Origin of the sequence: Leptolyngbya sp. AN02str (assembly GCF_050565595.1) — a bacterium.
GTDB lineage: Bacteria > Cyanobacteriota > Cyanobacteriia > Elainellales > Elainellaceae > Kaiparowitsia.
Genome location: NZ_JBNXVR010000004.1, coordinates 57672 through 115342, shown reverse-complemented (window position 1 = coordinate 115342; position 57671 = coordinate 57672). Strand labels below are relative to the sequence as shown.

Here is a 57671-nt window from a genome sequence, read left to right as displayed (position 1 = left end):
AAGTGGGAGAAAATGGGGAAGTTATGTCTTTATCTGCATCAGGGGATAAACAACCCTTAACAGCCTTCAAGCAATATCACGTCATTCATCTCAAGAAAAAAATTAGATTCAAACAAACCAAGCAGGACAATTGACGGGCAAAGATATGAAATTGATCAGCTAAATTGAATGGTTAAATCATCTCTTGTGCCAACAGATTTCTGGATGAGTCCGCAAAAGCCTTTCGTTATTCCGCATGAAGTTTGTGATGTATTAGTTTATGCCGTATTAATGGCAAGCAGACACGACATTTTGTGATGTGATTCAAGCATCCTTTAAATACGGCTATTACATCGTCAAACAAAAAAAGCTGCTCCTTGAATTCCTTGACCTATAGTCTTTTGAAGCCAAAAAGGAAGTGATTGCGACTCTATTGATCATGTAGGCAAACACAGCAATACATAAACACAGAGAAGCCAAATATTCTCTTTTACCATTAAGACGTACAGCTATAGAAACAGATCGACAAAAAGGGGAATTAATTGCCCTTTTGAGAGAGGAGAAACTGTTGATACCTCGCAACGATGGAGAAAAGGAAAAAGCAAAACTTTTTTCTTTTTTTGAAGCTCCTGAATAGAGGGTATCCATGTTTTACCATAAGAAGCGTTTGCAATATTTTACGAAACCCGAAAAGCCAGATCCGGTATATGCCAAGCAACTGCAAGAATTGATCGGTGGCCCATTCGGTGAAATGTCTGTGATGGCGCAATATCTCTTCCAGGGTTGGAACTGCCGTGGTCCAGCTAAATACAAAGATATGCTGCTGGACATTGGTACGGAAGAAATAGGGCACATCGAAATGCTAGCCAACATGATTGCCCATCTTGTCGATAAAGCACCTCCAGATGTTCAGGAAAATGCTATCAAGGATCCGATTGTAGAAGGGGTAATGGGTGGCATGAAAACTGAAGAGATCATTATGGGCAGTATGAGTCCCAAGCACAGTATCGTATCCGGTGGCGGTGCCATGCCTGCCGACAGCGTAGGATATCCCTGGAATGGTAACTACATTGTGGCTTCTGGCAACTTGATGGCCGACTTTTTGTCGAATGTGCAGGCCGAGGCTCAAGGCCGTTTACAAGCTGTTCGCATGTACGAGATGTCCACTGATCCGGGTGTGAAGGACACACTGAGCTATATGATTGCGCGGGACACGATGCACCAAAATCAGTGGTTGGCAGCGATCGAAGAGCTGAAAGCAGACGGGCTAGAAGGATTGCCAGTTCCTAGCAAGTTTCCCCAAGAGTTGGAGAAACAGGATGCATCTTACCAGTTTTGGAACTTGTCGGAAGGTACTGAGAGTCAGGAAGGACAATGGGCACAGGGGCCTAGCCCGGACGGTAAGGGGCAATTTGAATACCTGGAAAATCCTGAGCCGCTGGGTCCTGTTGGAGAGGCGCCTACTCCTAATCCCAAATTGTATGGCACGCTCAAGTAATTGGGTTACAAGCTGAGAGACGACATTCGTTAGAGGGTGGTTGAAACGTGTCAAATGTTCTGCCTTCGGCCCCCCAACCCCCCAATTCTAGAGGGCTTCCGAATCCTATTTTTCATTCAGAGTTCCCCAATTTTGGGGGATGTCGGGGGCGGTTTGGAAGGTAACTGGCACTTTTAAAGTATCCTCTTAGTTGCTCGACATCATTAAAAACCAGACCCTAAAGCCCTATACCGACCGCACAGGGCTTTAGGGTCTGGTTTTTAATGATTGCTGATTATACTAATTCTCTAAATGCCGACTATACATAGAGCATCCACGATCCAATCCCACTATTTCAGAGATTTCACCTCCTGAGGTGACAGTTGGTTCACCCATCGAGTAATCGCTTGCTGCAGTTGAGCGATCGACTCAAAACGCATCCATGCCAAGGCCCGCTTGAGGTCGTGCCACAATCGCTCAATTGAGTTGACTTCAGGGCAGTAGGGAGGTTGAAACAACAGAATAACGTTGTCAGGAACGTTTAAGCTGTCGGCTTGATGGGCTCTAGCATTATCCAGTTAGATGACATGCAAGTCTTGACGGAACTGAGCAGCAAAGTGAACTAGAGCAACCTCAAAACAAGCACCATTGAGATATGAGAACTCCATGAACTAGGAGGCCGCTTTGAGGTTCGACGAAACCGTAGAGCCACCGATAGAGAAACTGCCATTGCACGATCCCCACTGGCTTGACCCCAGATCCTGTCAGTTTGTGATGCTGCACTGTAAATCGCCCAACGCGAGTTTCATCATCTGCGCGAGACGGAGTTTTTTCTGCGCAAGGCGGACTTTTTGCAACACCCCGTTGGCTTTCAACCTAGCCTCGCTGGCTCAACTGATATGCTCTAGGGCTGATGGTAAACTTGCGGCGAAAGGCATTGCAAAAAGCTTCTGGGCTTTTGTAACCGACGGTTGTAGCAATCTTGGCGATTGTCTGGTTAGAGTCGTGCAACAATTCCTTAGCTTGTTGAAGGCGATGGTCGCGAAGATAGCCAAAGGCAGTCGTGCCAAACACATGACGAAACCCCTGTTTCAACTTGTGATCGTTGAGTCCGACCTGTCGCGCCAAGTCGATTAAAGACGGAGGATCCGTTGCTTGCTCAATTAAAATCTTCTTTGCCTGGTACAGTTGTTCAATATCCTGGGCACAAAGCGAGATCGAAGCCTATGGTGGGGTCTCTGTCCACAGAGCGAATTGAATTGTTAGTAGTTCCAGCGCTTTGCTCTCCAGATACAACTGCTGCATGAACCCGCATAAGGACAGTGCAAAATTTGCTGAAGCAATTGATGGATTGATTTCGTGAGTATCATTCTGGTGGTAAGACTGATTGGGCGGGTAGCAATTGTCCTTTGAGTTCCTCCAGATCTAGCTCAGTGCCGATCGGACTTGGTAAGCCTAAACATAAATATGCAGGAATGGAATACACCCGATCGGCTTTACTGGCATCGAGAGATTGGGCGATCGCATTCCCTACCCATATCTGTTTGAATCCAGACAGTTGATTTTCTCAGAAGTCAGACACCCCGGGCGAAGTCGGTGGCTTAATGAGTTTGACCGCAACTTTTCTTCTCTATACATTACATCTTGAGCACTATCAATCTGTGTGGTCTGCCTGATGGCACAACGGGCGCGATCGGTGCAGCTCCGTAGACTTCAACAGGTGAGAAGTGCCCTTTAACGTACTGAATTAGCCTACGGGTCTAGAACATTACGACGAGTAATTATTTGAGCCCCGATAGTGGGCATATTTAATGAGGAATTCAACCTGATTCAGGATAGCTCAGCCGCAGCCATGACTCTTCCAGATCACGTCTCTTCTGCTTCATTAATTGCTCTTCCCGGCTACTTGATTGTTGAGCAACTGTATCAGGGATCGAGAACGACCGTCTACCGCGCCATCCAAACCTCCACACAGCGTCCGGTTGTCCTCAAGCTACTGTGCGAGTATCCAACTTTCGCGGAACTCGTGCAGTTCCGCAACCAATATACAGTTGCAAAGAATCTGCCGATCGCGGGCATTGTTCACCCCCTAAGACTGGAAACCTGGGGCAGCCGCTCCCTGCTCGTGATGGAAGATGTAGGCAGTGTTTCCCTATCGCATTACCTAAAGCAATCAGGGAAGCAACTAGACTTACCAGACGTGCTGAAAATCAGCATTCAACTGGCGGAGATCCTGCATGAGTTGAGCCAACACCGTGTCATTCACAAAGATATCAAACCCGCCAACATCCTGCTTCATCCCCAGTCAAAACAGGTGAAGCTGATCGACTTCAGCATCGCCTCTTTGTTGCCGAGAGAGACACAAGAGATTCTTAACCCCAACGTCTTGGAAGGCACACTCGCCTATCTTGCCCCTGAGCAGACCGGACGGATGAATCGCGGCATTGACTATCGAACCGATTTCTATGCCCTTGGAGTCACCCTGTATCAACTGCTGAGCGGTCAACTGCCGTTTGAGTCGGTTGACCCCCTGGAACTGGTGCACTGTCATATCGCGAAAGTGCCCCTGCCCCTGCATCAAGTGACCGCAGGTATCCCGCTGCCCCTGTCCAAGATTGTGGCAAAACTGATGGCGAAGAATGCGGAAGAGCGCTATCAGAGTGCGCTGGGGCTGAAACATGATTTAGAGCAGTGTTTAGTACAGTGGGAGAACACAGGAACAATTTCAGAGTTTGTGCTAGGACGGCGGGACGTGAGCGATCGCTTCTTGATTCCCGAACAGCTCTACGGTCGAGAAGCCGAAGTTCAAGTATTACTCAAAGCCTTTGATCGAGTTGCTCAAGGAGCATCAGAACTCATGCTAGTGGCGGGTTTTTCCGGTATTGGTAAGACTGCTGTAGTCAATGAAGTCCACAAACCCATTACCCAGCAAAAAGGCTACTTCATCAAAGGTAAATTTGACCAGTTCAACCGCAACATTCCCCTGTCGGCGTTTGTTCAGGCACTGCGGGATTTGATGGGTCAATTGCTCTCGGAACCCGATGCTCAATTAACTCAATGTCAGGCTCAAATTCTCGAAGCAGTAGGCGACAATGGACAAGTTTTGATTGAGGTGATTCCAGAGCTAGAGAATGTGATTGGTCAACAGCCACCCGCACCAGAACTATCGGGCAGTGCTGTGCAGAATCGGTTTAACTTACTGTTCCAGAAGTTTATTCAGGTTTTTAGCACCGCCGCCCATCCCTTGACGATCTTTCTAGATGACTTGCAGTGGGCAGATTCAGCTTCGCTTCAGTTGCTGAAAGTGTTGATGGAAAGCGGTGGATATCTGCTGGTGTTGGGTGCTTATCGGGATAACGAAGTCTCGCCCGCCCATCCCTTGATGTTGACGATCGAGGAACTGAAGAAAGCAGATTTGGTCGTCAACATGATTACCCTGACTCCATTAGCGCTGGAGCATACAAATCATCTGGTTGCCGATACCTTAAGGTGTAGCCGAGAACTGGCACAACCGCTGGCTCAACTGGTCAATCGTAAAACCCAGGGCAATCCCTTTTTTACCACCCAGTTTCTCAAGGCTCTGTATGATGAGGGCTGCATTACCTTTCAGCGAAACCAGGGCTATTGGCAATGTGATATGACTCAAGTCAATGGCCTCGCTCTCACAGATGATGTGGTGGAGTTTATGGCTCTGCAATTACAGAAGTTACCCGTGGAAACACAACAGGTGCTCAAATTAGCAGCTTGTATGGGCAACCAGTTTGACTTGGCGACGCTGGCGATCGTTTCTGAACAATCCCAAACCAATGTTGCGACTGCTTTGTGGAAGGCCTTACAAGAAGGGTTGGTCATTCCGCAGAATGAAACTTACAAGTTTTTCCAGGGAAATGACCCAGCGGGCAGCGATCGCAGAAGTGAGATTACCGTTCGCTACAAATTCCTCCACGATCGCATTCAACAAGCCGCTTATTCCCTCATTCCAGATCAAGAAAAGCAATCAATTCACTACTCCATTGGTCAATTGTTATTAAATAAAATTCCAGAGTCCCAACAGTCAGAAAAGATTTTCGACATTGTGAATCAGTTAAATTATGGGATGGAGTTAGCTGATGATCAAATCATCAAAAATCAACTGACTCGTTTAAATCTTTTAGCAGCTCGGAAAGCTAAAGCTGCCAATGCCTATGCAATAGCCTTGAAGTATTTGACAGTTGGCATCAATCTTTTAGATGGCGATCGCTGGCAAAATAATTATGATCTCACCCTAACGTTGTACGTGGAAGCAACAGAAGCTGCTTACCTTTGTACGAATTTCGAGCAAATGCAGCAACTGGCGGAAGTTGTTTTACAATCTGCCACGTCACTCCTTGATAAAATCAAAGTTTATGAAATTAAGATTCTAGCTTATGCAGCCCAGATGCATCTCCAAGAAGCTGTTGAGATGGGGCTTCAAATTTTACAACTCCTGGGTGTAGAGTTTCCTGAACAGCCAACTTTTGCTGATATTCAACAGGGATTAACAGAAACATCTAACAACGTGCAGCAAGAAAAACTTGAAAATCTCATTTTGCTGCCGGAAATGACCGATCCAGAGAAGCTAGGAGCCATGTTAATTCTCTCAAGTATAGCTCCCTCGGTGTTTAAGACAACGCCAACTCTGTATCCGTTGATTGTTTTTGCTCAAGTTAATTTATCCATTAAATATGGAAACACTTATCTTTCTGCCTTTGCTTATAGTGGTTATGGATTGATCCTATGTGGTGTTTTTCAGAATATTAAATTAGGGTATCAAGTCAGCAATCTGGCTAAACAGTTGTTGTCAAAATTAAATGCAAATAAACTCAAGGCAAAAATTCTGGCGATCGATTGTGGGTATATTAGACACTGGCACGAACATCTCAAGGTGACATTACCAGATTTGAAATCAGGGTATCAAGCTGGACTAGAAAGCGGTGATTTGGAGTTTACTGCTTATTGTATTTTCTTCGAGTCTTGTCATCTATTCTACATGGGTGAAGACCTACAAGTCACAGCAGAATACATGGAAACTTGTAGCCAATTAATTCATCAATTAAGGCAAGAAGCTTCATTTTATTGGAACGGGTTATACCGACTACTAGTGGCAAATCTGATGGGTCACGCCTTTAGCCCATGCGATCTTCAAGGCAATCGATATAGTGAAGAGCAATTGTTGTTAAAGCTATTACATGCCAATGATAGGTTGGGGCTGCATATCTTGCATTCCAATAGAATGACTTTGAACTATTTATTTGGCAGAAATGATCCAGCTGTAAATGATGCTGATCTGGCTTTAGAGTATTTAGATGGTGTGACCGGGATGTTTGCTGTCCCAGTTTTCTATTTTTATGACTCTTTGATTCAAATGTCTTTGGTGAGGACGAATCATTCGGATAATTCAATCAGCGATCGCATCACCAGCAATCAACAGAAATTGCAGCAATGGTCAGAATATGCGCCCACAAACTACTTACATAAATTCTATTTGATAGAAGCTGAGCAATATCGGGTTACAGATAATAAATACCTAGCTGGAGATCTTTATGACCGGGCTATTTCCCTTGCCAAAGAGAATCAATTCTTGCAAGAAGAGAGCCTTGCCAACGAACTCGCCGCCAAGTTCTACCTTGACTGGGGCAAAGAAAAAGTTGCCGCTGGTTACATGCAAGAAGCTTATTACTGCTATACCCGCTGGGGCGCCAAAGCCAAAGTCATCGACTTAGAAAAACGCTATCCCCAACTGCTGCAACCTATCCTGCAAGCCACCAACCAGCCTCTCACCGTTTTAGAAACCTTGGCAGCGATCGTAGATCCTGCCTACTCACTTCATTCCACCTCTCAAAAAAGTTCCAGCAGCAGCATTAACCAAACCCTCGATTTTACGACCCTGCTGCAAATGTCTCAAACCTTTGCCAGCACGATCGCCCTGGATGAGCTACTGCAAACCCTGACTCAGACGATGATCGAAAATTCTGGGGCAGACCGATGCGCTTTGATGCTCTGTGAGAACAACCAATGGCAAGTACAGGTGATGGCGGATCTAGAACAGGTAACGCTGCAATCTGCGCCCCTGGAGAATAACCCCAGCATCCCCGTGAAGTTAATTCAGTATGTGAAGAACATGATGACAATGGTTGTTATAGATGATCTCGATACTGACTTACCCGTGATTGGCGATTACCTGCACCACCATCAGCCTAAGAGTGTCTTGTGTTTGCCGATTCTCAACCAAGGAAATTTGCGGGCTATTTTATACCTGGAAAATTGCGCCACCAGTGGCGTGTTTACGGGCGATCGCATCCTTATTCTCAACTTCCTCTGCACCCAAGCTTCCATTTCCCTCGAAAATGCCAGACTCTACCAGCAAGCCCAAAGCTATGCCCAACAATTGGAACAATCCCAACTGCAAATTGTTCAAAGCGAAAAAATGGCATCCCTGGGTAATTTAGTCGCTGGGGTTGCTCACGAAATCAATAATCCCATCGGCTTCCTCAATGGCAGCATCAACAACGCCAAAGACTCTGTTAGCGAACTACTCGGACACCTGACTCTCTACCAGCAACACTATCCCAATCCAGTGGCTCCTATTCAAGACAACGCAGAAGACATTGATCTAGAGTATTTGCTGGCAGACTTACCCAAGCTCCTCAACTCGATGGAACAAGCAACTGACCGAATCAAAAACATCAGCACGAGCCTCCGCACCTTCTCCCGTGCCGATACCGAATACAAAGTGAGTGCCAATCTGCATGAAGGACTCGAAAGTACGCTGCTGATTCTCAAGTATCGGCTCAAAGCGAATGAGCAGCGTCCTGAGATCGATGTTATCCGCAACTATGGCGACCTACCCTTGGTTTACTGTTTCCCAGGACAACTGAATCAGGTGTTTATGAACGTCTTGGCGAATGCAATTGATATGTTTGATGAAATGGCACAAGCCCGAACATGTGAGGAGTTGAATGCGAAGCCTCAGCAAATTACTCTCTGTACGGAGCGCGAGGGTGACCAAGTATTAATCCGAGTTCGAGACAACGGTAGGGGCATGAGCGAGGAGGTACAAGCGAAGATTTTTGACCATCTGTTCACGACGAAAGGAGTGGGCAAAGGCACAGGATTAGGGTTGGCGATCTCGCGGCAGATTGTAGTAGAGAAGCACGGTGGCAGTTTAGAGGTTCAGTCTGGGGTTGGGCAGGGGAGTGAGTTTTTGATTCGACTGCCCATCGAAAGTTGATAAATGGAAGTCAAGTACCTACTTGACTTCCATTTATCAACAGCATGTGCCTAAGCCGATCGAACCAGATGCATTAGTTTCTGCGGTAATGTTCTAGACATGTGGATGTGTGTGGTGGGGGGGGGGGGGGGGCGCGCTCCGCACCAGCCACCAAAAAAAACCACAACTGTGAAACACAACCAGCCAACGCTAATGATTTCGGCAGATTAGTGATATAGCAAACAGTTCTCCATTGTGCTTTTCTAAAAATTGCATCATAGCAGGCATCAAAAATGATCACAATTCGGCGATTTTTGACCTATGGTGTGGCGATCGGTGTAACGGTAATTGCCCTCCTGCTAACTCTTTGGTTAGAAACCATTTTGGCTCAAACCACCGGAGTTTTCTTTTATATGGCGATCGCGATTACCACATGGTATGGCGGGAGGCGACCCGGAATTGTAGCGGTTGTCTTATCTGCACTGGCACTTAATTATTACTTCATCCCCCCTACTCGCCAAATCCGCATCTCAAGTTTTTCTGAGTTCCTCTGGCTATTTTTCGTTTTAGGGGTGGGTCTCATCATCAATGTGTTAACTGCCAGTTTACAAGAAAGCAAACGAATCGCAGCAGAACGTAAGCAGCTTTTGCAACAAGAACAAGCTGCCCGTAGCGAGGTAGAGGTGCTGCTCCAACAGTTAAAAGTAGAGCGGTATCAGTTAGAACAGATCCTCCAACAAATGCCTGTGGGGGTGGCGATCGCAGAAGCTCCTTCTGGCAAGCTCCTCTTCCACAATGTAGAAGCGGGTCGGTTACTGAGGCATCCCCTGATAGATTCAGACACGTACCAGGACTACGTCCGGTATGGTGCAATCCACGCCGATGGACCGTCGTATCAACCAGACGAATACCCGATCGCTCGTTCCCTTTTGTCGGGTGAAGTGGTCAAAGCTAAGGAAATGTACTATCGGCGGGAAGATGGCACAACAACCGTTTTCTCTGTTAGCGCGACCCCCATCCTGGATCAGGATGGACAAGTCGTTTCAACGGTTAGCACTTTTGAAGATATTAGCGATCGCAAGATAGCTCAACGCAACGAGCAGTTTCTCAGCGACCTCGATCTGCAATTGCGCCAGCTTTCAGATACAGATGCAATGGTCTGGGAAGCCATCAGCCGCATTGGGGAATATCTCAACGTCGAGCGCTGTGTGTGGCACGAAGTCAATGTGCAGGAAGATCTGGCGATCGTTACCCAAGACTGGCGACGAGATCCAACTATTTCCAGCGTGGTGGGTGTAACTCGTTTATCAGAGTCTATTTTGCCAGACATGATTACGCAGTTCCATGCGGGGCAACCTGCTGTTGTTCCCGATGTAGCGACCCATCCTTACACCGCTCCCTTTGCTCAGAATTTTGCCGAGCAGGATATTCGCGCTTTTGTGGGGATTCCCTGTCTTTATGAAGGGCACTGGGTCGCTGTACTCGCCATCAATGCCAGAACCGCACAAGAGTGGCGACCCGATCAGGTTGCCTTACTGCAGAAAGTAGTTGCCCGTCTCTGGTCAACCATTGAACACACACGAGCGGTTCAGGTTTTGCAAGAGCAAGAAGAGCGTACCCGATTAGCCACTGAAGCGGCTGATTTAGGGATGTGGTTCTGGAATATCCGTCAGAATGAGTTGGTCTGGACCGATCGCTGCAAGACTTTGTTTGGGATTGCGCCAGATGTGCCAATAAGTTATGAGGCGTTTTTGAATGCCCTTCACCCAGACGATCGCGATTTCACCCAAGCGGCAGTCACCCACGCTCTAGAGCAAAAGGTTGACTATAACATCGAGTACCGCACCGTTTGGCCGGACAATAGCATTCACTGGATTGCTGCCAGAGGAAAAGCTTTCTACGATACCAATGGACAGCCCATACGAATGGTGGGAACGGCACAGGATATTAGCGATCGCAAAGAAGCAACTGAGCGAGTGCGAGCGAGTGAAGAACGGTTCCAGCGCTTGGTTGCCAACGTTCCGGGCGCGATCTACCAGTATGTGGTACACCCGGATGGCAGCGATGAACTCGCCTACATTAGTCCTCAATGTCGAGAGATTTATGAATATGAGCCAGAAACCTTGCAGCAAAACTTTAGCCTGGCCTGGCAAATCGTTCATCCAGAAGATGTCGAACGAGTCAACGCTGCTGTTGCGGCATCTGCCGAAAATTTAGAGTTACTGAATATCGAATTTCGCCTCCTACCTGCCTCTGGAACACTGCGGTGGGTGCAGACTTCGTCAACTCCCACAAGACTAAGCAATGGCGATACAACTTGGGATGGCATTGTTACCGATGTTACTGACCGTAAACAGTCAGAGGCATCCATTTTGCAATTAAATCAGGAACTCCAGCGACGAGTGACTGAATTACAAACGTTATTGGATGTCATTCCAATCGGCATTGGCATTGCCGAAGATCCAGACTGTCGGCATATTCGAGTGAACCCTGCCTTTGCCGATGCGCTTGGGATTCCGCCTACGGTCAATGCGTCTCTTAGCGCACCCGAAGAGGAGCGTCCAACCAGCTTCAAGGTTTACCAGAATGGGCGAGAACTGGCACCTGAAGAATTACCGCTCCAATATGCGGCGGCTCATGGCGTTGAAATTCGAGATTTAGAAGTGGATGTGGTGTGGCAGGATGGTACAACCGTCACGCTTCTGGAATATGCGGCTCCCTTATTAGATGAATCTGGACAGCCAAGGGGCAGTATTGGGGCCTTTTTGAATATCACCGATCGCAAACGGGCAGAACTGGCATTACGCAACAGCGGACAACAGTTGACGTTAGCCCTGCACGCTGCAAAAGCCGGAGCCTGGACGTGGGAACTCGCAACCAATGACTTGTATTGGTCAGATGAATATTACCGGGTGTTTGGTCTGGAACCCGGCAGTCTCGAACCGTCTTATGAGAATGGGTTTAGCCGCTTGCATCCAGATGATCGGGGATGGGTGGAGCAAGAAACAACGGAAGCGATCGCTCAAGGCAAAAACATCAACGTTGAATACCGCATTCTGCTGCCCGATGGGTCGTTGCGATGGGTCAACGGGCTTGGGCAAATGTTTTATGACGAGTTAAGCCAATCCGCCAGAATGGCAGGAATCGTGATGGATATCACCGAGCGTAAACAAGCAGAAGCCGCTTTGCGAGCAAGTCAGGAACGATATCGCACATTAGCTCAAAACTTTCCCAATGGAGCTGTGTTTCTCTTTGATCACGACCTGCGCTATGTATTGGCAGAGGGGCAGGGATTAGCTCACGCTGGCATGGATCGGACATCCCTCGAAGGAAAGACCATTTGGGAAGTGCTAGATCCTCAAACCTGTCAACTTCTTGAACCGCTTTACAGAGCGGCACTTTCAGGTGATTCAGAGACTCTAGAAATTCCCTTTGGCGATCGCACCTATTGTCTTCATTGCCTACCTGTGTATGATGACCAGGGATTCGTACCATTGGGTATGCTCATGACTCAAGACATTACCTGGCAAAAACAGGCAGAACAAGTCTTGAGAACCGCCCGCGATGAACTGGAACGGCAGGTGCAACAACGCACCCAAGAATTGCGGGAAACCAATGTACTCTTAGCGCAACGAGAGCAAGAATTTCGGACGTTGGTGGAGAATACGCCAGATGTGATCACTCGCCACGATCGCCAGCATCACTGCCTTTATATCAATCCCGCATGTATCCAATCCCTGGGCATGCCTCCTGAATTCTTCCTGGGCAAAACGCCATCCGAGTTGGGTTATCCAGAAGACCTTGCTCAGTTTTGGGAGACTTCCCTGGAAACCGTCTTTAGCGAAGGCAAAGTGCGCATTGATGAATTTAGCGTAATGAATGGGGATGAACTTAGGAGTTATCAAGTATATGTTGTGCCAGAACGGGGAGTCGATCATTCCATTGTTTCGGTGATGACCATCGGACGAGATATCACTTCTTTGAGGCAAGCCGAAAAGTCTGCCCGCAAGCTAGCCGAAGAGTTGCAACGTTCTAATCAGGAGCTAGAACAGTTTGCCTATGTCGCCTCTCACGATTTACAGGAACCGCTGAGAGCCATTACCAGTTTTACCCAACTCCTGGCGCAGGATTACAAGGAGCAACTCGATGGCGATGCCGATATGTACATCGAGTTTATTGTAGATGGCGCAACCCGGATGCAACAGTTGATCAGAGATTTGCTGACCTACTCTAGAGTGGGGCGATATGAACTGCAACTCCAACCCGTTGATTGCAATGCTCTATTGGAACGAGTCAAGAATGATTTACAAGTGGCGATCGCTGAAAACCAGGCGACAATCACCGCAGATCTGTTGCCAACCATCACCGCAGATCCGAATCAAATGAAAAATCTCCTGCAAAATTTGATTGGCAATTCTCTAAAGTACCGGAGTGAAGCAAATCCACAAATTCACATTTCAGTCAGAAGCCATATAGTGGAAGATACCGATGATTTCAGCCATACTGGTTCTTCACACTTGAGAATAGGAGCTGAAGAATGGTTGTTCTCTATTCAGGATAATGGCATTGGAATAGAACCTCGGTATGCTGAGCGTATCTTTGGTATCTTTCAACGCCTGCATACCAGCGATGAATATTCTGGCACCGGGTTAGGATTAGCCATTTGCCAAAAAATCATCGAGCGGCACCAAGGGCAGATCTGGGTTGAGTCCCGACTGGGGCAGGGAGCAACCTTCTTCTTCACAATCCCCCTCTCAATAAGGACTCAAGATGGCAACCCACGCTCGGTTACTTAAAATTTTGCTTGTTGAAGACTCCAAAAGTGATGCCATTCTCATTCAAAGAACGTTAAAAGGCAGCAAGTTTTTGAACGAGATCCATCTGGTTCGAGATGGGGTTGAAGCCAGTGATTTTCTTTATCAAAGAGGGAAACATGTTGATGCTCCCCGCCCTGATATGATTCTGCTGGATTTAAATTTACCTAAAAAAAATGGGCGTGAACTTCTGGCTGAAATCAAAGCAGATGACAATTTGATGACAATCCCTGTTGCGATTCTGACAACCTCCTCCGACGAAGCCGATATCCTGAGAAGCTATCAACTCCATGCCAACTGCTACCTGGTTAAACCCGTTAATTTGGACCAGTTTGTCGAGGTAGTCAAGTCGATTGAGCATTTCTGGTTTGCCTTGGTCGAACTTCCCCCTGAGCAAAGTTCATGATTTTTTAAGCTTTTGTGTCATTCACCCTGAATCTGGGAAAAATAACAAAAGGTCTACGAGCATTTAATTCTTTTGCAAAGAAATATAGGCTTTGAAATAGATAGCAATTCAACTATTTTATTTCTCGACTTGAAATTTACTTGACATCAGGTAGGCAGTTTATGAGTGCTGATGTGATTTCTGCCCTGTTGGTGGAAGATAACCCCGCAGATGTTGCCTTATTGATGAAGTTGTTACAACATAGTGAGGCAAAATCCTGGAAAATCACTCATACCAAACGCCTAAAACCTGCCTTAGATCATTTGCATCAAATTCAGTTTGATGTCATTCTCCTTGACCTTTCACTCCCTGACTCTCAAGGGCTTGAAACAGTTACTCAAGTTCAAACCGCTTTCCCCTACCTCCCGATTGTGGTGCTAACAGGGTTACAGGATGAGTCGTTTGCTCGACAAGCAGTCGCTCAGGGTGCCCAGGATTATCTAGTTAAAGGACAAGTCTCCGCAGAACTACTGCTAAAGTCAGTGAGCTATGCGATCGAGCGGTCACACATCTTAAAACGACTGCAGGAGAGTGAACACCGTTTTCGTGAAGTGTTCAACCAGACTTTTCAGTTCATGGGGTTACTCAGTCCCGTTGGTGTGGTTCTGGATATCAATCAGCCTACGAGAGAAGCCTGCGGCTTTCAACATGAAATTATTCTCAATCAGCCTATCTGGGAGGCTCCCTGTTGGCAATCCAGTGAAAAATCCCAGTTCTGGTTGCAAGAAGCGGTGCTAAGAGCCTCCCAGGGTGAAACTGTGCGTTCAGAGCTTCAAGCCTATACACCAAAGGGCAATTTGTGGTGGTTTGACGTTTCCATTAAGCCGATGAGAGGTGAGAATGGCTGCATTGCTTTGTTAATTGCAGAAGGGAGAGACATTAGTAAACTCAAACGAGCAGAGGAAAACATCCGGCGTTCTCTTGAGAAGGAACGAGAACTAAACCAGATGAAAAATAGTTTTATTTCAATGGTTTCGCATGAGTTTCGTAACCCCATATCATCAATTAGTTTTGGAATTGATTTTTTAGAAGATTGCGATCCGCCAGCAGAGCAAAAAGCGTAATGTTTTGAACGTATTCATGATGCAATTGATCAAACACTTCACTTGCTTGATGAAATCCTCTTACTCGGTCGCACGGAATCCGGACGGGTTGAAGTTGAATATACTCGACTTGAGCTCAAAGAATTTTGCTATGAAATTGTAGAAGCTTTTCAACTAACCGGAGGACGCTCCCATCAGATCCTCTTTTCGACAGAAGGAGATTGTACTCAAGCCGAAGTAGATGTTGGTCTACTTCGGCATATTTTAGACAACTTGTTCTCAAATGCGATCAAATATTCCAGCGAGGGAAGTGCGGTTCGTTTCACATTAAGTTGCCAGGATAATCAAGCTAAGTTTCATATTCAAGACCAAGGAATTGGTGTTCCCAAAAAAGACCAATCAAAATTGTTTGAGGCATTTCACAGAGCTTCGAATGTGTCTGGAATTCAAGGAACAGGCCTAGGATTAGCGATTGTTAAACGTTGCGTAGATCTGCTCCAGGGTCAAATTCATTTTGAAAGTCGAGAAGGGATTGGAACTACTTTCACAGTCATCCTCCCACGCAACCTAATGCAACCAGAACACGAACAGGCTCCGGAAGATTACTGCCTGCAATGACAACAGTGATGCGGCAAAGCGTTCTTCCCAGTTCCGTACCGTCTCGTGCGTAAACTTACAGCTAGTTTCAGGTAAATAGCCTAAAGGCTCTGGTAGACTCTAGTGGTCGATGAGCAGGCTCAACGTTTTCAAGTCAGTCCCAGTTTTGTCCAACGACTCCTGCGACACCACCGCCAGAGCGGACAAGCGACGGCGAAACCGAAAGGCGGCAATCATCCACCTAAAATCCGGGACGAACATATGGGTTTAGTTCAGCGCCTGATTCAGGCTCAACCCGATGCTTATTTAACTGAATTAGCAGAGCAGTTCACTCAACAAACGGGCATTTCAGTCAGCCGAGTCACGATGCATCGCTGCATCCAACGCTTGAGCTTGAGCACAAAAAAACACGATACGCCAATGAGCAGGACAGTGAGCGGGTGCAAGTTCTGCGCCATGAGTATTGGCGCTGGCTCGACTGGGTTAACCCTTGCAACTTTGTGTTCCTGGACGAGTCGGGTGTGAACTTATATCAAGTCTTGGAAAATGGCCATAGTAAGAGTTATTGCACAATCCTTGCCAAACAAAGCTTTTGGGATATTGCAAGGCTATCCATGTCATGGGTGATTAACCCGACTTGGATATTAGCTGTGAACTTAGCGATTTCGTAAACCTTGGCACCTGAGCGATCGCAATACACCAGCTTGCCTTGGGGGACATGCATCAATCCACTAACCCAATCGGCAAAAATTGGGTTAGTGTCAATCATTTGGTAACACCCCACAATGTCAATCAGATAGAGTTGGTCGTTCTGAATCTCCCAGATGTCGGTATAGCCTCGCCAACAAGCAGTGGAGCCGATGACAGGATCAACATTTTTGCTATCTTTATTGTCTACTTTAATGATGCCCGGATGTGAATTTGGCAACGGTGAATGAAATGTGATCGACGTTTTGTTGCCATTAAAAAGAAGGATCTCATCGACTTGAGCCGTCATATCAGTCCTCTTGAGTCTAGCTGTGAAGAGTGTAACCAGTGTCGAACTTGGTACACTAAATCCTCCAGGGAATGGGCGATCGCCACATCTGGACGAACTAACGCGGTTTGAATTTGCACATCCTGGTGGCGTTGATATTGGGGATGGATCCCTACAAAGAGTGGTTTCGTCGTCATCGACCAGGCTCCTAATTCATAAAGCACGATAGGGCAAAGTGTTTCACACGGAAACCAGAACAGAATTGCATCTGCCTTTCGTAAATGGTCATACTCCCAGCGAATCTGAACTTCTGAGGCTGCAGGATCGTGGATAGGAAACTGCGATCGCCGGGGATTGAACAGGGTCAAGGGCATCTCTTTCAGTTGCTCAACCACGATCGCCTGCCAGTCGGGGCAGCCTGTAATTCCCCCTGCCAGAAAAAGGCTCGGTGAGGTTTCAGCCGTATGAGGACATTCAATGTAATTCATAGTCACATTCCACGGGTAACGATCTCTGCACTTTCACTCGTTGGGTATCAAAAAGGAGGGCAACGATCCGCCAGTGTCCTGCTTCTCGTGCCACACAGTGAATGCTATCGGTTGTCCAGTCAATGTCGTCTCCTGCCATTCTGACCGACCATTCTAAGCGCAGAGCTAACGGAGACACTGCTTCCTGCCAGCGCTCGATAGCTCGAATCTCAAACGGTTCGATCGGAATGGCTTCCAACCCAATGCCAATTGCAAGCGGTAACTGTAACCAGAGCCGCGCATCCTGTAATGCCTGGGAACGGTAAGGTTCGTAATGGGTAATCGTTGCTTCTAAATGAGCCGGAATGGATTGAATGGGTTGAGTCGTAAAATCCAACGATGCATTGACCGGCCGGGACCAAAACCAGGGTTGCAACAGAGCGAATAGGGCTGGATCATCCATCAAGGTAACTCCCGTGTCAGGAACAGCTGGATCAGTTCTTGCTTCACGGATTCGTAGCCCCATTCCTGCAAGCAAGGGAAGTAACTCGCTGGGGCATGCCCATGAAAAACCTGATTTTGCGGCACTTTAAAGCGCAGTAACCAGATAATTTCTTGACGCGGGTCTCATCCTCTAATTCCCAACCCAATTGAGTGTCAAATCGCTCCAGGCTTCTTGTTCAGTACGATCGCCCGTTTGACTGCCACACTCCCAGCTTTCGGACAGAAGGCTAAGAGTAGAATTCTTGTCCTAGAAGGGAACAGGATTATGGCAGCAAATCGTCGCCAACACAGCGCAGAATTTAAGGCAAAAGTCGTCTTGCAAGTGCTCAGCGGCGAGAAGACATCGGCTGAGATTTGTCGCGCGCACAAATTGAATGCGAATCTCCTCAACTGCTGGCGCAAAGAATTTTTAGAGCAAGCCCCCAGCCTGTTTGAGCGAGACAGTGCCAGCAGCGGAGACAATGAGCGCATTGCTGATTTAGAGCGCCTTGTCGGGCAGTTGACGATGCAGCTTGAGATTGCAAAAAAAGCATCGAGCTACTTGAACCCGGACAAAAACGGCAGCGGTGATGGATTTGAACCAACAGTACCCAATTGTGGTGGTGTGTAACGTGCTCAATTATCCCCGCAGCCAGGTCTACTACCAGGCGCGATCGCCGTGTGATGAAACGGCTCTCAAAGCAGCCATTATCGCGTTTGCTGGAGCGCAGCCCACCTATGGTTACCGTCGCATCCCCGCGATGTTGAAGCGCCAAGGCCATGTCGTCAACCACAAGCGCGTCGCTCGGTTGATGCGGGAGTTGCAGTTGATGGGCAAACGTCCCGTCAAGCGCAAGCGGACGACCAATAGCAATCATGGGTTCAAACGGCATCGAACCTGGTGATGAACTTACAGATTGAACGTCCAAATCAGGTCTGGGTTGGAGACATCACCTACATCAAATTACGGCAGGAGTTTGTTTACCTGGCAGTGCTGATGGACATCTACACCCGCAGTATCCGAGGTTGGCATTTAGCACGCAGTATAGACGGAAGCTTGACGATGACAGCATTGAACAAAGCCTTCGAGAAGGGGCAACCAGAGATTCATCATTCCGACCAGGGAGTGCAGTATGCGGCCAATGAATACGTGAAACAGTTGCAGAAGGCGGGAGTCAGAATCAGCATGGCAGAAGTCGGTCAGGCATGGCAGAACGGGTATGCAGAGCGATTAATGCGAACGATTAAGGAGGAAGAAGTTGATTTAACAGAGTGTGAGAATTTCAGGGATGCGTATGAACAGATTGAGGAGTTTTTAGAGCATGTGTACATGAAGAAGCGAATCCATTCGTCATTGGGTTATCTAACACCAGATGAATTTGAAAAAAGATGGAATGAACAGGAGTAGAAGAATGGTGATATAAGAGAGTTATATCCTTAGATTCGTCGATCTATTGTCCGAAGCAAGGGGTTCACTTCAGTTCAACATCGACCCCCATTTCAGCTCTGAAATCTAGCCGCTGGTTCGTTGTTTGAAATTGTGCTGTGCATCAACAGCCAAAACAATCGCCGCGACTGGATATACACCCTGTCATTTCTCTGTCACTTCTCCTCGATATGTTACGGAGAACAGAAACCGCTATGGCTTCTAGTCTTCTAACTTGAGAGGAACAAATTATGAATCGTTTAGGTATTGTGGCTGTATTGGGTCTGAGCAGCGTCGCGGCTTTAGTAGCTGCTGCACCCAGCGATGCACAAAGTAGCCATACCGGAGTTGTGGAACGGGTTTGGGAGGATGGTTTTCGTTTGAATACCGGAAATCGGACGTTTAGGGTTGACTCGTGGGATGTTTATGGAGATAACACTGCTCAACATATCCAGGTCGGCGATCGCGTTACTATTACCGGCGAATTTGAGGGACGGGAATTTGATGCGTTTACCATTCAAGTCAATCGCTAATTTCGCTATGGTAAGACTTGTGCAATCTTCATATATTGCTCTATCCCCCATGCCTCAATAGTGTTTTAGAGCGTGGTCAATCATGCAAATAACCACGCTCCACCGCTCTTAACACAACTGACGATCAACCATGCGTATTCTGTTTGTTGAGGATGACCCCGAACAACTGGAACCCCTGGCGATCGCGCTCAGCCAGGTGGGTCATGTCGTCGATGCGGTCGAAGACGGACAAACGGCTCAGTGGTTGATGGGGGAAAAAGAGTATGACCTGTTGATTCTGGATTGGATGTTGCCCGATCTGGATGGCATCCAGCTTTGTCGCCTCTATCGAGATGCAGGGAAAGGATCTCCCATTCTGCTGCTCACCGCAAAAGATACAATTTCAGATCGTGTGGTGGGTCTAGATGCAGGGGCAGACGATTATTTAATTAAACCCGCCGATGTGAAAGAGTTACTGGCACGGGTACGAGCCTTGGGACGGCGATCGCCCCTATGGACGGGCGACATCCTCTGTATTGCTGATTTGCAACTGCACCTAAGCACCATGACTGCCGAACGGCAGGATGTAAGCGTCTCACTATCCAGTCGGGAATTTCAATTGCTGGAATATTTCATGCGCCATTCCAAGCAGGTGTTAACCCGTGATCAGATTGAGTTAGCCCTTTGGCAATGGGGCACAGAACCGGAAAGTAATGCCGTTGCCACCCTAATTCGCCGCCTCCGTCAACGGCTCAAGTCTCTCAACTGCGAAACCTGGATCGAAACCGTCCACGGTACAGGCTATCGGCTGTTGTGCCCCGGAGACGCAGGATGAAATGGTTTCCCTCCCATCATTCCCTGCGCAAACGGCTGACCCACCTGACAGATTGTGGGCAAGGCTTTTTGAAAACACTGTCGGCTCAGCAACAGGGAACGCTAATTCTGTCTATTCCCATTGTTTGCCTGTTGACCTCCCTGGGAGCCTTTGCATGGCTCAAAGCCAGCCTTGTTGAAGACGAATTTTGGGTACAGCATACCCAGCGAGTGCGGCTGGAAACCAAACGATTACAGGCGGCTCTGTTGGATGCTGAAACGGGGGTGCGGGGCTATGGGTTAACGCGTCGCCCTGAGTTTCTGGAACCCTATCAACAAGCTCAGCAACAAATTCCCCTATCGCTCAACACATTGGAGGAATTGGTCAGCGACAACCCCGCCCAGACCCGACAACTGCAAAGAATTCGGCAATCCGTCGATACTACCTTGCAAATCCTCTATCAAAAACAAACCCTCCAACAGGAATTAGCTGCCCTCAACCGCGCTCCAGATGCTCTCGTTCCTGCGGCTCTTCTTTACGATTGGCTGGAGGAAGGGAAAGCCTCGATGGATGCCACCCGTTTTGCCATCGACCAGTTTGCGGGTGAGGAAGAACGCTTGCTGCAAGTTCGTAAGGAACATCTGGAAACCTATCGCCGCATTACCTGGTTTGTCCTGTGGCTGTCAGCAGTGATTGGGATTTTGGGTGGCATTTTCTCAACTTACCTGTTCCGGCGATTGCAGCAAGAATTAAAACTACGCCAACAACGATTAGAACAAACCAACCAGCAGTTAACGCAGGCTTACGACCAGTTACAACGCTTCACCGCCAACGCATCCCATGAGTTGCGGGCACCCCTGGCTGCTGTGTTGAGCAATGTCCATGTGGGTCTGACCGCTTCTGAAGAGGATTGGACAACCCCCCGACAGCGGTTGGTCAAAATAGAAAATTTGGCTCAATCGATGAGTGCCCTGGTGCGAGACTTGTTATTCCTGGCTCGACATGAGGGGCAGCTAACAGAAGAGGTTCGTCAACCCTTAAAATTAGTGCCATTTTTAGAGGCGATCGCCCAAGATTGGGAACCCCAGGCTGTACACCACAACTTGAAACTACTGACCGATTTGCCATCCCAGGATGTGGTGCTGCAAGCGGATGCAAATCTTCTGCGACAGGCGATCGCTAACCTCCTCAGTAATGCCTGCCGTTACACTCCCGCAGGAGGCACGATCTCCCTCCATACATCCATTCATCCTCAGCAGGTTGCGATCGCCATCCAAGACACTGGAATAGGTATTGCAGAAGACGATCTCCCTTATATTTTTGAACGGTTTTATCGTACCCGATCCAGTCGTGCCAGGGTCAGAAATGGGTTTGGATTGGGGTTAGCGATCGCCCAACATATCGTTCACGCCCACGGGGGGCAGCTCTCGGTTTGCAGCACCCTGAATCAGGGCAGTACCTTCACCCTTGTCTTTCCTTTAAGCACGACAGAACCTTGAAACAATCCACATTACCCCCTGTCATTTCGGTGTCATTTCAACTCGTTACAGTCGCATTGATGAATAGGTAAATTCTTCAATGCAACAATGGATTCCTTTACTGGTTGTCGTTATCTCTAGCTTTACTGGATTGTCGGCTACCGCGCAAACCCCCATTGAGCAACTGCGCCGAAATGCTGGCACCACCATTTCAGGGACGGTGCAAAGCGTGGTTGGCAACGAGTTCATTTTGGATGATGGTACTGGACAAATTATTGTGGATGCGGGGCCTACCTGGTATCACCAAATTTCTATCCAGCAAGGTGAACGACTGACCGTGGTTGGAGAATACGATGATTACGACTTTGACGCCTTCCGCATTACCCGCAGCAATGGTGACGTGATCACCATTCGCAATGGGTCAGGTCGTCCTCCCTGGGCAGGCGGGCGCGATCGCCGCTAATCAGGGCTGGAGCGCGTTGCAGTTCAATTGACTAGGATTGACGTTGTTCCTTTTGCACACTGCCTATGTCATTGGCGGGTTTGAAAGTGCTCGTGAAGGATTAACTACATTACTCCAGGAAAAAGAACTGGATGTGGATCTGTTGATGATTGTGGCAGCCCTCGGAGCCGCTTTTCTAGGACTGTGGCGGCAGGAGTACTATCTGATTGTAGATGGAGCCATTCTGATCCTGATTTTCTCCGTCAGTGGGGCGTTGGAAGGCTACGCTACGGACTGAGCGGGGCATCCGTGGCTTAGTGAGCTTGACGGTAGGTACCGCACGGGGGTAGTTCACGGGCAAGAGGGAACCCTGCCCATTTCAGAACTGCAGGTGGGCGATCGCGATCGCGTCAAACCAGGAGAACTGATCCCCACCGATGCAGTGGTTGTGGAGAGAGACCGCCCTCAATGAAGCAGGAACGACTGATGAAAAACTCAGTTCTCGTAGGGTGGTGTCTTCTTCAATCGTTAACTTGACTCGTAACGGAGCGGACATCTGGATAGCAAGGATAATAAATACTCTGGCTGTTTCATAGCTTTCTATGGCCACCTACTTAGGTGGATGAATCGCGATCGCCGATACCCTTCGACCCGAAGCAGTTGAAGCGATCGTGATGCTCACATGAGACAATCAACAAACAGCAAATAGTGTGGCGCATTCAATTGGAATTGACCAAGTTTATGCCGAATTGCTACCACGAGAGACACTATTCGTGTGAACTCCATCTCTTCGTTAGGTGCGGTGATTGGCACGCTGGGTGGTGCAGCGGTGCGTTCTCGGCTCGCGACTGCCTTTGATCGTGACCTACCGGCGGCGCTGGTCGAAAATGTTGTCGCGATCGGTGAAGCTATTTTAGTAGTGGGGCTACTGTGATGACTCAATCCTTTGACGCGCTGATCATTGGTGCTGGTCAGGCAGGACCACCGCTGGCCGGACGGCTGACCGCCGCAGGCATGCGAGTGGCGCTGATTGAGCGACATCTGATTGGCGGCACCTGTGTCAATACGGGCTGCACACCGACTAAAACGCTTGTTGCTAGTGCCTATGCCGCTCACATGGCCCGCCGCGCTGCCGACTATGGTGTGCTGATCGCAGGGGAGATCGCGGTTGATATGAAGCGAGTTAAGGCGCGGGCTGATGCCGTTGCAGCCAACTCTCGCAATGGGCTTGAGACTTGGCTGCGCAGTATGGAACACTTGACGATGTTCCACGGGCAAGCGTATTTCGAGAACGTAAACACACTACGGGTTGGTGATGAACGGCTCACTGCACCACAAATTTTCATCAATGTTGGAGGTCGTGCGCGGGTACCTGAGATGCCCGGTCTACAGGAAATCGATTACCTAACCAACACGTCTATCTTGGCGCTGGACAGTCTTCCCCGGCATTTGGTGGTGGTGGGAGGTAGCTATATTGGGCTAGAGTTTGCCCAGATTTATCGCCGCTTAGGCGCGGAGGTGACTGTCATTGAAAAAAGCCTGCGCCTTGTCACCCGCGAGGATGAGGATGTGTCCGCCGCAATCCAGCAAATCCTTGAAGCAGAAGGTGTACATATTCGCACAAATGCTGAGTGCATTGCCTTTGCACCTCATTCGGAAGGTGTGTCTGTGCAGGTTGATTGTACTGAAGGGTCACCCGAGGTGATTGGCAGCCATGTTTTGCTAGCGATCGGGCGGCAGCCCAACACTGACGATCTGGGACTCGACCGTGCTGGGGTTGCCACTGATGCCCACGGCTATATCACGGTTGATGATCAACTCCGCACGAATGTACCGGGTATTTGGGCTTTGGGTGACTGCAATGGACGGGGTGCATTCACCCATACGGCTTATAACGATTTTGAGATCGTCGCGGCTAACCTGCTGGATGGCGCTGCCAAACGGGTCAGCGATCGCATCCCCGGTTATGCCCTCTATCTCGATCCGCCCCTAGGGCGCGTTGGTATGACAGAGGCGCAGGCGCGCGCTTCAGGTCGTCCGCTGCTCATGGGCATCAGATCGATGACGCGGGTTGGCCGGGCGATTGAGAAGGGCGAGACCCAGGGCTTTATAAAAATTGTGGTTGATGCTGAAACCCACCGCATTCTCGGTGCCGCAATTTTAGGCACAGGCGGCGATGAGGCTATTCACGGGCTGCTCGATATGATGAATGCTGACCAGCCGTACACCACGCTGCAATGGGCCGTACCCATTCACCCAACCGTGTCTGAGCTTATTCCCACAGTCCTGGGCGAAATGCAGCCACTGTCAATGCTTGTGACACAACGTTAGAGGTGGTGCGAAAAGTATCGTTAAGGGTTTGCGATCGGGACGGGCCACATTGGGTAGACGACTCATCGCAGATTTGGAGAACACAACTCCTTTCACGGTAGAAGCTATCTCCCCTAGCCTTGAACCATATTTACATTCTCTTTAGAACTCAGCTCTAAGAGAGCAATCTCCCCTACTCTCTAACAACGTAATCGGAAGCAAGTAGATTCAAAGAAAAAGTTAAGGGTAAACGGCGAAGCAGAGGATACTGAGTTACGAGCAAGTTCAGAATAAGCCACAAGTGATACATAGACTGACAGGGCTGAACGTCAGCGAATTTGAGCAGTTAGTGGTGAGTTTTGAACAAGCCTAGCAGGACGAGGTTGAGGAACACTCCATGAATGAGCAAAGATTCAAATTTGGTAAGAAGAACATCACAACTTTACTTGAGAATAAGCGGTGTTAGAACAGGAGCCATTAGCATTTCAAACTCCAGATTCGTCGCACTGACCACATTCTCCACAATCTTTCCCCCTCGTAGCCGCATGACATGGGTTTCAATAAATGTGATATCCCGATTGGTAGCGGGAATACCAAAAAACTCTTTGGCATGTTTTTGCACGGATTGAAACCGAACGACAACCCGATCGCCGGCTGCAAACATATCTTCAATCATCATCTCAAAGCCCGGAAGGGGAGGAAAGGCATCGAAAAAAGCACTAAACACTTGCGTGTAGGCTTCACGCCCATTAATCGGTCCGTCGGGCTTCAATCCGGTGATTGCCTGGACATTTTCGTCCAGCACATCTGCTGCTACGGCCATATCACCTTTGCCCAAAAACTGCTCAATAAAGATACGGGCGATCGCCAAGTTTTGTTCTTCCGTTGGGGTCATAATTCCTAATTCCTGCTGTATTTAATGAGTCGTTTCGATTCGATAAATTACCAAGCGAGTGCCACTGCACCTCCAGCTTTCCGCATTTCTGCAAAAAACTTGCCCTGTGCTCCACCCTCTGGAAGCGTTGCCAAATAGACGGCGGTTTCGGCACCCTCATCGGCAGTGAACGGCGCATTCGAGCCACCCATGTCGGTTTGCATCCAGCCCGGAGAGTAAGCATTGATTAAAATATTGGTGTCCTGAAGTTCCTTTGCCCAGAGTGCCGTTAGCCCATTCAGCCCAACTTTAGACAAGCGATAGGACGGAGCCAGGGGATAGTAATCGCTGCCCATTGAAGTCAGGGAAGCCATTTCAGTAGACACGTTGACAATTCGCCCGTAGTTTTGCGCTTTCATCAAGGGCACTAACGCTTGAGTGATACGAGCAACCGCTAAAACATTGGTTGCCAAAGTTGCCAGCATCGTTTCGATTTGAGCCGTAAGCAAACTGGATTCTTCGGGCTGCATCGTGGGGTTGATCCCCGCATTATTGACTAGAATATCGACTCTGCTGTACGTCTGTTGCAACCAGGCTGTAAACTGCTGCACACTGGCATCACTGGTGACATCTAACGGATGAAAATCTACTTGAAGGTTTTCTTGAGATAGGCGCTGTTGAGCCGCAAGACCGTCTTGCTCTTGACGACTGGTCAGCACCACCCGAATATTTTCCTTCTGTGCAAGTTGGCGAGCGATCGCAAACCCCAACCCTTTATAGCTACCCGTGATTACGGCAATTTTCTGCGTCGTGCCCATTGAGCTTTCCTGGATAAACTGGCTGTACTGTTACAGTAACGACCCCTAAAATATTAGACAAGTCGATATTTTAGATATATAACATCAATGAAATCGATAAACTTGTCGGCGATCGACCTAAATCTACTGGTTGCCTTTGAAGCCCTTCTAGAGCAGCAGAGCGTTACCAAAGCGGCTGAGCAACTTCAGATTGGGCAACCTGCCATGAGTGCAGCCCTCAGTCGGTTACGGATTTTGTTTGAGGATGAATTGTTTGTGCGGTTAGGACGACAGATGCAGCCGACGCTCAAAGCCCAGGCAATCGCCCCCAGTATTTTGGCCGCATTGCAACAGATCCGCCAGGCTGTAACTGCCAGTCAAACCTTTGACCCCTTGGTGAGCGATCGCACCTTTACGATCGGGAGTTCAGACTACACCAGCTTTGTTCTGATGCCACCGTTGCTAGAGTTTAGCCTTCAAAATGCCCCCTCCATCGATATTCAGATGATTGAATTTGAGAAAGACAGAATTGGGGATTTGCTAGAACAAGGAGAAATTGATGTGGTATTGGGTGTTTTTCCCAATCCACCCCGTCAAACGCAATGGGAACCCATCTTTGAAGAACGATTTGTGGGAATTGCCCGTCGAGGACATCCGGCTATCCAGCAAGGAACGATGAGCTTAAAAGCCTTTGCCCAGTTTCCTCACGCCCTGACAACGTTACGCCGCGATACGACAGGTGCGATCGACAGGGCGTTGAAGGAACAAAACTTAGAACGTCGGGTTGCATTTACAACGCCGCACATGATGGTTTTGCCGTTTGCGATCGCATCGAGTGATTTAGTTGCGGCGCTTCCGCAACGCATTGCGCTGCGTTTGGCACCCGTCTGTAATTTGACCCTTTTTGAACTGCCCGTCAAAACAAAACCCTGGATGGTTTCCATGCTGTGGAGTACTTTGAGCGATCAAGATGAAGCAAATCGTTGGTTACGCAACACAATCAAAGTAATTTCTCAAACGATCGAAACAAGTTAAACTCTCAATAGTTTAACGCTAGGACTCGCAATCATGTGGTATTTACTTATCTTCGAATACTAATAGATAAAATTCAAGTTGCACCGCCACTAGGGTTAAGTCGCACAACGACAAAGCTATGTGACGGCAAACCTCAAATTCTCACCGATAACATCTGTTGCGTCCGGACCAAGTGGCCTTACAAAATTATGCAAGTTGTTTTTGTAAGAGAGCCTAAATCGTGTTGACCTTCGACAAGAAAACGATGGAATCTTCGCCACAAATTTTTGATGCCAAAGTTCTTGACTCTATTTAATAAGTCACCTGTATAGCATTAAAAATGTGCCCAATTTCATGAGCCGCCTTATATGCTAAAGCTACTTTGGCGTTAATATCACAGCAGGGTATGATATTTCAGTTTACTGATACATTAAACGCTACAATACAGAGATCAAAAATGCAACTTCCAGTCCAGTAATGTTGCAATCTCTTCAGCAGAAAAAACCAAATAACTGTAAGCTTATTCAAGATTCCTCAAAAATTACCTCAACAAATTCTATTAATGGACTTGCAGAAATCCGCGAACAATACAACTCTTGAACCTTGGATCTCCCAAGCTGAGTATGCAAAAAAACTACGTCCATTACTTCCTGTCGAAGCTTTTTTCCCTAATTATAGCAGCGTTTGGCTGCTGTTAATCAATGTAGCAATTCTGGTCTTAGGTTGGGGCATTGCCCATGACCTTGATCAGTGGAGCTGGGGTTGGTTATGGCTTTATCTCCCGTTCTCTCTTGTGATGGGAAACAGCATTATTGTTTTATTGTTTAGCACTCATGATCTACTGCACAGTAAAGCAATTAAGCATCCATCCATTAGGCAGTTTGTTAGTTTGATTGGGTTAACCCTGTTATGGTCGCCTCCTACGTTCTGGAAGGCTGTGCATAATCGAGAGCATCATAGTAAAACAAACTCTTCACATGATCCGGATCGAAACTATTTATATGAGCAGCCCAACAATTGGGGAAAGTGGATTCAAAACCTCTTCGTCCCCTCCACGGAAGTCCATTTATTTTGGTTGGTTGTAGGGATGGGTCATGCCTGGGGAATGCATATGTTCCGCAACCTAAGTTCTGTACTGCTATTTAATAATGGATTAACCAATTATCCTCCAGCAGCTTTTAAGGTAAGTTTAAAGGAGAGGAAGGCGATCGCCTTTGAGTTCTTAGTCATTCTGGCAATTCACCTAAGTATTTTATTTTATCTAGGTTTTCATCCTGTCAAACTACTTCTCAGCTACTTTTTACCTATTTGGATTGGGTATGCTGGCATCATGTTTTATGTTTACACAAATCATATGTTGTGTCGCATGACTGATATAAATGATCCGCTAATCAATAGCGTTTCAATTCGGGTTCCTAAACTATTTAATTTATTACACTTAAATTTCTCATATCATACAGAGCACCATGTCTTCCCCGGTATTAACTCAAATTACTACCCACAAGTTCAAGCTTTATTGCAGACTTACTACGGCGATCGTTTTAATTTGATAGATGCTGGTAAAGCTTGGCGCTTGCTACTGAAAACTCCTCGTCACTATAAAACTGAGAACACTTTTACAGATTTGAAAGGAGAAAAAATCGTCTCCTGCCCTCTTTCCTGTGACGATGATATAGATATCCGAAATGCGTTATGAGAATAGGTGATTATACCGGATAAAGAGATCTTCCCCTACTGTGCCATTGGTGGTCGATTGGCTTACACCTAGTTTGTTTTGAAGCATTGGCTATTCTATCCAAAGGTTCGCAACTATGACGGCTTATGGAATGAGTGGAGCCGTTTACTGGATGGGTTAACCGAGAATTGACTAATAAGCGTGATTCCCCAAAATGATTGCTGAGCAAGCATTTTGGGGAATCACATCATTTAGCCTAAACTTCAGTTATTGATTGGACTTCTTGCATAAATACATGTTTGATGGCGTGAATTGTTGTGTGGCACTGCCACACAACAATTCACGCAAGAGGTCTATTGTTCTACAGCTTGTGCGATCGCCTCCAACGCTTCATCACACCAGGCTACCCAATCTTCTTGATAGCGAATTCCGCGACGAATAATCAAATGCATATAGAGATCCTTCAGTTCGAGCGAATCTAGATGCTTGGCGAAATGTTCATCTAATTTTTTGACGTGTTCGACCATCTCCAGGTGAAGTTGTCGTCGTCGCTCAATTTCGCGAATAACCACCTGGGGAGAAACCAGATGACCTGCTAACCCCATCACCCCCAAATCTTCTCGAATGGCAGTCGGTTCACAGGGTTTTGCCAGCCAGTCGAGGAGTTCTTGCCGTCCCTGTTCTGTAATGGAATAAATTTTTTTATCGAGCCGTCCGGGTTGGGGAATGGCTTCGTAGTTGACACGGCCCTGCTGCTCTAGCTTCGTCAATTCTGCATAAATTTGTTGCTGGCTGGCTTTCCAGAAGCAGCTTCCAAACCCTTCCGCAAATTCCTTCGCAACGTCGTAGCCGCTCATGGGCTGACGCGAGAGAAACGCCAGAATCGTATGCTTCAGTGCCATGTTTCAAAATTTGCTTGACGGATTTAATTTGTCCAGTATACCTTAGTTCTTGTATTCAAAAAATTGAATACAAAGCTTGGAGTAAATTAATGACCAATTTTCAAGAAGTGAGTTCAGGCGATTCAAGGAGGGTAATCCAATGAACGTCATGAAGATTCCACATTTCCCGATGGCTTTTGTGGCGATCGCATCCCTTTTAGCTGGCGGAATTGGCTACAGCGCGATTCAGAATCGTCCTACTCAAACCCCGATTGCAGAAGCACCATCCGTCGCCAACGCATTGGTTGAAAGCGTGTCGGCACTGGGACGGTTGGAACCGGATGGGGAAGTGATCCAGGTTTTTGCACCCACATCGGTCGAGGGGGCACGAGTAGACAATCTGCGTGTCATACAAGGGCAACAAATCCGTACAGGAGAAGTAATCGCAGTCCTAGATACCTATGAGCGGCGGTTGGCGGCCCTTCAGGAAGCACAGGCGCAGGTCAACGTCACGCAGGCCCAATTGATTCAGGTGGAAGCGGGCGTAAAATCTGGGCAAATTCGAGCGCAGGAACGGGTGGTGAATCGTCAGCAGGTCGAATTGCAGACGGAAGTCCGGGCGCAGGAAGCAACGATCGCCCGTCTGCAAGCTGAACTGCAAAATGCACAACTGGAAGCCGATCGCTATCAGGTTCTTTATCGTGAAGGAGCCGTTTCTGCATCATTGCGAGACAGTAAGCAACTAACCGCAGATACCGTACAACAACAACTCAACGAGGCACAGGTTAATTTAAGCCGAATTCGGCTCTCCCGGCAGCAGCAGGTTTCTGAAGCGCAGGCAACGCTGGAGCAAATTGCTGAAGTGCGTCCGGTAGATGTAAATGTGGCGCAATCGCAGGTGGCAGCATCCCAGGCAAGGGTGGCACAGGCACAGGCAGAACTGGATATGGCAATGGTGCGATCGCCCCAGGATGGACAGGTTCTGAAAATCCACACCCGTCCTGGAGAACTGGTTGGCTCTCAAGGCATTATCAGCCTGGGGCAAACTCAGCGCATGGTGGCCGTGGCAGAGGTGTACGAGTTAGATATCAGCCGTGTGCGAACTGGACAAACCGCAACGGTGGTCAGTAAAAACAATGCATTTTCAGAGGTGCTGCGGGGTCAGGTCTTTGAGGTGGGGTTGGAAATTAACAAACAGGATGTCTTGAATACCGATCCGGCAGCCCAGTTTGATGCGCGGGTCGTAGAAGTAAAAGTGTTACTGGATGAAGCCTCTAGCCGTCGAGTGGCAGGGTTAACGAATTTAAGTGTGCAGGTCACGATCGATGTCAATCCATGAGGGAATTTCAAGCAAATGAGCCAAAAGAAAAAACCGTTGTTTCTCTCCTGGTTGCAGCTTCGCAAAGAACGGGTGCGGTTACTGGTGGCGATCGCTGGCATTAGTTTTGCCGATGTGCTGATGTTCCTGCAAATGGGCTTTCGGGGGGCGTTGTTTAGCAGTGCTGTGGAATTTCATGACAGCTTAAACGGTGAGATTGTCATGCTCAGCAGCCGATCGCGATCGCTCATCTCCCTCGATCGGTTTACAGAACGCCGATTGTATCAGGCAGCAGGAATCACTGGGGTGGAATCCGTCACGCCGATTTACTTGAACTCAATGCAGTGGCGCAATCCTGACAACAGTGAGATCTGGGATATTTATGTGATTGGCATTAACCCCGAATATCAGGTGTTGAATATTCCTGGAGTGGAAGCGAATCGTGACAAACTTCGTCAACCCGATACCGCTCTGTTCAATCTGGGATCTCGCAGCGAATTTGGCCCGATCGCCCAACAATTTGAGTCAGGAGAAAGGATCACCACAGAAATCAACGAACGAAATATTCAAATTGAAGGTTTATTTAAACTCAGTCCGACCTTTGGAATTAACGCGTATTTAGTCACCAGCGATATCAACTTTCTCCGCATGGCTCCTTTTCGTCAGGGTGGTTTGATTGACGTGGGTGTGATCAAGTTGAAGCCAAATACAGATGTTCAAAACGTGCTTGCAGAAATGCGATCGCGCTTACCCAACGATGTCAAAGTGATGACGCGCAAAGACTATGCCAAAGCAGAAGTTGCTTTCTGGAATGCCAGTACTCCCGTTGGCTATACCTTTGATTTAGGGGTGGTGATTGCGTTTATTGTCGGTGCAGTGATTGTCTATCAAATTCTCTACAGCGATGTCACCGATCATCTCCCTGAATACGCCACCCTCAAAGCAATGGGATTTCGCGATCGCTATCTCCTCATCGTCGTCTTTCAAGAATCTCTCATTCTGGCAGCACTGGGATTTATTCCCGGAACAGCGATCGCCCTTGCCATTTATCGAATTACTAACATTGCAACCATGCTACCCATGGCAATGGATTTAGGTCGAATTGTATTTGTTTTTGTCCTCACGGTATTAATGAGTTCGTTCTCTGCTGCAATGGCAGTGCGTAAACTGCAAACCGCTGATCCGGCTGATATTTTTTAGAAGTCAAGGATGTCTCAAGTGCTAGAGAATACTGTTATTGATGTCTCTAAGTCTGCGATCGCCATTCATCATCTCAATCATTATTACGGTCAAGGATCTCTCAAAAAGCAAGTTTTGTTTGACATTAATCTGCACATCGATCGCGGTGAAATTATTATCCTGACAGGCCCATCCGGTTCCGGTAAAACGACGTTGCTGACGTTAATGGGATGTTTACGCTCCGTTCAAGATGGAAGTCTAAACATCTTAGGACAGGAATTACTTCACGCCAGTAAAGAAGCCATGACATTAGCACGTCGCAATGTTGGCTATATCTTTCAGGCTCATAATCTCTTGAACTTTCTGACTGCCTATCAAAATGTGGAAATGGCATTAGAGCTTCAAGCGGTGACTGCCGCCGAAGCAGATTCCCGTATTCGCTCGGTGTTAAATGCTGTGGGTTTAGAAGATCGCATGAACTATTACCCTAGCAACCTCTCCGGTGGACAGAAACAACGAGTGGCGATCGCCCGCGCATTGGTGAGCCAACCTCAGATCATTCTTGCAGATGAACCAACCGCTGCCCTGGATAAAAAATCCGGTAGAGACGTAGTAGAAATCATGGAAAAACTGGCGAAAGAACAAGGTTGCACCATCTTACTGGTAACGCATGACAACCGCATTTTAGATCTTGCCGATCGGATTATTTATATGGAGGATGGATGCTTAGTGGATCATGTTGAGGCTACTGCGGCCATTAAGTAAAAACAGCATTTTCTTTCTGTTACTTCTTTCGTTTGCGCTCATAGTGCCGATTTGCCTTAGCACGATTGCCACAGTCTTCCATATCACACCAACGGCGACTGCGATTACGGCTGAAATCTAGAAAAACCCAACCGCAACCGACTCCTGCACATTCCCGCAGGCGATCGCAATCCGAAGAAGTCAACACATCAGTAGCAGAGCGAACAATCTGCCACAGAATAAAATCAAGCTGATTGGTTTCTGCCCACTCCCAAGTAAAGCTAGAATTGACTGCCACGAAGCGAAGATGACCCTGCATTTCAGACAGCAGGGTATTCAATAATTGCAGATCATCTGCTGTCTGAGAGCGCTTTGCAGCGAAGGCTGAAAATATGCGGTAAAGCGCCTCTCGCAGTTGAATCGCTTGATTAAAAAATTTTACAGACTGCTCTGGCTGCTGCTGTACTTGACGCAGCAATGCTTCTGCCTGGGCGGATGACAAAAGCCCAACAGACTGTGCCCAGCCGATTACATCTATCGTGTCACGAAACCAGTCCTGCGAATACCGCTCCCCATCGCGATCAACCGTGTTCACAAAATCTAGGCACGGTTGACCACCCACTAACTTCAATTGCTTCCAGTCTTGGGGTTCATTCATGCAGTCATTTTACCACCAAAGGTGGATTAGCTGGTTAGAACCTGTGATATTCTAACCTGTATAGTGCTTTAAGGTGGTTATGCGCTCGTGAATTACCAGGATGCAAACCAATGACTCCGACGAAAACGAGAACGGGGTTTAATTCTCATGCCATACTCCTCATTACAGCGTCCGCTGGTTGCTGGGGATTTGGAACCGTCATAAGCAAAGAGGTATTAGCGACTGTGCCACCCCTGACCGTTCTAGCAGTACAACTCTCTACCAGTATCGTAGTTTTATGGTTGCTGGCGGTATGGCAGGGGCACGTTGCGAGGTTGCGACAACACCCCTGGCTCACTTGGATAAAACTTGCAACTCCAGGTATTTTTGAACCCGGTCTATCCTACGGCTTTGGCTTGATTGGGTTGTCCTTAAGCTCTGCCAGCCAAGCTGCTTTAATTGGCGCAACGGAGCCTGTGTTCATTTTGGGATTGGCATGGTTGCTCTTTCGGGAATCAATCTCACTGAAATTGCTCATGCTGTCTGCGCTGGCAATGATGGGGGTCATGTTAACCGTTGGATCGCAACCTGCAAACGGTGGTCAAATTCTGCTGGGCAACCTTTGGATTCTACTAGGAACATTTTGTGCGGCGTTTTATGTGCTTCTTTCTCGTCGTGCTGTGGCTGACCATGACCCTCTAATATTATCTGCCCTCCAGCAAACGATTGGACTCGTTTGTATTGTGCTGTTTAGCTGGAAGTTTGGTGTAGGTTTTCAATTTTCATCGACGATTCCAATCCAAATTTGGTTAATGGCAGCACTATCAGGAATTGTGCAATATGCATTGGCTTTCTGGTTGTATTTAAGCGCAATCCGATTAATACCCGTCAGCATTGCGGCTCAATTCCTCTCTCTGATTCCTGTGTTTGGTGTGGGTGGCGCTTATCTATTTCTGGGTGAGCGTTTGACCCTGATACAGGGAATGGGGATGACAATTACGATTGCCGCTGTTTCACAAATTTCTCGTTCGCAGTCTAGTCCTGAGTAAGCTGATGATTACTCAATCATCGAGACATCAGATACTTCCTGCTACTCTTCTGAAAATGGTTCCAAGGCTTTGAATGCGATCGCCTCCACATCATCACTACTCACTCCCAACGATTTGAGAATTAACTTTGTAATTTGTTCTGGATAATTTGCTTTTGCTTTGGTATGTCCTTCCAGAATGGTGCGCATTGCCATAGGGATGTTCTAAAACAAGATTGACATAGGCTTGCACACTGTCTACACGAAACCATTCCAACCGGATTCCCACTTCTAAGTAGCTAGACATGAGTAAACTTAAAACGTTCAACGGCATAATTGCCCTTGTGCCCGCGCTGCTCGATCGCCTCAATTAACGCCAAAGCTAGCTCATACTCATCCTCGAATAAGCGACTGGCGAAGGACTCCCGTTTGAGATGTAACCATTCGTCTTCAATGCGATTCATCTGAGGGCTGTAGGGAGGCGGGAAAAAGATCAACAATCCTTGGTCCTGCCAGCGTTGCCAGTGGCGTTGAGCCAGCTTGCTGCGGTGCGATGAAGCCCCATCTTGAATCATGACAGTCAGTTGTCCAGTGGTGGCAAAGCGTTGAGCAGCGCGCTCGGCTTGCCAATCCATCAGGGCAACGTAGCGTTCACTGTTAAAGCCACCCACTACCAATCCATACTCGAAACTGTACTGGGGCTCCCACCGTCCCACCGCACTGATGCGTCTGCCTCGCCGTTTAGCGTGAGGAATGCGTTTTTGCACACCCCGTCGAGCGTAGCTGTAGTTGAGCGGACTGCATTGCTCAAATCCACTTTCATCGAGGTACTTGAGGACAATTGCCCCCGTTGTTGCCCACACTTGGAGCAGGTGCCAATCGGCTTGCTTGGCTTGATGGAACTGAGGCGAGGTCGGCTCAGGCGGACAGTACCTCAGGCGCTTCCAGACGTAGCCCTTTTTTGTAAGATCCACCCCAGTTGCTTCCCACTCAGGACAACGGCGCGCTCAGTTGCCAGTTGTCGACACAACTGCACGCTGGTGTAGCTGCGGGGTTCTTGCAGCCAGGTTTCCACTGCGTCAATGTCCGCAGTTTGCCATTTGGGTTTGCCGCCACGACCGGGGGCCTCCCACAGACCACCCAGTCCACCATCACGCCAACGGTGTAGTGTTTGACGCACCGTATGCTCACACTGATGGAGATGTTGGGCAATTTGGGGCGTTGTCCAGCCGCGGGCGTTGAGCCGCAAGGTAATTGCTCTGCGCTTGATGCGACGGGCTACCCCATCCGCCAAGCTTAACTCGTACAACGTGCGGTCTTCTTCAGCAGTGAGGGTGATGTGATGAGCGGCAGGCATAGAGCAACTGAGGAGAACAGCCCTATCTTATATCTTTCCTTGCCTACCTACTTAGCATTGTGTTTCAACCTGCTCGTTGCCCCGATTGTTTATGCCGCCAGTAGCAATGAATTTTCTCGCTCTCAAGCCTGGTCATTGGGGCTATTGGGTCTGGGAACCGTTGCACTTTCCATCTATCTGTTTTTCGTCATGTTTGTGCCGGAGAAGTTCTAATGAGTTTTGCACGCGAAGCAGGTCGAGCGATGCATCACCAGATGGGACACGTTGGAAATGCGATCGCGAACCTTCAGTAAGCTGCCCAATGCTTTTATGAGCAGAGTGAAGCGCTCGCTGATCGGAATACGCTGCTGCATGTTTAGACCAGATGCAGACACGCCCTTTAGCAATTGTTTGAGTCGCGGTAACTCAAGGCTTGCAACAGTTTGACAGTCTGTCTTTTGACAACGTTTCTGATAGTAGTACATAGTCATTACGCCTCTGTTTTTTGCAAAAGACAATTAAGATGACTGAGCCAGCGACCGCTTTTACGCAACCATCAACCACTCCATCTCCGGGTAATCGCTTCTACCGCACGGTGTGGCGCTGGCACTTTTATGCGGGATTGTTTGTTATTCCTTTCATGCTGATTCTCGCGGCAACAGGAATTATTTATCTCTTCAAACCGCAGTTAGATACTGCTATGTATCACAACCTGATGTTTGTGCAGCCCGGCGCAACGGCGCTGCCTTACACCGAACAGGTACAGTCTGCTCAGAGCAGTTATCCTGATGCTACGGTGACGCAAATCATGCCCAATGTTGCCCCCGATCGCAGCACCGAAGTACTATTAGCGACGGCTGATGAGCGCAACCTGATGGTGTTTGTGAATCCTTACAACGGGCAGGTATTGGGCGATCGCGATGAAGATAATAATCTACAGGCGATCGCCCGCAAGATTCACGGTGAGTTATTAATTGGCAAAGCGGGAGATTATTTAGTCGAGTTAGCCTCCTGCTGGGGACTCGTGCTGTTAATTTCAGGACTGTACTTATGGTTACCACGCAATAAATTTTCAGTTACAGGCACTCTCATTCCCCGTCTTTGGAGCAAAAATAAACGCGTATTTTGGCGAGACTTACATGCAGTTCCCGGCTTTTATGGCATTCTCCTGATCGGGTTTCTGATTCTCACAGGCTTACCCTGGACGGGCTTCTGGGGAGATACCTTCGCTCAAGTCTGGGGCAGATTTCCGGCCCAGATGTGGGATGACGTTCCTCAATCAACCGTATTAACGGGTTCCCTCAATCAACGAGGGCAGGTTGTGCCCTGGGCAGTGCAGCAACTCCCCATGCCTCAATCCACGACATCTGGGCATAGTAATCACACGGGTCATAGCGATGCCCGTTCTGAGATTCAAGAGAGCGTTGCAGGTTCATCGGTCAATCTCAATACAGTGATTTCCTTAGCGCAAGCTCAAGGCGCACCTCCTGGATTTAATGTCACCTTACCGGAAGGAAAAACTGGAGTCTATACTGTCTCGGCGTTCCCGAATGATCCAACTCAAGAAGTAACGATGCACATTGACCAATACAGTGGAAAAGTTTTGGCAGATGTGCGCTGGAAAGACTACGGACTGGTTCCAAAAGCGGTGGAGATGGGCGTTGCCATTCACATGGGGAAATATTTTGGAATTGCCAATCAATTGCTGATGCTCGTTGCAGCGTTAATCACGATGTTGCTTTCCATGACTGGAGCCGTGATGTGGTGGCAACGTCGTCCCAAGGAATCAGGACTGGTTGGCGCTCCTTCCATGCCCCCTTATGTGCAGCATTGGCGAGTGCCACTGGCGATTGTTGCCATCATGGGTTTGGCATTTCCGCTAGTTGGTCTTTCATTGGTGATTGTGCTACTGCTCGACTATTTTGTTCTATCCCGAATTCCTGCCCTCAAGCGTATTTTTAATTGAGCTAAATGGCTGACACATTAAGAAAGAAGCGGAAGAAAATATCTGTGGGAATTGGCGCTCATGGCGTTGTGGCGATCGGAGTGTCTGCACACGGGGTTGTCGCGATCGGGGTTATCACCCACGGGATTGTCTCGATTGGACTTGTCTCAATGGGAGTATTCTCCTTTGGATTGGTGTCAATGGGGCTTTTAAGCTCAGGATTGGTGTCGATGGGACTTGCTGCATTTGGTCAGCACAGTATGGGATTGGTGCAGCCTGCTCAGAACCAGCAGGACACTCATCATCACCACTCACCCGGAACGCATTAGACCTCTTGCATATTGTTTTTTGTAGGGGCTTTACCCCTACAAAAACAATTCAAAAACCTTAATTTGCAAGAAGTCTATTAGGCAAAGAGAATCTTCGTTGAGTTGCAATCGCAGCAAAATAATCAAACTGAGGTATTTACCAACGCACCGCCAACAAAACCCGATCATCAAATCGCTGCCAGATAGTACTGACTTCTCGAAATCCTGCTTCTTGCAGGGCTGCCTCATGAATGACCAGCGTTGGCTCATGTTCAGTAAATCGAGGTTGAAAGCGTCGGTGTCTTTCGGTTAGCAACGCTTTGAGTTCCGTTTCTTGTGCGATCGCCTGCCACCACTGTTGCCAATCTTCCTGGTTTCTCACTGAAAAAGACTGTTCTTCCTGTTGCACCTGTACGGCTTTTGCTAGACGTTGAATGATAGCTAAGTGTGGCGGAAAGTAGAGATGATCGCCATTGAGGAACACACCACCTGGACGTATCACCTGACCGAGTTTCTGATAAAGACGCACCAATCGATCGATCGGCAACCAGTGCAATGCAGTTGTTGTTAAAACAGCATCAACCTGAGTGTCACCCATTTGGTCTAACCAGTCATCCTGCGTTAAATCTGCTTCGATCCAGCGCAGGCGATCGCCCATCGTTCCTAATACACCCTGACCGATCGCCAGCAAAACCGGATCATAATCAATGGCGATACAGTTGGCGTGTGGAAATCGATTCAGTAAACGCTGACTGATCGCACCGGGACCACAAGCCAGATCAATTGCGGTGAACGATTCGGGTAACAGATGAGCAATCGCATCCAGCATGATTTGAAACCGCTCTTCTCGATAGGGGAGATAGCCACTTTGCTGGGCATCCCACCGTTCAAGCCAGTGGTGCCAATTGATTTTAAGCAGATTGTGGGTCATGGTTTTGCAGTGTAGAGGAAGGATTTGCGATCGCGGGGATGGGCAGGTAACTGAGCCGCAATTAACTGTCGTGAATACGGATGCTGGAGGTTGCTCAAATCTAGAGAATCGCTCGATTCCACAATCGCCCCTTTGTGCATGATGACAAACCGATCGGCAAGATATGCAACGGCAGCCAGATCATGGGTGATAAATAAATACGACAGGTGAAATTGTTGTTTCAGATCGAGCAGTAAATTAAGAATTTGAGCCTGAATGGTCATGTCGAGACTGGAAACAGGTTCATCCAATACAACGAGTTTGGGTTTGAGGGCGATCGCTCGTGCAATAGTGACGCGCTGCAACTGTCCCCCGCTAAACTGATGCGGATATTTATCTGCATCTGCTGCCGTTAAACCCACTGTTTCGAGAAGTTGAACGGTGCGATCTGTTGCCTCAGCAGACGTCAGATTTAAGTAGTTGCAGATGGGTTCACTGATAATCTCCCTGACTTTAAATCGCGGATTCACGGCATTAAAGCTATCTTGAAAAACCACCTGAATGTCGCGCCGCAGCGATCGCAGTTCCTGGGGTTTGAGATGGCTCAATTCTTGACCCTGAAACCAGATCTCGCCGCGATCGGGCTTTTCTAAGCCAAGCACGATTCGTCCTAAGGTGCTTTTTCCGGCACCACTTTCCCCCACCACGCCCAAACAGCTTCCAGGTGTAAGATCGATCGAAACATCTTGCAGCGCGTGAATAAGCTGCGTTTTGCCACTCCAGCCCAGTCGCAGATCATAGGTTTTAGAAACGTGCTGCACGGATAGTAAGGTCATCGTCTTGCTCCCAGGTGAGGGGTTAGTCGAGAGGCAAGCAGCGATCGCGTGTAGGGATGTTGAGGATGATCGAATAACTGCTCGACGCTGGTTTGTTCGACAAACTCACCATTCCGCATCACCGCCACGCGATCGGCAAGTTGAGCAATCACGCCCAGGTCATGGGTAATTAACAGTAGAGCGCAATTAGTTTGCTGTTGCAGTTGTTTGATCAGTCCCAGAATTTGCATTTGGGTAATCACATCCAATGCGGTTGTTGGTTCATCGGCAATTAACACTTGTGGTTGTAAAGAGAGTGCGATCGCAATCATCAACCGTTGCAGCATTCCACCACTGAGTTGAAATGGAAATTGACGCAACACTCGCTGTGGATCGGTTAAACCCACGGCGGTTAGGTGTTCAGCGGCAATTGTGCGAGCTACTGTATCTGTGAGTGAGCGGTGCGATCGCAGGGTTTCGATGAATTGCCGTTGAATCGTGGTGACCGGGTTAAAGAAACTGACTGGATTTTGCAGAATCATGCCGATTTTGGGTCCGCGAATCTGGCGCAACTCAGCCTGGTTTAACCCAATTAATTCCTGTCCTGCAAGTTGAGCGCTACCTTGAACGTTTGCGCCTTTCAACAATCCCAGAATTGACAAACAGGTGACACTTTTGCCGCTACCACTTTCGCCAATAATACCCAAAACCTTGCCCGGTTGCAGTTGAAAGCTGACATCTCGAACGATCGATTTCGCCGCCAATTCAACCTGCAAATGATCAACCGTCAGAACAGATTCAGCCATTTTGCAACTTCGCTTTCAACGTTTCAGATCGCACTTGCTTCTCCATGCGCGGATCAAGCACATCCCGCAGCACATCACCCACAATATTAAATGCGAGTGTCGTGATAAAAATCATCAATCCGGGATAAAGCATCAGTTCCGGTAAACGGCGGAAATACTCGCGCCCATCGTTGATCATGGCTCCCCATTCGGGTGTGGGAGGTTGAATCCCTAATCCCAAAAATGATAAGCCTGCAATATGCAAAATCATGTGGCTGATATCGAGCGACATGAGAATAGCAAGTTCCGCGATCGTAAAGGGCAAAATATGCCGGAGCATAATTGGCAAACTGCTGGCACCTGAGACGATCGCCGCCTGGATAAAATCGCTTTCCTTGACGCTCAAGACGCGACTGCGAACAATGCGGGCATAGCCTGCCCAGTGGGTAATTGCCAACGCAAAGATTAAATTGCCAACTCCGGCTCCCAAAATGCCGACGATCGCCAGCGACAAAATCAGTGCCGGAAAGGCAAGAAACACATCACACAGCCGCATCAGCCAGCTATCGACTTTTCCGCCTACATAGCCCGCAACTAGACCGACAATCAGGCTAATCGTCGTTGTGAGTGCAATGACCACCAGGGAAATGGATAGCGACACTCGCGCCCCGTAGATCAAGCGGGACAGAATACAGCGACCCAGATGATCGGTTCCTAAAGGAAAGGCAGCACTGGGCGGCTGAAGTTTCTGCATCAAATCAACCGCTAAAGGATCGTGAGGGGCGATCAACGGGGCAAAGATGGCGGTGAGAACAACGATCGCAATCAGGCTCAGACCCAACCACGCCAGTTTGTGATCCAAAAGTTTTTGCAAAATTGCCATGATTAAACTTCTTGTTTACCAAAACGAATCCGTGGATCGAAATAGCTGTAGGTCAGGTCAACGATCAGATTGACAACGACAAATAGCACAGCCGTTAAACAGACATAACATTGCACAACAGGATAGTCGCGATTGAGGATGGATTGAACAGCGAAGCGTCCCAGCCCTGGCAACGCAAACACACTTTCCACAATCACTGCACCGGAAAGCAGATTAGCGAAACTTAATCCAAACACCGTGACGACAGGCAGAAGCGCATTCTTCAGCGCATATTGCAGAATCACCAGCCGCTCTAATAAACCTCTAGCTCTGGCATACAGCACATAGTTTTGACCCAGACTTTCCAACATACTGCCGCGCAACAAACGCGCATAAACCGCCGCAGGTGCCCAGGCTAAGGTGAGTGACGGCAAGATCCAATCGGCGATCGCCCCCTGATGAATCACCGAAACCCAGCCCAGCTTGAAGCTAAACACATAGATCAACAAAAATCCCAGCCAGAAACTTGGCATCGCCACGCCAATGTAGGCAAACAAGCGACTGATCTGATCGAAAACAGTATCGCGGTACAATGCCGCCACAATTCCCATTGGCAAGCCGATCGCAAAAATCAGTACAGTGGCACAAGCCGTTAAAATCAGCGTTGTTGGCACATAGTGCATTACTTCTTGCAGAACGGGTTTACCCGTAACGAAGGACTGTCCGAAATCTAGCCGCAAGACGTGCCAGAGCCAATCGAGATATTGGATTGGAAGCGGGCGATCGAGTCCAAGTTTTTCGCGCATTGCGGCGATCGCTTCTGGGGTTGCCGGAATATTTGCCACGCGCAGCACTACCGCCGCCGGATCGCTGGGCATTAGTTGAATCAGCAGAAACGTGACGATCGAGATTCCCAGCAACACGGGAATAAGTTGTAGGATGCGCCTAAAGATGTAGTGGTCAGTAAGTTTCACAGGAATATTTGTGATGGGTTAAAATGCACCCTCACCCCTACGCTGTGGGAAGGAAGAGGTGAGGGAATCAGGAGTGCCTTTAGGACTTACTGAGTTTGCTCAGCGGCACTTGATTTGCCTGGGGCATAAACTCAAATCCAGATAACTCTTTGTGCATCACGGCAACGTTGGTTGAGTAAGAAATTGGTAAATAAACTGCCTGTTCATGCAGCGTCGTGAGAATGTCGCGGTAAAGCTGTTGGCGCGGTGCTTCCTCAGTTGTCAGCAGCACTTCCCCGATCTTGCGATCGATCTCAGCTTTCATCGGCAGTCCTTGCTGAGCTGCGTAATCAGCATGAGACGGAACGCGCATCGAAGATACCATTGCCTGCGGCTCGTAGGGTGGTCCCCAAGTGTCGTTGAAGATCAGGTTAAATTCGCCGTTTGCCTGCCGATCTAACCAGGATTGCTCTTCTTCGCCCAACAGCCGAACATCAATCCCGACTGCTCTTAGATCAGCCTGAACCGCTTCGGCGATCGCCTTATCCACATTATTTTCCCCGCTAAACGAGAGATCGAGCGTTAAAGGCTGACCGTCTTTCTGGCGGATGTCCTGTCCTGCGGGCTGTTGCCACCCAGCTTCGTCGAGTAAGGCTTTAGCTTGATCCAGGTTATAGGCATAGGGTTGCAAGCCAATATCGGCATAGGGTACTTCGGTGGAAAAATAGGTGTCGGCTCTTTGTTCCGTGTCGTAGAAAATGGCGGAAACAATCGCATCTTTATTGACGCTATGCTGAATCGCCTGCCGTACATTCAGGTCTGCGGTGGCTCCCCGATTGGAGTTGATGGCGATCGCTCGCGTATTCAGCGGTGGCGATACCTCAGCCGTATAGTTTCCAGAATCTCGCAGTTGCTGGAACGAGTCGAGACTAATTTCACCGTTACCGTAAATTAAATCAATTTCGTTGTTTTCAAACGCCAGTGCTCGCGTTTCGGCATCGGGGATAATCTTGACCGTCACCTGCTCAATGGCAGGTTTGTTGCCCCAATAGTTCTCGTTGCGCGTGAATACGGCTTGAGTATCCTTCTGGTAATCGGCTAACACCCAGGGTCCTGTACCGATCGGGGCTTTGATGCCTTCTGCGGTCGTGCCACTGTCGGGAAACGCTTTGGGCGACAGAAAACGAACCGGACGAATCAATGTCAATTCTTGTAAGGCTGGGTAATAAGGCGTTTTTAGATACATCTGCAAGGTGCGATCGCCCTGAACTTCCACGCGATCGATCGCCTCAATCAGTCCCAGCCAGTCATGTTCTGCACGGTTTTGCAATATCTGATCGAAGTTGGCTTTGGCGGCAGTGGCATCAAACGGAGTGCCATCAGAAAACTGAACGCCCTCGCGCAGTTGGAACGTGATCAATTTGCCGTCGGGCGATACTTCCCAGCTTTCTGCCAGTGCGGGCTGAATTTCGCCGCCGCGATCGTAGCTCACCAGTGGCTCATAAATTAAATCCTGAGCAAACATCTGGCTAGGATTGTACATATGCGGATTGAGCGGTCCCACATCCTGTGACCAGGAGAACGTGAGCGTTGAATCTGTAGAGTTTTGGGATTGACTGTCGGGCTGGGCACAGCTTGGCAGAATGATCACAGCGGCAACCGCGATCGCCAGTAGCGCACGAAAAAAGATTTTTCTCATGAGGAAATGGTCACTAAATAGTTGTTTCGCTCTCACGTCGGATTAGGGAGGCCATTGATTCTAAAGAGGTAAATTCGTTTATTTCAGTAGTCAAATGACAACACCATCGGGGTCAAACATTACTACTTGAATCAGGGATGAAACAATGCGGAGGGGAGGGATAAAACGGTGAATCAGAGCAAAGTTTTATCCTTTTTTAAGGCATACCTTCTTCCAGGAGAAATTTTGAAGATGCAACGGCTATAGCGGAAAATGACGAGTTCGTCTGGACAACGATCGTCCACGCCAGCCAATTCGCTCCTAATGGCAGCTTGACATTGTTATCAATCGTCTCAAAGGCGATCGACACAAAACCATCATTATCCAGATGATCGGAATGGTGATGATGGTGCTCATGAGGGTGCTGGGTTTAATTTTCATGATGACCATGCGAATGGTGATGATCATGCGATGATGATCGTGATCGTGCTGAGTTTGCTCAATCTCTTCTTGAACGAGATCGGCATAGTATCCTACGTCTAATATCAACGGCAGTGGCACCATTCCATGCTGACTGTGCAGGATTCTGGCACCTTCTTTGACCGTATGGATATAAGCTTCCAGGTTTTGGATTTGGTTTGGATCTGCCAAATCAGTCTTATTCAAGATCGTGACATCTCCATAGGCAATCTGCTTGAATGCCGCTTCACTGTCGAAATGATCCGGCGTACATGCCTCAGAATCGACAACGGTGACGATCGAATCTAGCCGGGTCAGGTCACGTAATTCTGTACCCAGAAAGGTCAAAATAATCGGCAGTGGATCGGCAACACCTGTGGTTTCTATCACCATGTAATCGACGCAATCCTCCCGTTCTAGTACCCGATAAACAGCATCCACCAACCCGTCATTAATCGTGCAACAGATGCAGCCATTACTGAGTTCCACCATGTCTTCATCCATCGCCACCAGTAATTGGCTATCGATGTTAATATCACCAAATTCATTCACCAGAACGGCTACTTTCAAATCTTGGCGATTGCTGAGAATTTGATTGAGAAGTGTGGTTTTACCGCTGCCTAAGAACCCTGTGATGATGGTGACAGGCATCCCTCGCGTAGGGAGCTCAAACACTGTCGTGGTTGTCTCATGGATTGTGCCCGTCATATCAAACCTCCATTTTCTCTAATTGAGTGAAGAAGCGGTAGCAGCCATTCTGGCTGCTACCGCTTGCTGCATAAACCGGAAAATGTTGTAAAACCCATTGCTCCGGGAGGGGGTAAGACTGACATCCAGGCCCGTTTGCTGAATAAAATCCGGAGTTAGTTGGAGTATTTCGTTGGGGGTAAGTCCGTTTAACCCCTCGATCAGTAAACCCACCAAACCCTTTGTAATTTGAGCATCTGAGGTTCCGCAAAACGTAACGCTATCATGGTGAACCTCAGCCGTGATATAGACCTGCGACACACAGCCTGGAACCTGGTTGGCTGCGATCTGCTCCGCTTCCAGTAACTCTGGCACCCGTTTTGCAAACCAGAGCAAATACTCATACCGCCGCTTCGACTCAGTAATTTGTTGAAACCGTTGAACAATTCGGTCCAAGTTGGGGGGCAGAGGTCGAGAAGCAGAGGGCATAGCGATCCAGTCTCAAAGTTATAATAATGATAATCATTCTCATAATATAGGAAATGAGTGAAAAACTGAAGTAGTTCTTCGCAAATGGTGCAAACCCTGCGGCTGATCTACTTCCTATGCAGTGCTAAGGCATACTGCTATTGATCTAACCAAACCTGAAATTCGGAACGTTTCATAACACCCTTGTTGTGTTATTGTTCAGTTATTCATTCGGTTCTGATGGGAAGCAGCCATCAGACGCAAGGGGGAAAGTGCAGTGCGAATCTGCCGCTGTCCCGCAGCTGTGAGGAGAAGTGCAATTCTCTGAGTCAGAATGCCCGCCGATTGGTAAACCCGTTACATAAACATCTGCGAGGTACGGATGATGAAAACTTCAAGCTTTTGTGATTGGCATTTTGTCGGAACTTTAAGGTTGTAGCGTTCTGAGTTGGACCAAGCTATCGACATCCAGCGAGGCTGCCTTGAGTAAAGGGGACTAGTGGATTTGCTAACGAGCGATCGCAGTTAGCCCTCTTTTGTGATGTCTTGGTGACTGCTTCCCAGTAGGAAATAGTCGCTTTTTTACTGCTCAGTGACAAAGTTTAGGACGTTACAACAATGACGATTCAAACTGCAACGTTGGGATATCCCCGCATTGGCAAAAACCGTGAAGTTAAAAAAGAATTAGAAGCTTTTGGAGTGGTAAATCGGATGCGGAAACTCTGCTGCAAACCGTTCGAGAAGTTGAATCTGCAAACTGGAAGACGCAACTTGAAGCAGGCATCGATCGCATCGGTATCGGTGACACGACACTTTACGATCATGTTCTGGATTGCATTATTCGTTTGGGGCTAATTCCCGATCGTGTTCGTCATCTGACTAGACTAGAGCAATACTTTGCATTGGCGCGGAGCAGGACGGCATTCCGGCACTGGAAAGGACCAAATGATTTGATACCAAATCACTATCTGGTGCCCAAAGTTGCGGCTAATGCAAAGCCAGAGGCAACCTTTGCAGACTTTTTGAATGGTGCAGCGGGCAAAAGCCCTTCTCGATGAACGCATGGTCAATGGCACTACGGCTACTGGATCTCTAAACCGATCTCTAATTCAAGACTCAATATGTTCAAGTATTATCTACATCGTTCTGAAACAATTCCTAAATCCGTTCATTCATTGATGAAACACCAAGTCGCCTCCCAATCCAATTCCCCTCCTCAACCCGGTTCAATACAGATGATCGATCGCATCTACAACTTTATTCCCTCTAAAGTTCAATCTGCTGTTTGATAGAAACGCTATACAGCTACATTCATTCAAGCATTCAATCTGTAGAGATCGAGTGGTTGGTAGATTTCCGCTTGCGTAGATAACTCGCTTCAAAGTTATTCTTCAATATTGAAAATTGGTTCTGATAGGGAGCAGCCGTCAGACGTAAGGGGGAAAGTGCAGTGCGAATCTGCCGCTGTCCCGCAGCTGTGAGGAGAGGCGTAACTCTCTAAGTCAGAATGCCCGCCAATAGTTAACCTACTTTCACCCATCTGCGAGGTACGGATGATGACTATCTTTGTGCGGCTTTCCATCACCGGAAAGCTAGTTTTTGGTATTGTTGTAGGTACAATTGCCGTTCTCTGCAATGTTGCGATCGGAGTTGCTCAACCTGTTTCCCCCTCTTCTGCATCAGAGTTACTCGAAGAAGATGAGGAAACAATTAGAATTACGGTTACAGACAGAATTCTGAATCAACCTGTTTATGCTCCATTTCGGCGGGAGGCAACGGTAGAAGATTCTACCCGTCCTGTGTATGTGGTTACTCGTGAGCAAATCGAGGCGCAAGGAGCCAGAACAGTTCAGGAAGCCCTGAGATATCTACCGGGCATTCTTATCGATGGCACGGCGGGTGGACAATTAGGCGCACTCAGCAGCCAATTTATTCGCGGTGGCAATTCTGCTCAGGTGTTGATTTTGCTGGATGGTCGCCCCATCAATGATGTGGGATTTTTTGGTGGATTTGACCTGTCTGAATTCACCACAGATAATGTTGAACGGATTGAGTTATTTCCGGGAGGAGGTTCCACCCTCTATGGTTCCGATGCGTTGGGTGGGGTAATTAACATCGTTACTCGATCGCCCTCTGCTGAACCAGAAGTCACAGTGCGAGCTGCCGCAGGTAGCTTTGGACTGAATGAGCAAGCCATTCAAGCGCGGGGCACTACCGGTGATTTGGGTTGGGCGCTAGGCTACTCTCGCATTCAGTCCAACAATGATTTTCCCTTCGAGATCGTTCGCGTAGCGTCTCGGAACGAGAATCGCATTGACTTAGAAAATCGCCGCGAGAATGCCGAAGTTCTCTACAACAACTTAAATTTGAGTTTGCAAGGACAATTGGGCGATCGCAACACCCTCAACTTCAGTGCCCTTTACCTGACAAAACAATTTGGTGTCGCAGGCGGAGTGCCTATTCCAGACAGCATTGGAGAATTTAACACGCTTACACCTGAAGCGGAACAGTACACCGATGAAGTGTTGTTAGATCTGGTTTGGCGATCGCAGTTAGGACGCAGCGATCATTCATTACTCACCAGTCGCGTCTATGCTGATTTCCTCAGCTATAACTTCAATAACCCTGACCCCAGCACCTTTGGAACTAGAGATGATGTCAATCGCCGCGCCTTGGGTGTGCAAGTCCAGCACAGTTGGCAATTTGCCGAAAATCAAACCCTCACCTATGGCGTTGATTACCGCAATACGCGATCGCGCAATACCACCTTTAGCTATGGTTCAGGCACGACTAGTGTCAACTATGACGGTGACATCAGCCAGGGCGCGCTGTTTGCTCAATATGAGGTGGATTTCACCCCTGACTTCAGCGTTAACCTGGGGCTGAGGCAAGATTTCAACAGTTTGGCGAATGGCTCCTTCACGTCTCCTAGCGTCGGTGCACGACTGGCACTTAGCCCCAGCACCACCCTGAGAGCCAACTATGCGAGAAGTTTCCGAGCACCGCAAATTTCAAATTTGGAAGGACTGGCAGCTTTTAATGTCGTTGGCAACCCAGATTTACAACCAGAAACAGGCAATAGTTTTGATATCGGGATTGATCAAGAATTGGGTGAAATTGGTCTGCTGCGGCTGACTTTCTTTCGCAATCAGATCGATAATTTGATTAACTTCAGGTTTGGTTCTCCCAGCACGTATGAAAATATTGGGCGCGTCAGAACACTAGGACTGGAAGCTGACTTGAATCTGCAACTCGCTCGTAACCTCTATGCTTTTGCTAACTACACGCTAAACGATCCGCGAATTGTGCGCGATCGCAACGCCGACATTGAAGATAACCAACTGAGTTTTCGAGATGCTGATAGCTTAAACGTTGGACTCGCCTACGAAACTCCTGAAGGCACTTATGGTGCCGTCGTTCTTCGCAGTCTCAGTCGTTACTTTGTCAACAACACCAATACCGAATCCTTACCAGGGTACACCACAGTTGATTTCAAACTTCGCATCCCCCTGGGGAGGACTGTGATTTTTAATGGCAACCTCGATAATCTATTTGACGAACAATATGAACAGTATCCAGGCTATCCTGCGGTAGGACGCAGCTTTCGAGTCGGAATCAGTGCCAGGTTTTAGGAGAACGATGATGAGTAACTTTTCACGCCAAGTTACGCCACTCCATCACACCATTACAGAATCCTTGCCAACGGGCGGACACGTTGAGTACGAAGACTTTCCCTGCACCATTGATGTGACCGGGCCACTGCTCTACACCCTGTTTCAAGAGCGCTGGCAGGAAACTCAGATTGGTCATGTTGTAGAAGGCAGTGTGCTGGAGTTGGAATTCACTCAACCGCCTAAAATTTGCATTCTGTATGATGGCTATCTCACTGTCGTTACCGAGGCATGGCATTTGCATCTTTGCCTGGAAGAACATCTGGGTGGACCGTTAGAGAAGACCCCTCCCGACCTGCGGCGTGAACGACTGATTCACCGTGCCTCTCTCTATCGACGGTTGAATGAACGAGGAGAAGCCCGCAGTTGGGGGATTCAGTTCTGGAATGGAGCAGGCGAAAAGATGATGAATCTATTTTTGCCCAATCCCTTTGTCGGTGAAGATGAAGACCTGCTCCCAGAAGGCAAACCCCAACTCGAAAAGTTGAGTTTGTATCAGGAATTGCGCGAAACCTACGTTCTGGGAACTCGTTCGATTCCGTTTGACCAGAACCCGTTGAAGCGCCCCTATTTAGCTGTATGTCGCTCCAGTCGTTGCTATCCTTCGCGCAATTGGCAACCCATTATTGAGGCGCTTCAAGAAGCTGTAAAACAAGCAGGACTGGATGTCTATGTGATGACCTCTGGTTGTCTGGAGGTTTGCAAGCTCGGTCCAGTCGTGTTCTATTCCAGTGACAGAACCTGGTACACCCGCGTTACACCTGACATTGCCAGACAAATTGTGCAAGACCATCTGGTAAATCACCAGAAAGTAACCGGGCATCTTTATCCTTATACAATCAAACCATCGGAGGCATCATGAGTTTAGTTCAACGTTTGACCATTCCTGCAAATGAGACGTTATCAGCAGCATGGCGATCGGCATCCCGATCACTGGCATACGGGCAGTTCTGGCAAGCCTTACTGATTGGTGTAGGCAGCCTCAGCAATCTGGTCTATACCTGCACCTTGCCGTTCATCTGCTTAGGTGTAATTGCTGGAACCACTCTGCCGCGCCGCCGTGCCATTGTCACGGCAACGATTGTCTGGTTTGCCAATCAGCTTTGCGGCTACACTCTGCACAACTATCCCCGCACCTTCAATTGTTTCGCATGGGGACTGGTGCTATTGGCTGGAACCCTTTGGGTGACGCTACTGGCTGGTTACAAGCCGTTATTTAGCCAGGGGGCGATCGCTCACCATTACCTTCGCCTGGCGGGTATGTTCATCGGCAGCTTTATTCTGTTTGAATTCGTGATTTTAGGGGCTGGATTCCTCTTAGAAAATCAGTGTGTTTTAACAGTGCCGATCCTATGGAGTATCTTTATCAGCAATGCAGTGTGGTTGGGTTCTCTCACCCTTGCCCATGCCTGCCTGGTTTGGGATAGGATAGGCTCAGGACATCACCGTAGCTTTTCTGACTCAACAACTTCGGTGAATTGACGGTATTCCCGATCGAAGTCCAACCTTTAATGATTTCAAGTCTGACGTTTCATTACCTAATTGACAGACTCACCGCATTAAGTAGGCGGCCACAATTAAACATAAAACCCGAAATTGTATATCGCCTACTTATTTTGCTGGATGCCGATGACTGAAATAGAGGATCCTACTGCTTTCTCCAAAAATGCAGGAGAATCCCGCAATTGGTTAGATTCCCACTATCCCATCATCCCCTTCGTTTTTACGAAAGGATTTACGTTTCCCTTCTGGTCACGTTGGCTCAACTAATCGCTGGGTGAAACCGTCCAGGCGATCGCCTCTGCCTGCTGTAACACTTGTCTCGCATTTTCTGAGTCCATGGACTCGATATACAGGTCTGATAGCTTAATCAAGACCGCAATCTGGTTCTGAGCCTGAAATAGCGCTAGATCTTCCCCATCTGCAGCTGATGGATAAGCTAGGGGAAACATCTGTCTGGCCACATCTGCCTGACCCGACGTTATTGCAATGGTTAGCAAATCTCCGGCCAACCGAGGTTTCATGTTCTCGGAAATGCTGTTGAACAACTCCCATGCCCTAGCAACTTCTCCGACTTTTAGGTAATGGCGGCTGTAGTCTGCGCGTCTGAACTCGTGCAGCAGGTTGGGGATAACAGGGGAATTGTCCTTTTGAGCAGTGGGTGCACTCCTGAACAGGGATATTTGACTCAGCTTTAACGGCGAAGCTGAGAGATGGGCGATCGCCTGAGTGGATGGCTGGGCAGATTGCGGGGCGGGGGAAGGAATCGGAACCAACTGCGGGATGGGAAGGGATGGACGGAACACAGGCAACATCACTTGAAACGCCAGGGAAGGAACATCCCTACGGAACGTAAAAGCAGAGGGAGAAGGAAAATAGAGAGCGGGGACAGGGGGCAATACTGGCATTGTCAACAGACCGGGTTGATTGCTGGACATCTGCGCTGCAACCATCTGCTGCTCTTGCTGCCAAAGGCGATTGAGGAGGGCGATCGCCTGCGATGATTGTCCGGCTTGGGCATACCGTTCTGCCAGCGTGAACCAGGGCTGCAAGGGCTGTGATCGCAGGAGAGATTGCTCCCCATATTCCCACGCCTCCAACTGCTGATGCACTCGCTGCAAAATCTCCTGGGCCTGGGGTGTTTGCTCCTGTTCGATCAATTCCAGCGCAATGTCTAACCAGCGGGTCATCTGGGTTGTGAATTCGGCCTCCTCCCGGAGTTGAGCCGCCAATTCGGATTGCTGCTCCTCCAGAATGGGGGGCTGGCGATCTGGTTGCAAGGGCCGTTCCACCAGAGTTGTCGCAATATCGGGGCGATTGGCCTGGAGCGCGGATTCCGCAATCAGCGGAATCCACTGTTCTTGATCCATTGCAACCAGGTTAGTAACCAGCGCTAGGGCGACATCCACTTGGCCTGCGGCCGCCAATCGTCGCAGCGTCGCTTCGGCATAGAAGGAAGTGTGGGAGGCGAAGGGTTGTTGGGCAACCTGCACCGCAAAGGCATCCTGCCCGGTGGCAGCCGCTTCCTCTACGACTTGCAACAGCACCTCGTTTTGATAGTGGGAATTGGGGCTAAGTGCTTGCAACAGGCGCAGCACAGGTGCAGGCTGTTGGGCGGTCGTGTAAGCCAGAATCAGGGTTTTTGCCTGGGAATTTTGATAGAAGGGGAAGTTGGGCCGTTGCTGGAGCCATTGGGCAGCCTGGTCTAACAGCGGCAGCGCCCGATCTGGCTGATTCGCTGCGAGCAACTGCTGCGCCAACCCAATTAGAAACAATGCTTGTTCTCCCAAGCCCCGCTCCCGCTCCGTCGGGTCAGGATTGACCGATGCCGTATTGCGTTGACGGAATTGGGCTGAGGTTGCCACCGTGACCAAGTGTTGAAGAATGCGATCGCGCGCGTCAGTTTCTCCGGCAAGTGCGGCAATCTCAGCGGATTGCAAGATGAGTTGTTGAACGATTCCATTGTCCATTGATGCCGATCTCACAAACTCTGTCGTGAGACTGTGTTCGTCAAAAATCAACGATTCGGCTTCGAGAGTGCGTAATTGCTGGGCGATCGCCCGACTTTCTGTCTGCAAACCGGCCTCGTCATAGAGCGTCATTAGCCGAATTAAAGCCGCCCGTGTTTCTCGCCCGCTGGCTTGTAAATGCTGGTCTACCAACTGTTTTAAGGTGGGTAACAGGCTGACCAGTTGCGGATTGGGGTTCTTTGTAGGGATGGACTCAACAAAGCGTAGGATTGCCGGAGGCGGAAACTGCATTTGGTTAAAAGCGGCGATCGCCTGGGGATAAGCCTGCCGATCCACATAGGCATCAAACAAACTGGCCCAGACGAGATCCTCGGCCCGACTGTCGGGAGTGACCTGTTGCCGAAGCCGCTCCATCAAAGCGGCTTCGGCCTGGGGCAAGCCTGCATCAGCATAGGCAGCCACAACGGGAGACAGTAAAAAGATGCGCTGGGCCGCTTCGGAACCTGCCACAGCGCTGCCTGGGACGATTAGCGGCAATCGGCGCAGGGGAAGGGAGACAGCAGGAGAGGGGGGAATGAGAATCGGCGGGATGGGCGTCAGTTCAGAAGGCGATGCAGGAGGGGGAAGTTGTGGCGGATCAGATTGCTTCGTGCAACCTGACTCGGTGCAGGGATAGGAGGAGCTCCGTTCCTCCCATCCCTGTTCTGGAACTGGGACGGATTGCGCCTGTGCCTGGCCAATCTCAATCGCGCTAGCACCTAAAACTCCCAACAGTAGACGAACGAAGATCCGATCACTCATAACACCACTCCTGCAATAACCATCAACTTCAACCAGGATGTAAATTTCCCGTCACTAGCGGCAAGGATGAAAGCAACTGCTTTCCCTCTGATGACTGCGAACCTGCTCAATCCAGGAAAATCACTCATTGACTAACGAAATAACATACCGTAGCCTCGCCGTAACCGATGCAAAGGATCGCTCAATCCCAGCAGATCAACAAGAATTAACGCTGGAGCTGGCTAAAGCGAAGGCCCCTGGCATCCGTTCTGGTATCCGTGGAAACGACTTGAACGAGAATGCCCGTACCAACCCGATCGCCCGTGGATAAAAACTGGACGGAATCTGTGGCTCCCATCGCGGAAAAATGGCGATCGCGTAACACCCGTTGCAGACCACGGCGCGTGGGGTTGGACTGTAAACCTGTGATCACGGCCTGGGCGGCATCATAGCTGTTGGCCGTGCGCCAGTTCACCATACCGCCCCAGCGCTGCAACGCCCGACTGGCAAAGGGCTCTGAGGGAAACCACGGCACCGATATGGTTAACCCTGCCACAGAGTCGCCCCCGTCCTGCAACGTTTGCATGGTGTAGAACGTAGGACTGCCAAACAGAGGGAGTTGAGTTTGGTTGGCCTGAACCAGGGCAATCGCTCGGTGAATACGATCCACATGGGGAGCCATGAGGATGCCCTGTGCGTTGTGACTCCGCATATCGGCGATCGCCCGCTTGGGGTCAAAGGTTGGAGCGGCAAAATCGCAGACCCCCGAGGCCAGTTGCCCTCCCAATTGGGAAAATGCAGCGACAAATTCATCACGGAAAGAGACATTATCCGGAGCCTGGGAATCGTAGCAAACGGCTATCCTTTGAAGACCCTGCTGCTGGATGATGTACTCCGCCAGGGGCGTGGCGATGGACTGAATATTGAACACCGTCCGAAAGATGTAATCGCCAAATCCCGATAGCGCATTGGAGAAACTCGTTGGAGAAATCATCACTAAGCCAGCGTGCTGATAAATAGGTGCGGCGGCCAAGGATGCATCGGTCGCATTGTGGCCAATCACCGCCAAAATCTTAGGGTTATTAACCAGGGTCTCTGCAATCCGTTGGGCGATTTGGGCATCATTATCGTCATTGGCAATCAGCACCTGTAAGCCAACCCCCCGAATTCCTCCCTGACGGTTGATCTCATCCTGAGCTTGAGCTACCCCCCGCAATAGTTCCTGGGCAACATTGGGGTTTGTACCAATGGGAACGCTGACGGCCACTTGAAGATGGGGGCGATCGCCCACCCTTGCATTATTCAAATAAATCACCATTTCAGGATCATTTCGCTGCAACTCCAGGGCCGTTTGAAAGGATTGGGCAGCTGCTGCATAGTCTCTTGTGGCAAAGGCATGGGTGCCTTGCTGTTGGGCTGGGTTGCCCTCGTGGGGAAAGAGTAATCGCTCGCCCAAGCTCATACGCTGAGCAATGTCCGAGGAGGCTGATCGGGCGATCGCCCCAGACGACCTCCAGAACAACGGTTTCTCCCAAGCTTGCATCCAGGGAATGAGTCGGGGAACTCCCAAGAAGAGGATGAACCCCAGCACTATCCAGACAATGGGAGGAGGCATGGAACGTTTTCTAGCATGGGGGGTCATGGGAAGTCTCCTGCTGTTCGAGGGTAAGAGGACTGTGTTGTAACCGCTCATGAATTACGTCATCGAGGGTGAGTTTTTCTAAATCAGCCGTGAGTGTTTCTGTAGAACTTTCGGAAAGTTCTACCAGCGCATGGTTACGCAAATAGCGTCGTTGAATAGAGGATTGCGCCGTTTCAAATTGCGATCGCGATGATCTAACCTCAAAGCTCTGATTAATGCGCGTGATCGTCTTTAACGCCTCACTCACTTCAGACAAATCCTTGAGATGTTGCATCTCTAGCTGATAGGTTTCCAGATGTTGCTTCTCTCGCCGTAAGCGGTCTTGATGAGCGCTCAATATCTGCTCAGCCTGGGTCACTTGCTCGGCTAGAGTGGGCAATACCCGCTCAATAAGAATGGCTTTTCTCATCGCCATGCGAGCAGCTTCTACATGTCCCTGCTGTTGTGCGAGAAATGCTTGTTGCTGAATATCCTGAAATTCCTGCTGCTTTGCGCTGTATTTCTGCTGCACCCGTTGGTAGCTAGCTGTCATTTGCGCGACGGATTCGGTGAGTTGCTGTACGGCCTGCTGCATGGCGTAGAGCGACTCTTGTGCGGCCTCTACAGAGAGTTTGCCGCCCGCTTCTAGAGGAATGCCCCATACCCAATTCCACAGAGCAATCAGGGTTTGGGCAGCGCGATCGCCCAATAACCAGTACACCACACCACGGAGCGTTCGCTCTCCCAGGAGCCAGTAAAACAGGGGTTTCATTGTTGTATCAATTCTCCTCCATCGCTTTAAAAGCAAAAAAACCGACAGATAGACCTCACGGTCTACAGGTCGGTCATGTCAGACTCACACGTGATCAGAACCGAATGAAATGAGATAAACGTTTCAATTGCTGCGGGATGAATGCCCGGTTATTGCGGGAAATAGGCTAGTTGGGCGATCGCCTGTTCTTGCTCAAGCCAGCGTTGCACATCCCGATCTGAAAGATGAAAACAGAATGACGGGGCACCACTGATCAAAACCCGAGTAGTCTGCCGACCGCTGCGATCGCAGGTAATCGTCAGGCGTCCACATCCCGTCTCGCTCCAGGTTCTCAACAGCCGTTGCTCCAAACACTGCAACACCTGCTCCGGCTGGTTGGCGATCGCATCTGGCAGCAAGCTATCCGGGCGATAGGTTCTTCCTTTTTTCCAGAGGGAAATTTCCTGGATAGTAAAGGCAAAGAAATATTCCGTAGAATCGCACAGGGAAACCAGCTGGCGCGTGTACGAAAGAGATCGCTGGCTGGTGATGGAAAAACAGCCAAACCCACGGTGCTGGAACGTTTCCCTCAGCGTGCGTTGCAGCAATTGAAATAGATCATCAATCGTTCCAGGCCGACAATACTTCACGACGTACCTCACAGGACGGTAAAGGATATTCTTCTTGAGAAAATCTCATCAAGCATGGAAACATCCTAAGGACGAGCGCTTTATATGTCAAGTAAGTAATGCTTAAATCCTATTTATTTTCTAAAAATGATGGTTCTATCAGGACCAGGAAGGCTTCACCCCAACAGTGTAGGCAATCACCGTTCGCAATTTTCATAAATTCAGCCCAACTCTGCATCCTGTGGATGCAGAGTTGGGTGAAAAGTCCCTGCCAAGAATGGCTGGGCGGCGTTTGTTTGTCAATTTAATGAGTAAAGTCAGTGTATAGTCTATGTAATCCTTGTTTTTTTTGAAATGCTCCGCTGCAAGCCGCGATCCTATGGCGAAACCTTCCCTATCGGCCTCTCCAACCGGAATTCACTTGGCAAAACAGGCTATGGCAAAAGCCGGATGGACTCAAAAAAATTTGAGTGCGCTGGTGAGTTGCAGTCGCCAACCCATTACCAATTTCTTTAAGGGAGAGTCGATCGCCCAACCCATCTTTGTCAAGATTTGCGATCGCCTAGGGCTGAACTGGCAGAATATTGCAGATTTCTCAGCCCTTGCCCCAACAGCAACAACATTGCCCCCACCCCCACCCAATCCGGTGGTATCTGCAGCATCCAGCAACGCAGACCTGAGTGCCCTTGTCCAAGATCTCCGCCGCCACTTGGCCCCCGCCCTAGAAGAAAGATGTGGCACAATGCGCATTCTAGATATGTCTTACCCCATTGGCATTGAGGATATTTACACCGATGTCAATATTCTGGAGCAACTCAGCGGGCGCAGACGCAAGCGGCTCGATGAACTCCTAGCAATCTATGACCTGGAAGCGGGCGATCGCTTGGGGTTAGGTCAGGTAACCGA

The 57671-nt window shown here is 48.8% G+C and carries 54 protein-coding genes, 2 pseudogenes and 2 riboswitches (2 of these 58 cut by a window edge); of the genes and pseudogenes, 30 read left to right on the top strand and 26 right to left on the bottom strand.

Annotated elements, in window-relative coordinates; genetic code table 11:
• On the top strand, positions 1-134 hold the end of the coding sequence (locus ACQ4M4_RS04700; protein ID WP_430683308.1) for a sucrase ferredoxin. It extends 895 nt beyond the left edge of the window; only the last 134 of its 1029 coding nucleotides appear in the window; the start codon falls outside the window, past its left edge; its stop codon occupies positions 132-134.
• Positions 135-625: 491 nt separating this feature from the next.
• Positions 626-1477 (top strand): manganese catalase family protein, encoded by an 852-nt coding sequence (locus ACQ4M4_RS04695; RefSeq protein WP_430683307.1) that lies wholly within the window; start codon positions 626-628, stop codon positions 1475-1477.
• A gap of 329 nt (positions 1478-1806) precedes the next feature.
• Here the strand turns inward: ACQ4M4_RS04695 and ACQ4M4_RS04690 are convergent, their stop codons facing one another.
• Both ACQ4M4_RS04690 and ACQ4M4_RS04685 read right to left on the bottom strand, forming a co-directional pair.
• Positions 1807-2034: a transposase gene (locus ACQ4M4_RS04690; protein WP_430683384.1), complete on the bottom strand. Its 228-nt coding sequence runs from the start codon at positions 2032-2034 to the stop codon at positions 1807-1809.
• A gap of 298 nt (positions 2035-2332) precedes the next feature.
• Positions 2333-2584, bottom strand: a complete 252-nt coding sequence (locus ACQ4M4_RS04685; RefSeq protein WP_430683306.1) for a helix-turn-helix transcriptional regulator — start codon at positions 2582-2584, stop codon at positions 2333-2335.
• Positions 2585-3308: 724 nt separating this feature from the next.
• On the opposite strand from ACQ4M4_RS04685, the gene ACQ4M4_RS04680 reads away from it, so the two are divergent.
• The 5 genes from ACQ4M4_RS04680 (at position 3309) to ACQ4M4_RS04660 (ending at position 15604) form a co-directional block, all read left to right on the top strand.
• Positions 3309-8705, top strand: coding sequence for a trifunctional serine/threonine-protein kinase/ATP-binding protein/sensor histidine kinase (locus ACQ4M4_RS04680; protein WP_430683305.1), 5397 nt, complete (start codon positions 3309-3311; stop codon positions 8703-8705).
• A 272-nt stretch (positions 8706-8977) separates the two neighbouring features.
• Positions 8978-13480 carry a PAS domain-containing protein gene (locus tag ACQ4M4_RS04675; RefSeq protein ID WP_430683304.1) on the top strand — a complete coding sequence of 1501 codons (4503 nt, stop codon included), beginning with the start codon at positions 8978-8980 and terminating at the stop codon, positions 13478-13480.
• Complete coding sequence (locus ACQ4M4_RS04670) at positions 13455-13904, top strand: response regulator (protein ID WP_430683303.1); 450 nt, start codon at positions 13455-13457, stop codon at positions 13902-13904. The genes ACQ4M4_RS04675 and ACQ4M4_RS04670 overlap by 26 nt, the downstream gene beginning before the upstream one ends.
• Positions 13905-14065: 161 nt before the next feature.
• Positions 14066-15007 (top strand): response regulator, encoded by a 942-nt coding sequence (locus tag ACQ4M4_RS04665; RefSeq protein ID WP_430683302.1) that lies wholly within the window; start codon positions 14066-14068, stop codon positions 15005-15007.
• Between the two features lie 42 nt (positions 15008-15049).
• The gene (locus tag ACQ4M4_RS04660) at positions 15050-15604 is read left to right on the top strand and encodes a sensor histidine kinase (RefSeq protein ID WP_430683301.1); all 555 of its coding nucleotides are present in this window, start codon (positions 15050-15052) and stop codon (positions 15602-15604) included.
• Between the two features lie 99 nt (positions 15605-15703).
• Here ACQ4M4_RS04660 and ACQ4M4_RS04655 read toward each other — a convergent pair whose 3' ends face one another.
• On the bottom strand, positions 15704-15844 hold the full coding sequence (locus ACQ4M4_RS04655) for a hypothetical protein (protein WP_430683300.1): 141 nt from the start codon (positions 15842-15844) through the stop codon (positions 15704-15706).
• Between ACQ4M4_RS04655 and ACQ4M4_RS04650 the strand changes: the two genes are divergently transcribed.
• Positions 15845-16108 carry a hypothetical protein gene (locus tag ACQ4M4_RS04650; RefSeq protein ID WP_430683299.1) on the top strand — a complete coding sequence of 88 codons (264 nt, stop codon included), beginning with the start codon at positions 15845-15847 and terminating at the stop codon, positions 16106-16108.
• 37 nt (positions 16109-16145) lie between these two features.
• On the opposite strand, the gene ACQ4M4_RS04645 is transcribed toward ACQ4M4_RS04650, so the two are convergent.
• From ACQ4M4_RS04645 to ACQ4M4_RS04635, 3 genes are read right to left on the bottom strand one after another with little or no spacing between them, the layout of a single operon-like run.
• Positions 16146-16580 (bottom strand): hypothetical protein, encoded by a 435-nt coding sequence (locus ACQ4M4_RS04645; RefSeq protein WP_430683298.1) that lies wholly within the window; start codon positions 16578-16580, stop codon positions 16146-16148.
• Positions 16577-17047 carry a nucleoside 2-deoxyribosyltransferase domain-containing protein gene (locus ACQ4M4_RS04640; protein WP_430683297.1) on the bottom strand — a complete coding sequence of 157 codons (471 nt, stop codon included), beginning with the start codon at positions 17045-17047 and terminating at the stop codon, positions 16577-16579. The genes ACQ4M4_RS04645 and ACQ4M4_RS04640 overlap by 4 nt, the downstream gene beginning before the upstream one ends.
• Positions 17034-17489 carry a hypothetical protein gene (locus ACQ4M4_RS04635; RefSeq protein WP_430683296.1) on the bottom strand — a complete coding sequence of 152 codons (456 nt, stop codon included), beginning with the start codon at positions 17487-17489 and terminating at the stop codon, positions 17034-17036. Before ACQ4M4_RS04635 ends, ACQ4M4_RS04640 begins: the two co-directional genes overlap by 14 nt.
• Before the next feature lie 306 nt (positions 17490-17795).
• On the opposite strand from ACQ4M4_RS04635, the pseudogene ACQ4M4_RS04630 reads away from it, so the two are divergent.
• The 6 genes and pseudogenes from ACQ4M4_RS04630 to ACQ4M4_RS04605 all read left to right on the top strand — a co-directional run bounded on the left by ACQ4M4_RS04630 (position 17796) and on the right by ACQ4M4_RS04605 (position 22479).
• Positions 17796-18917: pseudogene (locus tag ACQ4M4_RS04630) on the top strand (IS3 family transposase).
• A gap of 269 nt (positions 18918-19186) precedes the next feature.
• On the top strand, positions 19187-19468 hold the full coding sequence (locus tag ACQ4M4_RS04625; protein WP_430683295.1) for a hypothetical protein: 282 nt from the start codon (positions 19187-19189) through the stop codon (positions 19466-19468).
• Positions 19469-19598: 130 nt separating this feature from the next.
• Positions 19599-20282 (top strand): two-component system response regulator RppA, encoded by a 684-nt coding sequence (rppA, locus tag ACQ4M4_RS04620; RefSeq protein WP_430683294.1) that lies wholly within the window; start codon positions 19599-19601, stop codon positions 20280-20282.
• Positions 20279-21760: a sensor histidine kinase gene (locus tag ACQ4M4_RS04615; RefSeq protein WP_430683293.1), complete on the top strand. Its 1482-nt coding sequence runs from the start codon at positions 20279-20281 to the stop codon at positions 21758-21760. The genes rppA and ACQ4M4_RS04615 overlap by 4 nt, the downstream gene beginning before the upstream one ends.
• A 79-nt stretch (positions 21761-21839) precedes the next feature.
• The gene (locus ACQ4M4_RS04610; protein ID WP_430683292.1) at positions 21840-22202 is read left to right on the top strand and encodes a hypothetical protein; all 363 of its coding nucleotides are present in this window, start codon (positions 21840-21842) and stop codon (positions 22200-22202) included.
• Positions 22203-22245: 43 nt separating this feature from the next.
• Positions 22246-22479, top strand: a complete 234-nt coding sequence (locus tag ACQ4M4_RS04605) for a hypothetical protein (protein ID WP_430683291.1) — start codon at positions 22246-22248, stop codon at positions 22477-22479.
• Between the two features lie 81 nt (positions 22480-22560).
• On the opposite strand, the gene ACQ4M4_RS04600 is transcribed toward ACQ4M4_RS04605, so the two are convergent.
• Entirely contained in the window at positions 22561-22737 is a 177-nt protein-coding gene (locus ACQ4M4_RS04600) for a hypothetical protein (protein ID WP_430683290.1), read from the bottom strand.
• A gap of 219 nt (positions 22738-22956) precedes the next feature.
• On the opposite strand from ACQ4M4_RS04600, the gene ACQ4M4_RS04595 reads away from it, so the two are divergent.
• Positions 22957-23115, top strand: coding sequence for a hypothetical protein (locus ACQ4M4_RS04595; RefSeq protein ID WP_430683289.1), 159 nt, complete (start codon positions 22957-22959; stop codon positions 23113-23115).
• On the top strand, positions 23115-24512 hold the full coding sequence (locus tag ACQ4M4_RS04590; RefSeq protein ID WP_430683288.1) for an FAD-containing oxidoreductase: 1398 nt from the start codon (positions 23115-23117) through the stop codon (positions 24510-24512). Before ACQ4M4_RS04595 ends, ACQ4M4_RS04590 begins: the two co-directional genes overlap by 1 nt.
• 421 nt (positions 24513-24933) lie before the next feature.
• Here the strand turns inward: ACQ4M4_RS04590 and ACQ4M4_RS04585 are convergent, their stop codons facing one another.
• Positions 24934-25386: an ester cyclase gene (locus tag ACQ4M4_RS04585; RefSeq protein WP_430683287.1), complete on the bottom strand. Its 453-nt coding sequence runs from the start codon at positions 25384-25386 to the stop codon at positions 24934-24936.
• Positions 25387-25433: 47 nt separating this feature from the next.
• Positions 25434-26183, bottom strand: a complete 750-nt coding sequence (locus tag ACQ4M4_RS04580) for an SDR family oxidoreductase (RefSeq protein ID WP_430683286.1) — start codon at positions 26181-26183, stop codon at positions 25434-25436.
• An 87-nt stretch (positions 26184-26270) separates the two neighbouring features.
• On the opposite strand from ACQ4M4_RS04580, the gene ACQ4M4_RS04575 reads away from it, so the two are divergent.
• Together ACQ4M4_RS04575 and ACQ4M4_RS04570 are read left to right on the top strand one after the other, a co-directional pair.
• Positions 26271-27197 (top strand): LysR family transcriptional regulator, encoded by a 927-nt coding sequence (locus ACQ4M4_RS04575; protein ID WP_430683285.1) that lies wholly within the window; start codon positions 26271-26273, stop codon positions 27195-27197.
• A 541-nt stretch (positions 27198-27738) separates the two neighbouring features.
• A complete protein-coding gene (locus tag ACQ4M4_RS04570; protein WP_430683284.1) occupies positions 27739-28872 on the top strand; it encodes a fatty acid desaturase family protein in 1134 nt (377 codons plus the stop codon).
• Between the two features lie 332 nt (positions 28873-29204).
• Here ACQ4M4_RS04570 and ACQ4M4_RS04565 read toward each other — a convergent pair whose 3' ends face one another.
• Complete coding sequence (locus ACQ4M4_RS04565) at positions 29205-29753, bottom strand: PadR family transcriptional regulator (protein ID WP_430683283.1); 549 nt, start codon at positions 29751-29753, stop codon at positions 29205-29207.
• Between the two features lie 139 nt (positions 29754-29892).
• Here ACQ4M4_RS04565 and ACQ4M4_RS04560 point away from each other — a divergent pair, with 139 nt between their 5' ends.
• Genes ACQ4M4_RS04560 through ACQ4M4_RS04550 form a run of 3 tightly spaced genes read left to right on the top strand, consistent with a single transcriptional unit; the run spans position 29893 to position 32994 of the window.
• Positions 29893-31071 carry an ABC exporter membrane fusion protein gene (locus ACQ4M4_RS04560; protein WP_430683282.1) on the top strand — a complete coding sequence of 393 codons (1179 nt, stop codon included), beginning with the start codon at positions 29893-29895 and terminating at the stop codon, positions 31069-31071.
• 15 nt (positions 31072-31086) lie between these two features.
• The gene (gene devC / locus ACQ4M4_RS04555; protein ID WP_430683281.1) at positions 31087-32250 is read left to right on the top strand and encodes an ABC transporter permease DevC; all 1164 of its coding nucleotides are present in this window, start codon (positions 31087-31089) and stop codon (positions 32248-32250) included.
• Positions 32251-32259: 9 nt separating this feature from the next.
• Positions 32260-32994 (top strand): DevA family ABC transporter ATP-binding protein, encoded by a 735-nt coding sequence (locus tag ACQ4M4_RS04550; RefSeq protein ID WP_430683280.1) that lies wholly within the window; start codon positions 32260-32262, stop codon positions 32992-32994.
• A 19-nt stretch (positions 32995-33013) separates the two neighbouring features.
• Here the strand turns inward: ACQ4M4_RS04550 and ACQ4M4_RS04545 are convergent, their stop codons facing one another.
• On the bottom strand, positions 33014-33631 hold the full coding sequence (locus ACQ4M4_RS04545) for a CGNR zinc finger domain-containing protein (RefSeq protein ID WP_430683279.1): 618 nt from the start codon (positions 33629-33631) through the stop codon (positions 33014-33016).
• Between the two features lie 110 nt (positions 33632-33741).
• Here ACQ4M4_RS04545 and ACQ4M4_RS04540 point away from each other — a divergent pair, with 110 nt between their 5' ends.
• Positions 33742-34659 carry a DMT family transporter gene (locus ACQ4M4_RS04540; RefSeq protein WP_430683278.1) on the top strand — a complete coding sequence of 306 codons (918 nt, stop codon included), beginning with the start codon at positions 33742-33744 and terminating at the stop codon, positions 34657-34659.
• 41 nt (positions 34660-34700) lie between these two features.
• On the opposite strand, the gene ACQ4M4_RS04535 is transcribed toward ACQ4M4_RS04540, so the two are convergent.
• The 3 genes from ACQ4M4_RS04535 to ACQ4M4_RS04525 all read right to left on the bottom strand — a co-directional run bounded on the left by ACQ4M4_RS04535 (position 34701) and on the right by ACQ4M4_RS04525 (position 35994).
• Positions 34701-34853 (bottom strand): hypothetical protein, encoded by a 153-nt coding sequence (locus ACQ4M4_RS04535; RefSeq protein WP_430683277.1) that lies wholly within the window; start codon positions 34851-34853, stop codon positions 34701-34703.
• Between the two features lie 83 nt (positions 34854-34936).
• On the bottom strand, positions 34937-35611 hold the full coding sequence (locus tag ACQ4M4_RS04530) for a transposase (protein ID WP_430683276.1): 675 nt from the start codon (positions 35609-35611) through the stop codon (positions 34937-34939).
• Positions 35572-35994: a helix-turn-helix domain-containing protein gene (locus ACQ4M4_RS04525; RefSeq protein ID WP_430683275.1), complete on the bottom strand. Its 423-nt coding sequence runs from the start codon at positions 35992-35994 to the stop codon at positions 35572-35574. Before ACQ4M4_RS04525 ends, ACQ4M4_RS04530 begins: the two co-directional genes overlap by 40 nt.
• On the opposite strand from ACQ4M4_RS04525, the gene ACQ4M4_RS04520 reads away from it, so the two are divergent.
• The 3 genes from ACQ4M4_RS04520 (at position 35980) to ACQ4M4_RS04510 (ending at position 38247) form a co-directional block, all read left to right on the top strand.
• Positions 35980-36207 (top strand): potassium-transporting ATPase subunit F, encoded by a 228-nt coding sequence (locus ACQ4M4_RS04520; RefSeq protein WP_430683274.1) that lies wholly within the window; start codon positions 35980-35982, stop codon positions 36205-36207. The genes ACQ4M4_RS04525 and ACQ4M4_RS04520 overlap by 15 nt on opposite strands.
• Before the next feature lie 289 nt (positions 36208-36496).
• On the top strand, positions 36497-37939 hold the full coding sequence (locus tag ACQ4M4_RS04515; protein WP_430683273.1) for a PepSY-associated TM helix domain-containing protein: 1443 nt from the start codon (positions 36497-36499) through the stop codon (positions 37937-37939).
• A gap of 5 nt (positions 37940-37944) precedes the next feature.
• Positions 37945-38247 carry a copper resistance protein gene (locus tag ACQ4M4_RS04510; protein ID WP_430683272.1) on the top strand — a complete coding sequence of 101 codons (303 nt, stop codon included), beginning with the start codon at positions 37945-37947 and terminating at the stop codon, positions 38245-38247.
• 136 nt (positions 38248-38383) lie between these two features.
• Here the strand turns inward: ACQ4M4_RS04510 and ACQ4M4_RS04505 are convergent, their stop codons facing one another.
• From ACQ4M4_RS04505 to ACQ4M4_RS04470, 8 genes and pseudogenes are all read right to left on the bottom strand, one after another.
• On the bottom strand, positions 38384-39157 hold the full coding sequence (locus ACQ4M4_RS04505; protein ID WP_430683271.1) for a class I SAM-dependent methyltransferase: 774 nt from the start codon (positions 39155-39157) through the stop codon (positions 38384-38386).
• Entirely contained in the window at positions 39154-39972 is an 819-nt protein-coding gene (locus ACQ4M4_RS04500; RefSeq protein WP_430683270.1) for an ATP-binding cassette domain-containing protein, read from the bottom strand. The genes ACQ4M4_RS04505 and ACQ4M4_RS04500 overlap by 4 nt, the downstream gene beginning before the upstream one ends.
• Entirely contained in the window at positions 39969-40757 is a 789-nt protein-coding gene (locus tag ACQ4M4_RS04495) for an ABC transporter ATP-binding protein (RefSeq protein WP_430683269.1), read from the bottom strand. The genes ACQ4M4_RS04500 and ACQ4M4_RS04495 overlap by 4 nt, the downstream gene beginning before the upstream one ends.
• On the bottom strand, positions 40750-41619 hold the full coding sequence (gene nikC / locus ACQ4M4_RS04490) for a nickel ABC transporter permease subunit NikC (RefSeq protein ID WP_430683268.1): 870 nt from the start codon (positions 41617-41619) through the stop codon (positions 40750-40752). The genes ACQ4M4_RS04495 and nikC overlap by 8 nt, the downstream gene beginning before the upstream one ends.
• 2 nt (positions 41620-41621) lie before the next feature.
• Entirely contained in the window at positions 41622-42572 is a 951-nt protein-coding gene (gene nikB, locus ACQ4M4_RS04485; protein ID WP_430683267.1) for a nickel ABC transporter permease, read from the bottom strand.
• Positions 42573-42651: 79 nt separating this feature from the next.
• The gene (nikA, locus tag ACQ4M4_RS04480) at positions 42652-44250 is read right to left on the bottom strand and encodes a nickel ABC transporter substrate-binding protein (RefSeq protein WP_430683266.1); all 1599 of its coding nucleotides are present in this window, start codon (positions 44248-44250) and stop codon (positions 42652-42654) included.
• 328 nt (positions 44251-44578) lie between these two features.
• Positions 44579-45396 (bottom strand): annotated as a pseudogene (locus tag ACQ4M4_RS04475) (CobW family GTP-binding protein); the annotation flags it as partial.
• A gap of 18 nt (positions 45397-45414) precedes the next feature.
• Positions 45415-45864 (bottom strand): SufE family protein, encoded by a 450-nt coding sequence (locus ACQ4M4_RS04470; protein WP_430683265.1) that lies wholly within the window; start codon positions 45862-45864, stop codon positions 45415-45417.
• A 194-nt stretch (positions 45865-46058) separates the two neighbouring features.
• A riboswitch (cobalamin riboswitch) is annotated at positions 46059-46203 on the top strand.
• 323 nt (positions 46204-46526) lie between these two features.
• Here ACQ4M4_RS04470 and ACQ4M4_RS04465 point away from each other — a divergent pair.
• From ACQ4M4_RS04465 to ACQ4M4_RS04450, 4 genes are all read left to right on the top strand, one after another.
• Positions 46527-46901 (top strand): hypothetical protein, encoded by a 375-nt coding sequence (locus ACQ4M4_RS04465; protein WP_430683383.1) that lies wholly within the window; start codon positions 46527-46529, stop codon positions 46899-46901.
• A gap of 330 nt (positions 46902-47231) precedes the next feature.
• Positions 47232-47376, top strand: a riboswitch (cobalamin riboswitch).
• 20 nt (positions 47377-47396) lie between these two features.
• Positions 47397-49475, top strand: a complete 2079-nt coding sequence (locus ACQ4M4_RS04460) for a TonB-dependent receptor plug domain-containing protein (protein ID WP_430683264.1) — start codon at positions 47397-47399, stop codon at positions 49473-49475.
• 7 nt (positions 49476-49482) lie between these two features.
• Positions 49483-50376, top strand: coding sequence for a (2Fe-2S) ferredoxin domain-containing protein (locus ACQ4M4_RS04455; RefSeq protein WP_430683263.1), 894 nt, complete (start codon positions 49483-49485; stop codon positions 50374-50376).
• The gene (locus ACQ4M4_RS04450) at positions 50373-50996 is read left to right on the top strand and encodes a hypothetical protein (RefSeq protein ID WP_430683262.1); all 624 of its coding nucleotides are present in this window, start codon (positions 50373-50375) and stop codon (positions 50994-50996) included. The genes ACQ4M4_RS04455 and ACQ4M4_RS04450 overlap by 4 nt, the downstream gene beginning before the upstream one ends.
• Positions 50997-51280: 284 nt before the next feature.
• Here ACQ4M4_RS04450 and ACQ4M4_RS04445 read toward each other — a convergent pair whose 3' ends face one another.
• The 4 genes from ACQ4M4_RS04445 to ACQ4M4_RS04430 all read right to left on the bottom strand — a co-directional run bounded on the left by ACQ4M4_RS04445 (position 51281) and on the right by ACQ4M4_RS04430 (position 56786).
• A complete protein-coding gene (locus tag ACQ4M4_RS04445) occupies positions 51281-53785 on the bottom strand; it encodes a hypothetical protein (RefSeq protein WP_430683261.1) in 2505 nt (834 codons plus the stop codon).
• Positions 53786-53990: 205 nt separating this feature from the next.
• The gene (locus ACQ4M4_RS04440) at positions 53991-55379 is read right to left on the bottom strand and encodes an ABC transporter substrate-binding protein (protein ID WP_430683260.1); all 1389 of its coding nucleotides are present in this window, start codon (positions 55377-55379) and stop codon (positions 53991-53993) included.
• A 10-nt stretch (positions 55380-55389) separates the two neighbouring features.
• Complete coding sequence (locus ACQ4M4_RS04435; RefSeq protein WP_430683259.1) at positions 55390-56157, bottom strand: PspA/IM30 family protein; 768 nt, start codon at positions 56155-56157, stop codon at positions 55390-55392.
• Between the two features lie 149 nt (positions 56158-56306).
• Positions 56307-56786, bottom strand: coding sequence for a hypothetical protein (locus ACQ4M4_RS04430; protein WP_430683258.1), 480 nt, complete (start codon positions 56784-56786; stop codon positions 56307-56309).
• A 358-nt stretch (positions 56787-57144) separates the two neighbouring features.
• Between ACQ4M4_RS04430 and ACQ4M4_RS04425 the strand changes: the two genes are divergently transcribed.
• Positions 57145-57671 carry the start of an NACHT domain-containing protein gene (locus tag ACQ4M4_RS04425; RefSeq protein ID WP_430683257.1) on the top strand. 1801 nt of this gene lie beyond the right edge of the window, so the window shows 527 of its 2328 coding nt (coding positions 1-527); the start codon lies at positions 57145-57147; its stop codon lies beyond the right edge, outside the window.

Excerpts from the sequence above, each read along its gene's own strand:
- ACQ4M4_RS04695 (WP_430683307.1), top strand. The coding sequence starts at position 626 with ATGTTTTACCATAAGAAGCGTTTGCAATATTTTACGAAACCCGAAAAG.
- ACQ4M4_RS04680 (WP_430683305.1), top strand. The coding sequence starts at position 3,309 with ATGACTCTTCCAGATCACGTCTCTTCTGCTTCATTAATTGCTCTTCCC.
- ACQ4M4_RS04675 (WP_430683304.1), top strand. The coding sequence starts at position 8,978 with ATGATCACAATTCGGCGATTTTTGACCTATGGTGTGGCGATCGGTGTA.
- ACQ4M4_RS04670 (WP_430683303.1), top strand. The coding sequence starts at position 13,455 with ATGGCAACCCACGCTCGGTTACTTAAAATTTTGCTTGTTGAAGACTCC.
- ACQ4M4_RS04665 (WP_430683302.1), top strand. The coding sequence starts at position 14,066 with ATGAGTGCTGATGTGATTTCTGCCCTGTTGGTGGAAGATAACCCCGCA.
- ACQ4M4_RS04655 (WP_430683300.1), bottom strand. The coding sequence starts at position 15,844 with ATGTTCGTCCCGGATTTTAGGTGGATGATTGCCGCCTTTCGGTTTCGC.
- ACQ4M4_RS04650 (WP_430683299.1), top strand. The coding sequence starts at position 15,845 with ATGGGTTTAGTTCAGCGCCTGATTCAGGCTCAACCCGATGCTTATTTA.
- ACQ4M4_RS04645 (WP_430683298.1), bottom strand. The coding sequence starts at position 16,580 with ATGACGGCTCAAGTCGATGAGATCCTTCTTTTTAATGGCAACAAAACG.
- ACQ4M4_RS04640 (WP_430683297.1), bottom strand. The coding sequence starts at position 17,047 with ATGAATTACATTGAATGTCCTCATACGGCTGAAACCTCACCGAGCCTT.
- ACQ4M4_RS04635 (WP_430683296.1), bottom strand. The coding sequence starts at position 17,489 with ATGGATGATCCAGCCCTATTCGCTCTGTTGCAACCCTGGTTTTGGTCC.
- ACQ4M4_RS04625 (WP_430683295.1), top strand. The coding sequence starts at position 19,187 with ATGAATCGTTTAGGTATTGTGGCTGTATTGGGTCTGAGCAGCGTCGCG.
- rppA (WP_430683294.1), top strand. The coding sequence starts at position 19,599 with ATGCGTATTCTGTTTGTTGAGGATGACCCCGAACAACTGGAACCCCTG.
- ACQ4M4_RS04615 (WP_430683293.1), top strand. The coding sequence starts at position 20,279 with ATGAAATGGTTTCCCTCCCATCATTCCCTGCGCAAACGGCTGACCCAC.
- ACQ4M4_RS04610 (WP_430683292.1), top strand. The coding sequence starts at position 21,840 with ATGCAACAATGGATTCCTTTACTGGTTGTCGTTATCTCTAGCTTTACT.
- ACQ4M4_RS04600 (WP_430683290.1), bottom strand. The coding sequence starts at position 22,737 with ATGTCCGCTCCGTTACGAGTCAAGTTAACGATTGAAGAAGACACCACC.
- ACQ4M4_RS04590 (WP_430683288.1), top strand. The coding sequence starts at position 23,115 with ATGACTCAATCCTTTGACGCGCTGATCATTGGTGCTGGTCAGGCAGGA.
- ACQ4M4_RS04585 (WP_430683287.1), bottom strand. The coding sequence starts at position 25,386 with ATGACCCCAACGGAAGAACAAAACTTGGCGATCGCCCGTATCTTTATT.
- ACQ4M4_RS04580 (WP_430683286.1), bottom strand. The coding sequence starts at position 26,183 with ATGGGCACGACGCAGAAAATTGCCGTAATCACGGGTAGCTATAAAGGG.
- ACQ4M4_RS04575 (WP_430683285.1), top strand. The coding sequence starts at position 26,271 with ATGAAATCGATAAACTTGTCGGCGATCGACCTAAATCTACTGGTTGCC.
- ACQ4M4_RS04570 (WP_430683284.1), top strand. The coding sequence starts at position 27,739 with ATGGACTTGCAGAAATCCGCGAACAATACAACTCTTGAACCTTGGATC.
- ACQ4M4_RS04565 (WP_430683283.1), bottom strand. The coding sequence starts at position 29,753 with ATGGCACTGAAGCATACGATTCTGGCGTTTCTCTCGCGTCAGCCCATG.
- ACQ4M4_RS04560 (WP_430683282.1), top strand. The coding sequence starts at position 29,893 with ATGAACGTCATGAAGATTCCACATTTCCCGATGGCTTTTGTGGCGATC.
- devC (WP_430683281.1), top strand. The coding sequence starts at position 31,087 with ATGAGCCAAAAGAAAAAACCGTTGTTTCTCTCCTGGTTGCAGCTTCGC.
- ACQ4M4_RS04550 (WP_430683280.1), top strand. The coding sequence starts at position 32,260 with ATGTCTCAAGTGCTAGAGAATACTGTTATTGATGTCTCTAAGTCTGCG.
- ACQ4M4_RS04545 (WP_430683279.1), bottom strand. The coding sequence starts at position 33,631 with ATGAATGAACCCCAAGACTGGAAGCAATTGAAGTTAGTGGGTGGTCAA.
- ACQ4M4_RS04540 (WP_430683278.1), top strand. The coding sequence starts at position 33,742 with ATGACTCCGACGAAAACGAGAACGGGGTTTAATTCTCATGCCATACTC.
- ACQ4M4_RS04535 (WP_430683277.1), bottom strand. The coding sequence starts at position 34,853 with ATGGCAATGCGCACCATTCTGGAAGGACATACCAAAGCAAAAGCAAAT.
- ACQ4M4_RS04520 (WP_430683274.1), top strand. The coding sequence starts at position 35,980 with ATGAGCGGCAGGCATAGAGCAACTGAGGAGAACAGCCCTATCTTATAT.
- ACQ4M4_RS04525 (WP_430683275.1), bottom strand. The coding sequence starts at position 35,994 with ATGCCTGCCGCTCATCACATCACCCTCACTGCTGAAGAAGACCGCACG.
- ACQ4M4_RS04515 (WP_430683273.1), top strand. The coding sequence starts at position 36,497 with ATGACTGAGCCAGCGACCGCTTTTACGCAACCATCAACCACTCCATCT.
- ACQ4M4_RS04510 (WP_430683272.1), top strand. The coding sequence starts at position 37,945 with ATGGCTGACACATTAAGAAAGAAGCGGAAGAAAATATCTGTGGGAATT.
- ACQ4M4_RS04505 (WP_430683271.1), bottom strand. The coding sequence starts at position 39,157 with ATGACCCACAATCTGCTTAAAATCAATTGGCACCACTGGCTTGAACGG.
- ACQ4M4_RS04500 (WP_430683270.1), bottom strand. The coding sequence starts at position 39,972 with ATGACCTTACTATCCGTGCAGCACGTTTCTAAAACCTATGATCTGCGA.
- ACQ4M4_RS04495 (WP_430683269.1), bottom strand. The coding sequence starts at position 40,757 with ATGGCTGAATCTGTTCTGACGGTTGATCATTTGCAGGTTGAATTGGCG.
- nikC (WP_430683268.1), bottom strand. The coding sequence starts at position 41,619 with ATGGCAATTTTGCAAAAACTTTTGGATCACAAACTGGCGTGGTTGGGT.
- nikA (WP_430683266.1), bottom strand. The coding sequence starts at position 44,250 with ATGAGAAAAATCTTTTTTCGTGCGCTACTGGCGATCGCGGTTGCCGCT.
- ACQ4M4_RS04470 (WP_430683265.1), bottom strand. The coding sequence starts at position 45,864 with ATGCCCTCTGCTTCTCGACCTCTGCCCCCCAACTTGGACCGAATTGTT.
- ACQ4M4_RS04460 (WP_430683264.1), top strand. The coding sequence starts at position 47,397 with ATGATGACTATCTTTGTGCGGCTTTCCATCACCGGAAAGCTAGTTTTT.
- ACQ4M4_RS04455 (WP_430683263.1), top strand. The coding sequence starts at position 49,483 with ATGATGAGTAACTTTTCACGCCAAGTTACGCCACTCCATCACACCATT.
- ACQ4M4_RS04450 (WP_430683262.1), top strand. The coding sequence starts at position 50,373 with ATGAGTTTAGTTCAACGTTTGACCATTCCTGCAAATGAGACGTTATCA.
- ACQ4M4_RS04445 (WP_430683261.1), bottom strand. The coding sequence starts at position 53,785 with ATGAGTGATCGGATCTTCGTTCGTCTACTGTTGGGAGTTTTAGGTGCT.
- ACQ4M4_RS04440 (WP_430683260.1), bottom strand. The coding sequence starts at position 55,379 with ATGCCTCCTCCCATTGTCTGGATAGTGCTGGGGTTCATCCTCTTCTTG.
- ACQ4M4_RS04435 (WP_430683259.1), bottom strand. The coding sequence starts at position 56,157 with ATGAAACCCCTGTTTTACTGGCTCCTGGGAGAGCGAACGCTCCGTGGT.